This is a genomic window from Acinetobacter sp. 10FS3-1, from assembly GCF_013343215.1.
Classification (GTDB): Bacteria; Pseudomonadota; Gammaproteobacteria; order Pseudomonadales; family Moraxellaceae; genus Acinetobacter; species Acinetobacter lwoffii_C.
Genome location: NZ_CP039144.1, coordinates 288358 through 346028, shown reverse-complemented (window position 1 = coordinate 346028; position 57671 = coordinate 288358). Strand labels below are relative to the sequence as shown.

The following is a 57671-nucleotide window of genomic DNA, read 5'->3' as shown; positions in this document are numbered from 1 at the left end:
CCTTTTGCAGCATTTCCAGACTTGGTTGCATAGGCATCAAGTAGTAGCCCTCAGGAATAGCTTTAGACTTAGCACACTCCAACCATGATTGGAGACAGCCGGTGACATGCTCTGCATGCTCCTGAATCTGGTCATCAAAATGAGGGTCGTCAATATCTGCTTCACCAATTGCAGTCCAGTCCGGCTGATAGGAGCCAGTGCCATCAGAACACTCGGACCATTTCAGAAAGTCCATTCGCCCACCCATATTGACGTAATTCTCTTCAAAGAGTGGACGTTCATGCTTTAACACAAGGATGCCAAACTCGAATTGTTCCTGTTGATTCTGTTTTGATTGGTTTTCCATAATTTTTCCTTTAAATATTCCACACGTTATTCCGAAATACGGATTTTTTCTAAAGAGTTATTACTCGAACATATAGCGGTACTGATCTTCGTACTCTTCTGGCACAAAGATATGGCTCGCAAAGAAAGCATCATTGCCTGTCACAAGGTTCTTATCTTCACGAATGGACATGCCACACGCCTTGTCACCAATAATCCATGACCCGATGATTGGACGCATACCATCTTCATACACCGGGATATCGTGCCATTTCTGGTACATATAGCCCCATTGCAAATAATCCTTAACGAAGTGACTGCCTTGAGCTAAACGGTCCTCTATAGTCACGCCAAAGCGTTTAGCAACCTTGTTTACATTGCTCCCTTCACGCCCATGTATCACTTTCTTACACCAGTCACCGCCCTGAATCTTTTTAAAATCTTCCTCACAGTACGATTCCAGAAGGTAAGGGTGATTTGGGAACATTTGCCATAAGCGAACTAACATGGCTTTGTTCGATAGCAACATTTTCCAAGCTGGTTCCATCCAACGAGTAGGCGTTTCAACGATGTTGCGACCGAATTTTTCTCGCGTCATCCATTCCCAGGGGTAGAGCTTGAAAATGTTATCAATGGAATATCCATCCATATCAATGAACAGCTTGGTATCCGTGAAGCCAATATCATTCATCTGGATTTCTTTCACATCCATGCCGGCGCGAACTGCTGTATCCATAACATAGATCAGGTTGCCCCAATCCTCGTGACGGAACCCGCCACTGGCAGCAAAGTGAAGCAGGGTGTTTGGCTTAAATCGTTTTTGCCAGGTTTCAATAAGGGTTTCATCAATCAGGTTGTATTGAATCCGCAGCTCTTTTGGGAAAGTAAGATCACCGTTAATGGCAAGCTGTGGCGGTAGCTCTGTAAGCTGCTCTACATAGTTCCATTGCGCAACGGAACATTCGAGAATGGAGACAGGTGTATCGCCGTTGTACTCCAACATCTTAATGCCATTGGAACCGTCTGCATTTTTATTGAATACCAGATCGAAACGACCGTATAACGATGGGTCTTTACGCTTCCACGATTGTTCAATCAAAGGAATAGAAAATTCATCAAGACAGAAATAGTCTGGGTAGTCACCAGACTTCACCATCTGATCGACCATTGCCACCGACATATCATGCAGCTCTTGAGTGGCTTGTTGAATCTGGTCAATCTGAGTTTCTGACAAGATATAGACTTTACCTTCTTGCCAGTAAGGTAGATTTTTGGGACCTGATGGTAGGTTCCAGTAGTTAAACCCGATTTTTTCTAACTCTTCCGGGTAGTTTTGACGAATAGGAAAGTAATAAGGTTTCATTTTAATGTCTTAGCAAATATTTAGATTTCAGTTGTTATATGTTCAGACCGCCGTTAGACGGTCTGATTCAGGGGTATTAACCACCTGAGCTGACAGCCCCACCGAAGCCACCGCGAGATACTGAGCTATAAGACGCAGTAGGGCGAGAGCTTGTATAAGATGACGTTGTTTTGGTTGATGCAGAATACGAAGGTGTGGATTTAACCGTATTGCTTGAACCAGAAACAGGTGAACCGGAACGAGCTGTATTGCTTGAACCGGCAACAGCAGCAGCCGTAGAACCGCCACGACCACCACCTGAGCTAGAACTTTGTTGTTCATCCTTAGGACGGCTGTACGCATAGTTGTTGGCGTTGTTGTAGCGTTGAGCTGAATAAGAGCTGTTTGCCAGACCTGATCGGGAATTTGAAGATGATGCCAACATTGCACCCACCGCAGCACCGGCAAGCGCACCCATTAATACTGTACCACCGCTAAAACCAGATTCTTCGGCTTGAGCCTGGGCTTGTTCTGGATTGGTGTCATGTAATTGAACCAATGCAATCCAGTCATCTAGTGAACCGGTATAACCCTTAGACTTCGCTTCATCATAACTAGCAAGGAGCTTATCAGCGTTATCATCTGGTGCAGCATCAATTCCATTTTCGTCAATAGCAGCGACTTCCTGAGTATAGGAGCCATCATCATTCACCATGACTTCGCTTTCAGTATTTGGCACAGCTAAACGCGCATGATCATCATTGCTTGAACAGCCAGCTAATACAAACACCGGAACAATAGAAAGGACAATACTTTTCTTAAAATGTTTCTTCATTTGGTTTCCCACCAACTTAAACATCAATATTGGAAAATTGAGCAATGATTGTTAGCCCAACCACGATAAATCCAATGCCAATCCATGCCGGGGTATCAATACGCTGACCTAAAAAAGTTTGTGCAAGGAACGCCGTAGCGATCACGCCAATACCAGACCATAACGTATAAAGAATGCCGGCTTGCATGTACTTCAAGGCAATGGCACAACAAATAAAGGAGCCTAAATAAAGCAGTCCGGCAATCCCTTGACTAATTTTGTCCTCAAGACCATTGGCTTTTGCTGAAAAGAAGGTTGAGAGAACATCAGTAGCAATAGCTCCTAACAACCACGTAACACCAATGGCTCCTTTTGAAAGCTCCATTTAAAAACCCCAATATATTTTTAAAATTTCTATCTCAATGCCCGAACACATCAGGGCGGTACTACCACGGCGTACAAATACACCGTATCTTTTAATATTGCTTATGCGATCTTTTTCTTTGAACTGGTCCAGACAGTTAGCTGTTCAGTCGATGTTGGCTTCCATGCAGCCAGTTCTTTTTTAAACTTCTCGTAGACAGATTTAAGCTGATCTACAGTAGCTTTCTTTTCAGCTTTGGCTTTATTCAAGCGGTCATTCCAACTCATGTCTTTCGGGGTAAAGATGCGATTTGAATGCTTACCCACCACCATTAGGCTTGTAGCAGTGTCTAAGGCTCTAAGCTCAAGCACGGCATGTTCATAGCGGGTTCTTTCAGATTCAGCCTTAATGCGTAGACCAGAATCATCAATCTCAAGAGGTGGATGCTTTTTACCAGGACAAATCGTTTTACGTGGTGCGCCGTTGGCATCAGTAATCGTGATGTTATGATCTATCACTACAGCTTTAGAGTTGCCAAATTTCTTATTGCAGTAACCGCATGTCCATGTGTAGAACACGGTGTTTTCCGGTTCTAGGGATGCAGCAGATTTCTCAATACGGTGTGACAGATAGTTGTAGGCAAGAAAGAAACAGAACACATTACTGATGAAACCCTGTAGTTCAAACATCATTTTGCGGTGAGCTTCATTATCAAATGAGTGTTTAATGTCGATTGCTGCGATCTGGCGATTATGGCGACCAATCAAAGACACATTGATAATGTTATTGCCAACAGATTCGAGCTTTTTCAGAATACTGGTATAGCGGATATTATGCTCTACAGTCGAATACGTTATTTTGATCTGGCGGTAGTAATAATCCCAACCATTAATCAGCATGGTTTCTAAATATCCATGTACTGCATTCAACTCTTCTTCGGTAATAGAATCGAATCGGAGTGATTTGGCTAATATGCGGTGAGCATTTAAAACAGGGTCATTTTTCTTGTGCTTTAACACTGCGGAACGGCTTACACTATCTAATAGGTAAGGGTAGGAGCCAATATCCTTAATGACTGGTTTTTTGGCTTCCTTATCAAGAGCCGGTCTTTCATTCCGGGGTTTTAATAAACCTTCGCAAACAGATATTACTCTACTGATGTGTGTTAAATCTTCGCTTAGAAAGCGCAATATTTCATCATTATATGGACGTAAATTGCTCGCTTCAAATTCTTTCAATTTGGTAAAAGCGTGTTTATAGCTTGATATTCCACTAAACTCTATCTGATTAATTTCAAAAAAGTAGCAAGATTCTTTCAGAGCCAGGTTTTGAACAATAATATTTAAAAGGCTACTGATCGCCAGAATATGTCGGTCGGCACAATCTGTATATACAACACCCTGGTTATATCCAAATGCAAACAGTCTTAACGCCGTTCTTGCCGGCTCAATAATATTTTTAGGAGCATACTGTGATGCTAACGACAGAAATACAGGAATGTCTCGTTTACCAAAACTGGCTTTCATAACTTACTCTTATTGCTTTAAAATGTTCGCACACGGCAGAACGATCAATCTTCATTGAAGTTTGAATAATATCATAATAAGGCCCATATATTTTGGTTTAAAATGCCTTTTTTAAATCATTTTTTTAATGCTATTCTGCGTTCCGTTAATACATAAAATGCTAAGGTTTAAACTGAGTGGTTCAATATACAAAGGGCTTTAATTCTGAGCAGACTAGGGATATTAAAGTTAGTGTCCGTATTAACTCGACAATTAAAAAGTGGTTAGATCGGCAAACTGAAAGAGAAAATATCTCGATCTCAAGTTATATCTACGAGATTATTAATTTCTGCCAAAGTGAATATGACCCAGATGATATTTATGATCTGCGTGTAGAGCTACCTCATATCCAACAGATTAAGCAATCGTTCAACAAGTACATGAACCTGTACAACGTAAAGGGTAGTTTATTTGAGGAAAAAATCTGTATCTATCTGGACCCGGAAAAAATGGCAGAGATTAAGGTGGGGTGCAGCATTTACCATCAAGAAATGAGCGAGATTATCCGGTTATTTGTGCATTTTTTCTTTATTGCAGATAACTACTTTAAAACCAATTTCGATATAGCCAATGATCTGCATGACGGTCTGGCACTGAACACTATCCGTATGCGTTATTTCATGTACGATTTGATTAGTCCTGAATTTTGTTAGTGTCATTAAACAATAGAGTGTCATACTGATCAGAAAAGTATCATACTATTTTGTATGTAAATCAAACAGACTGAATGAGTTTGCTATGGGTGTGTACCAAATTAAGCATAACTATGACGTAGGTGATCGTGGAATTTTTATTTAATTTATTGATCTATCTAAAAGTGAAGAAGTGAAAAATATAGCGGTTTAGCAGACGTAAGCCTGAACATCAATTATGACCAGGTAAACCTTTTGAAAAAAGGCTTGTCTAAAGACGGCGTAACCGATCAGTGTGCTGATGTAATTGCCTATAAGCTGAAACTAGGTGGGGATGTAATTAACATCACCAACAACAATTCCAATGTTCACTACTCATAAGCGGTCCTTTTTCTATTTTTTTAGGGATGCGCGAGGGTGTGCTCGGTCGTAGATCGAAGCTAGGTTATCAAAATCCAAATGGGTATATATCTGGGTGGTTGAAACATTGGCATGTCCAAGCATTTCCTGAACAGCCCTCAGGTCTTGGCTGTTAGATAGCATGTGCGTGGCAAAGCAATGTCGTAATAAGTGAGGATATAAATGTTTTTCAATCCCGGCACGTTCAGCCTGGAATACGACTCGGTTACGGATTTGACGGATTGAAAGGGTGCGACCATGTTTAGACAGGAATAGAGGGCTATTAGGATTCAGCACTCCTTTAAACTCCCCATAAACTTGCAGCCAGGTCAAGATCGAATCACGCGCCTTAGCACCCATAGGGATTATGCGGGTCTTATTCCCTTTACCTGTAACACGCACCAGTAGTCGTGAGGGGTCTACATCCTTAATGCGTAGCCCTTGCAGCTCAGAAATACGAAGTCCACTGGAATACAGTAATTCCAGAATTGCCTTATCACGAACCCAAAGCAGCTTCTCTTTTTCATCTACCGGAGCCGGTTGGTCCATGACAAGGTTCACCGTCTCAATATCAAGCATATCAGGAAGTGGTCGGTGAGCGCGTTTCAGCTTAATTTCATCCGTTGGATTATATTCAAGCAGATTATTCAGCACCGCCCACTTCATGAATTGGCGTATTGCATTGAGCTTTTTACTGAGGGTTTCATTTTTGTTTTCATACTGCTGAACACGGACACCCATGTAAGAACGCAAGTCTGATTGCTCGATATCCTGTAGGTCGAGTTCATTCTCTTCGCAGTAGTCAAAAAATTCTGTTAAGGCTTGTTGATACGTCTCAATTGTCCGGGCAGACAAGTTGCGTATTTCTTGCTCATTGCAGAACTTTTCGAGTAAATCCTGAATTTGTGCTTGCATTGTTTTCCTGGCTAACCGTTAAACAACAGGTCTTTATTTCTCAAGAGTTTAGCAAAAACACAATGAAAAAACATATTTGAGTTATAACGGATAAGTCAGTTACAAAAAAATGTGACCGTTTTTTCGATTTATAGCGGATAGAGTAGAGTAATTTTTGACTGTATAAGAGTTTTTTCAGTAAGCAGCTTGGACGTTTCGTAGTAACGTCGGAAAAAGCTCGCACCAAAACCAAATCCTCTAAAACAATAACTGTAGCTGTTGCGGTAGTCGCTGTACTTGGTATTACATTCAGTACCGATGCAATGGTTGTAGGTAACTTACCGCAACCCAGCGAAGCGGGTTACTCAATGTTCTCAATGGGTGTAGCAACTTATAAACGCTATGTCTTCAAGATCGCAGCAACGACTACTTCACGCAATGATACTGGTGGTGCTGCATCAATAGGTATGCAGTGGAAATAAGAGTTTAATCAGCCCTTGTTGCCAGGTTTAGGCTTGGCAACTTTTTTGAATGGAGCACCTATTTTGGGTGCTCCATTTTTTATGTTGACCTATGCCAATTTTCATGTGTAAATTAGTCTCAGTAATGAATGAGATATCTCTTAATAAATTGGATTGATAAATGAGCGAGAATAGGGCAGGGGTAGAAGCGAGGGGATACCTCCGAACAAACAAACTCAATAAGTTTTTGCTTCTGATTTTGAATCTGGCAATTTGGGGTTCATACCTATGTGGTTATACCGGTGATCTTGAAACAGCCGGGTTATTTTCTATTAGTGTAGTCATTAATGTAATTTTCCTTAAAATGGCTATAACCCATGTAAAACGTGATGCCTTAGCCACTGGATACAGCTCAAAAGAGAACAGTATTTTCGATATCCTGAGTAAATTTTCCGAAGATATTAAGGGTAGTCCAGAAGAGCGTATCGAATATCGCAAGAAGCATGAACTCTTATCCGCAAGGTTGGATGCCACGGCGACTATGATTACTTCACTTGTATTAACTTTAATTTTTTGGCTGATTTTTACGATCAAAGCTATCTTCTAATTTGAGGTGTAAAAATGAAAATTTCTGATCTAACCGACAAGGGTTTGCATGATGAATTGCACCATGTAATTTACCATCTGAATAACTGGTACAGTGGGGAAGAGATCGACCCCGAAATGATACCGGTTATGATCAAATCACTGGCTAATCTACAGTTAGCAGAACAGGAAAAAAGGAGAGAACAGGATTACTCAATTGTGGGTGGTAAATAAAATCAAGGACTTGAGAGTAAGCTAGTATGATACTTTTTATTATATTCTCGTACATCAATCGGATGTGAAAAATAAGTGTCAGTTACGCCAATAAATGAGAGTTTACACAAATAGATTAGAGTGAGGTCACAATGGATTTAAAATTTGCATTCTCTAAAGCAGAAAAGAGCGATTTAACCAATTATAAGGGTGATCAATTACTTGTTCATTCTGTTCTAATTTTTGATGAAGATTTAAGTAATGATGATGAACTCTATATTGTTCATCAATGGGATAGCACTTTCAAACCTGAATGGAAAGATCGAGATATAGCAGAAGCAACAAACAAGGCTAAAGCTATAATTAAATCAATTTTGGAAACTGGTGAAATAGGTTACAAGCTAGAGCCAAAGAATTTAACAATGATAGTGGACGATCAGTACGAAAACGATTGTAAGGTCTATCAGGTCTAATCGTGCTTATTAGTGGGAATCTGCAAGCCACTCTTGCTTATTTCGGTTACTAATCTAATCTATTGCTGTGAAATTAAATTAGTAACACATTGACTTTATGTTCACTCACTCTAACTAATTAATGGAACTGACAATAAGAATTTTGAGACAAAAAAAGCCCATTTTTAGAATAGGCTTTTTTCATGGAACCGATTATACAGCTTTGAATAGGGCATTATGCTGTGCATCAAAAATGTATGAACAGAATCCTTTTTGGCTAAGATCAGCAAAGAACATATCCATGTCTTTCAAGACAGCTTCTTTCTGATTATCGTTCAGATTAACGCGCAATGTAAGGTTCGCTGATTGTGGCTTCTTAACAAACCCATACTGCGTAGCTAAACGCTCAATACGGCGGTTTTTAAATACATGCAACGAGAAGTCATATACATTATCCAAAAGCTCTTCAAAGCTAACCAGAAGCAAGTCAGCAGGGGGTACGCCACCAATTGCATCTACCATCGTTTGACGAATGACAGAAAGGTATTTATTTACTGTTTTCGCTGCCACGAGCTTAGACACTAAATTTTCATCATTTACGATCTTAAACTTCTGGTCTAACACCTGGAACAAGCCTGACAGCTCTTTAGGCAAATCAGAAAGGTTTGTGATCGGTGCAGACTGATGAATAGGTAAGTGCTGACGCAATACAGCTAGACCAGATTCGCGTTCCTCTTCCTTTGCTTTTTGGCGAGCTTCGCGCTTGGCTTTGGCAGCAGCTTGATTTTTTGCCTTCGCTTTAGCAGCTTGGTTCTTTTTACGCTGAATATCATTTTTACGTTCAGTCTCAATCTGCTTATCAGCTTTGGTATTAATCAACGCAACTTTCTCGCCATACAGACGATCTAGTTCTTCAATCGCTTTGTTATGCTCAAGGACAATATCTTCATACACTTTAATCACAGCAGCGTGATTCTGGTTGTCGAGCTTCTTGATCTTGATAGCATACTTAGGCAGTATGATTGAATCAGCAGGGCTATTCTTTAACTCTGCGATCTGAGTTAGATTTTGCTCAATTGCGATATTAAGGGCTTTAATACGGCGATTAATTTCATAAATTTTTGCCCGGATTTCTTTCTTTAATGGAACCTGAGCATCTTTCAAATCAGCTATATCTTTTTTAGCTTTTTCTTTAATCTCACTAATCTTATTTTTTAATGAGTTGCCAGACTTGACACCAGTACGTTTAGACGTACTTTGAGCATCATCCTGACTATCATTATTAAGCTGTGTTTCAGACATATAAATTCACCAATAATTGCACCAAATATGGCATTTGGCTAATTGCATTAAGACCTATTATAAAAAGCTTTTTAACTAATTCATAGAACATACAGTCACGATATATTCTTTATCAAGATAAAAGATAAGAACTTGCAAGTATCCATTGCATGAACTGTACATGAAAATCAAGATAAAACTTAATCACAAATAATACTAAAAACCTTTATATACAAGCATTTAGAGGTATTTTAAAGGTTGAACTTGCTACAAGAAAGCGCATTGACTTATGCCATATTTAAAGGATTCAAACTGCAATAAAGTGTATATAAAATGTGACTAAAATCAGGCTTCAAAACTGCAATTTCTGCCAAAAAGCTGAATAATTGATATTTGCATAAATATCAGCAACCAATCAAAAAGCCTAAATCTATGATTTCACGGTGTATTACACCGATAATTAAGCCTAGATCATCATTTAATCTGGTATCCAGTCAAACAACAGTCAAACAAATTCTGTTCATTATTCAATTTACGAGCCAACGTAACCATTTTTGCCGGTGTAATACACCGATACTGATCAAGACTTAGCGCATTGGTCAAACAAAGTTTCTGGAATCCATTTTGCCGGTGTAATACATCGGAATTTTTATCAAAGAATTTAATTCCTAAAGTTTTGGTGAGAGAAAATTTATAAAATAATTATTATGCAAAATCATTTTTCTCGGTGTAATACACCGAGAAAACCCTTATAAAATATGGGATCTGGATAAATACCCAATTACCCCGACTAAGGATTATGTTAAACGAAGTGTACTAAACAATAAGTTCATATTTATCTTGCTCTCACCTACTGCATTGACTACCTAATTATTAGAATTTGACTATGAGAATTAGAATCTGAACTTAGGTTAGTCACTTCACACCTTAATTCGATACTTTTATACAAAAAAAGCCCTGAACGAATCAGAGCTTTTTGCTCATTCAAATTCACATTTACACAATGAATGCGTTGGCATTAATCAAGTCGTCAAGACTATTGATAAACTTTTGATTTGTGAGAACAGGGATTTTTTGACTTGTAACCGTCACGTTTCCAGTTAATTGTGATGGTGCTGAGAAGTTATCATTGCTATCTGTACTCTGAATTGCATGCTTTTCTAGCAGCTCTGCCAAGCTTAATGTCTGGTCCGTGAACTCAAACTGTTCAATCCAGGTGCTTGAGTAAGTTAGAATTTAATTGGATAGACATTTTTAACCTAAATTTTTAAATACAATTTACACAAAGTGGTTTTTATTGCTTTGACGATACATTCCATACATTAAGCAACTGCAAAACATGCTCGTGAATCCTTTCTAAATCTTTCCTATTTTTTTTATTAGTCTTCCAACGGACATTAATACCCCATTCTTCTAAGTTATAGTTAGCCAGAAAGTTAGTATTTTCTGGACCTAAAACTTGAAATACTACGCTAGGAGTATCTTTGTTTTTATTTTCAAACTTGCAAAAATAGATTTTACGAATATCAACTTCATTAGAGTATCTTTCATCAATTAGGCGGCTTTGTTGCACAAACCTATCTCTAAGGGCTTCTTCAGCAATATAATGCTCAAATGAATAAGCCCACGCCTAAAATCTACCGTACAACTAATTGGTCCTCGTATAACCAAGCTTTAATCAAGCGAGGAAAAATTTCAATCTGGTTTGATCCTAAGACCCAATGGTATGCGCAACCACAAGGCAAGCACGGTCGAAATCAAACTTATTCCGATACAGCGATTCAATGCTGTTTAATGATCAAATCTCTATTCCGTCTTTCTTTACGTATAGTCACAGGCTTTGCTCAAAGCCTGATTAAACTCTGTGGCCTGAATTGGACAGCACCAGATTACTCTACCCTCTGTAGACAACAAAAGCATATTGATATTGCGATAAGCTATCAAAAAAGTCGTGATGGGTTACACCTACTCGTCGACTCTACGGGTTTAAAATTTTTAGGTGAAGGCGAATGGAAGCGTAAGAAACATCAGCCTGAATACCGTCGGCAATGGCGTAAACTGCATATTGGTATAGATGCTGAAACACTGCAAATACGGGCTGTTCAGCTTACGACAAATAATATCAGTGATTCACAAGTACTTATAGAACGAAATGAGTTACTTCAAACGGTTAAACATTTAGGCAGAACTCTATGGAAAAAATGGTCAGGCTATCATCGCCGAAGTTTGGTTGAAACCAAGATGCATTGCAGCAAATTATTGGGGGATAAACTCAGTGCGAGAAATTTTCAAAGCCAAGTCAATGAGATTCATGCGCGTGTGGCAGTTCTGAATAGATTTACGGAATTAGGTAGACCTCACACCCAAGTTGTCACTTAAATTTGAATGGATTGGGGAGAAATCAACTTTTGAATGTTTATTCAACAAAGCCGATCTTCTTTAAGAAAATCATTTGTACACAATGGGTGTGGATAAGTCTTTGCGAAGCCTTTGCCCTGGGGTAAATCTTTGTGTAAATTAAAGATATTGGACCGATTAATATAAAAAACCACTGCAAAGTGGTTTTTTTGGTCAATAACTTTTATCAAGTTAATTTCTTATCCTTAATGCAAATTATATAGACAAAATAATTGCTAAATTATCTGAAAGATGAGGAGAATCGCTTATAATATCATTTTCAATAGATACCCAAGCGTGGGATAAAAAATCATACTTTTGCACTCCTATATGCATTGTGCAATTAATTCTTTTAAGATATAAAAAGGCTGTTAATATGAATGAAAATTCTAAACACTTTAATCTAAATGGCAGATATTTAGAAATATCATGTATATAGTTAGCAGCACTGTTAGCATAATTAATATTTATACTTGAGGGTTTTTCTAAAAATCTTTTTATGAAATTTAATAAGTTTATTTTATATTTAAAAAAACTATTTTTATTTATTTGAAAAGCAAAATATAAAAAAATAATTAAACTTTTGTCATAAATACTGATTTTTAGATTTGTGTCTTTTCTAAAAAACTTAACGTCAGACCAGCTATAGTTATCAATACCATTAATTTCATCAAAAGCTATAATTTCTAAAGATAACTTAGATTTTTCAAAGAAAAATGATAGATGATCTGGAATGAAAGGATGTACTGAACTGGTTATATTTAATATCTCTAACGACTCATTCTTATCAAAAAAGAAGAAATTGTTAGAACATATATCTAAAACTACTAATTCATCTTCAATAATTATAGGATAGTAATCCTTTTTAAATTTATAATATTTCAAACTAAACATCCTTAATAGCATTTAAAATATTTTCAAAATTAATCACATAAAATAACACCGGATCAAACCCATTAACTCCAATAGAAGTTAATTTAAATTTTTCAATTAATAAATCCAGATCTACAATTTTTAATTCTTGTAACCTCCCAGTTTTAATACTTTTTAAAATTTTATCCTCATGAGTCTTTAGTGCATACTGATAGGCACCAGTCATATGACCTTTATTAATCCGATAAAAGTCATTCGAATTATAATGAATTGAAAAGGATTTCCTAATATTATATCGGGAATACTTATTATTGAATGTATAAAAAATATCTACATCTCCCATGCACGTAATCATCTCTTCTGAAGTAAAAGGATAGAAAAAATTTATATGCTGAGGCAATTTAATAAAAGTAGTAGATGTTTGATACAATGTATCATTAATAAGTTTCTCTTTATATTCTTTAAAATTGAATTTTCGATTAGCAATACTTTTAAAAAAAGAAAAATAATTTAAGGAATAAAGTTCAATATAATCCTTAATTTTTGATTTATATTTTATTATATTTTTCAAACTAAATATTTCTAATGGTATATCTTCATAAAATATTTGATCTCCCCCATGACCATTAACTATAGTAAACGGTTGTTCATTAAAATAATCATCAAGAATTGAGATATATTTTTCTATAAAACCTAAATAACTTATATAAGTTGATGGATATGGAGGTATAAAATGTTTGTTAATATCCAAATCAGTGAATAAAATTTCTGGAGATATTTCTATTTCTATAAGTTTAATATTTAACTTTTTACATATTTTTCTGGATTCAAATAAATCATTATTTGAAGTTCCTTTATTATACCAATTAAAAGCAACAATATTCTTATCTGGATAAAGATCTTTTAAAGAATACAAAAGAATAGTTGAGTCTAACCCTCCAGAGAAGCTAACAGCTATATTATCCTTTTCAATATACCTTAAAGTATTGTGAAGGCATTTCACGGGGTTTTTACTTATTAATAAATTGTTATTAATTCTAGATTTAATATAGCTACCATTATTTAAATCAAATACAATTTTAAAACCATGAGCTAAAGTATGGTAATTTTTAAAGAAAACTGAATTTGAATTAAAGTGATCTAAAATTGACTCATCCACTCCATTAATATCAATTTTAAAATCATCAAATTCAAAAAAAGAATCAGAAATTATTATTACATGATAATCAAAATTAATAAAATATAAAGTATTGGAGTTGTATGGATTTTCAATAGTTATTAAATTATCAAGTCTTAATAATTTTAAATTAAATATATTAATATTACTTGAATTGCTTTCCAGATCTTCTAATGTAATTGATTTTAACATTTTATATATTCTACAAAAAATGTAGTACATTAATTGCTTAATGTACTACATTTATCATTTAATGAAATTATTAATTATCGCTTCCAAACTGAGAAGCTGCCTTCTACAATTGAACCGCCTGGTTTACCATTTACATTACTACTTGCTTTAATAGAAGCTAGTTTTTTGTCACGTTTAATCATATTTAGAAACTTTTTCATAGTGATTTCCTTATAAACAAACATTAAATTGAATATTTTTTATACCATCAGGAAAAATAAAGATCAAGTGAATATTACCAGTAATCGCAGCTTATTGATTTTCAACACTAAATAATGTAAAAAATTATTACACGTTAATTTAACTTTACTACATTATCTTGGCTGTTTATAAGATTTAAATTATGTGTAATTGCTATAATATTTGTTTCATTGCTAATTTTTCTTAGATTATCCATTATATCTGCTTCTGTATCCTCATCTAGACTGGAACTTGCTTCATCTAATAAAAGAAATAGAGGTGATTCATATAAAGCTCTTGCAATTGATATTCTTTGTCGTTCACCACCAGAAAGTGTTAGACCTCTTTCACCTATATTTGTTTTAAATTTTTCAGGTAGTTCATTTATTTTATTAAATATAGAAGCTTTTTTGGCAGCAATAACTAGCTTTTCATAATCATATTCTCTACCTAAAACAATATTAGCTTCTATTGAGTCATTCAATAGCATAATCTCTTGAGGTACCACTCCTATATTTGAATACCAAAATTCATCTTTAATAGTATTTAAATTAATATTATTAATAAATATATTACCGCTTTGCGGAGATATTTGTTTCAATACAAGTTTAAATATAGTTGATTTGCCGCTACCACTTTTTCCACTCAAAAAGGTTATTGAACCTTTTTGAGTGGAAAAAGATAAGTTGCTTATTCCTCTGCCATTACCATACTTATAAGAAACGTTTTTAAACTCGAGTTTATTTAAATCAGGATTATTTATATCTAACTCACTTGAATTTGAGTTCTTAACTACATTTTCCTTTGAAACTTTATTATCCTCATTCCACATTTTAGAGAATGGTTTAAACTCATTGTATGATTGAATTATTCTTTCAATGCTGATTCCAATCATTTCAAACGGGTAATTTAATTGAAGTAATAATGTATTAAATAACACTATATCACCGATTGAAATTTCCCCATTATCTAGTTTAGGTATTAAAATATAAAAAGTAATTATAAATTGTAGTGTAAGGGCTAATCCAAATAATAAAGTATATTTTACTCGATTTAATGCAAAGTGTTTCCAGTTGTCTAATATTAATTTTGATCTTGATTCAAACTTATTATTGATCCATTTTGTTGAATTAAATAGTTGCAATACTTCAATCATTGCAATTGAATTACCTACTAACTGTGCATTCTTTTGTCCTTCCTGAACAGCATTATTCAAATACTTACTTGTCCATTTATTCGAATAATATGAAAATGTTATAAAGAAAAGCCCATAAATACTTACAGTTAATACAATAATACTATCTATTTTAGAACCAAGAAGCGCAGTTGAAAAAACTATTTGTACAATACCTGGAATTATCATCATAAGCATTAGTTGAACTAAAATATCTACTGCTTGAGATCCTTGATTTTGTATAGCTTGAATTTCAGTAGGATTATGTTTTATAAAAAATATAGATCTCTTTTTTATAATATTTTTAAAAAAACTTGTTGCCGCTATATAATTAACATTTTGTGATATTACTATAGACAAATAATTGATTGTATTTTTAAATATTAAAGATAGACCAATTAGTATCGAATACAATAAGAATCCTATAAATATATTCTTAACAATTAAACTTTCTTCACTGCCATTGTAACTATCAATTATATTTGAGAATATATAAGGTCCTAACACCAATAACATTGATGATGCAACAATACTAAATACAATAATAACTATATAAATTTTAGATATTTTCCAAAGATTAACTAATATTTCTATAAATGCTTTCCTGATATTAATTAGTTCATGATTTTGACTAATCATCTTTCCTCTCCTTATAAATCTTAAATCATTATTTATCTATATTAATATTAGAATCTTAAGATTCTATACCTTTTTTATAGTACTAAAAGGTAGACATAAAACTAATAAATATTGTAACATTAAAAAAAAATTTTTAACTTTTAATTTTTTTTATCTTTAACAAAAAATATAAAGATGATTCATTCTAGAATCATCTTTTTTTACCCATGACTCTACAAGGTCATTCATCCATTAGGCCGACTATAATTGAATCAAATTAATTTCTAAATTTTTATGTCCACCTTGAAGCCCGTGTCCTCTAGCACACCTTTAGCCGTCCTTTGTTAACAACGAAATTGATGCCTCGCACAGCGAGCATTTCATGAAGTTCACGATAGCAGATGCCATATTTACAATACCAACGAACAGCCCAAAGAATGATTTCACCTTGAAAGTGCCGATCGTGAAAGGGATTCATCTGCTATATCTCGAAATAAATAGGATATTTAGCTTATCATGTCAGACTATTTTCATCAGTGCCTAAAATTTTACATTAAAATAGAAGATTTCTATAAGAGAAAAAACTATCATAGTACTAACAATTTTTTTACATATGAATACTATGAAATTAACAAAAGTAGCTATTTTCTTTTTCTTATTTTTTTCTGCCCAAGTTGTAACAGCTAGTACGTCAACAAATGCCGTTAGAACAAATTCAGGACAAATCGTGGCAGTTGGTGATACATACATTAGTATGATTAATAAATTTCAGGATGCCCCTTTATCTACACGAAGCTATGAAGTTGAGAAAAATTCATTAAGATACACAGTTACCGAGTTTTATTATTTAGTGAACAATATTTACTACACTATTACTGTTGAAAAAAATACAATCAAAGCTATATCTTGGGATAAGAAGCTAGAACCTTAATACTTTTCCAGTCTTTTATAATACAATCAATCTAAAATTTGATTGATTGTATAACTAGTTTTTGCGATAGGTGTCAGATCACTATTGAATTGAAAGTATTCAATATTATAAATTCCAGGTTGCCATCCTTCTGTAGGTGAATAACTAACCCAATTTTGTTCAGCATCTTTATTTACATTTTGCGGAGTAAACAAAAGAATTTCTCCTGTATTCTGATTAGTCCACTTTACAAAAACTTGATCACTTCTATCAAACCTTCCTTTTAAATCATAGTGAGCAAAAATTTGTTGATTTTTATAAATTTTTTCTACATCTTTGTTTTGTATAGGATATTTAGAGGTTGTTGATATTGTTAATTGCCCATTTAATTTAGTTAAAGACTTAATATCATTATTTGATAGTTCCTCTAATAATCTCTCTGAGAGTTTTTTCTTATCTTCAATATTAGTGATATCTACTTTTGGAAAAGCTCTTTTTAGATATTTTTCAACCTCTTCTTCTGGCATTTTCTGAATAACCTGTCTAACGTTTGCTGTTGTAGTTGTCGGTAGTATGTAACCTTTTTGCTGATCTATTACTTGAGAAAATTGAAAATTTATTAGAGCAGAATCATCACTAATCCATTGATTATTTAAAGAAGATTTTTTTTGATTTATTTCTTGACTGCTATTTTCCCCAGAAGTACTTAAGGCAATTGTATACCCTAATATTAGAAAAATAATGGCAATACTCGCATCTTTATATCTAAACATAAATTAATTGTACCTTAATGGCATTTAATCAAAGTACCGTTCAAAGTTAAACCAGCATGTGAAAAACTATTCCCTGAATCAATTACTTGGGAACGCGACCAACCTTTCCCTGTTAATAATTTTAAACTTGCTGAGGTACATGCACCAACTAGGACATTAGAAAGAGGAACGAGGCAACCAATGTCTGAAATAAGATAAGTTTTGCCATTATCAGGAGTTAGACACAAAGTATTTATTATAGGTTCTTGAGAAGGATTTTCTAAAGTACATGCTGAACAATCACTATTATTTGAACAAGCATTATAATCTTTTTGACTTTTACAAATATAAGTTTGACCATTTATTGTTATTTTTTCTGAAAAAGAGGAGTTCATATTCCAGTCACTTCCACTTCCACATGCAGACAAAATAGATAAGCTAAATATAGTTAAAAACAATTTAAAATAATAATGCATTACTAGAACCTAAATAATATTACTTATCATCATAAAATAATTAGAAAAGTTATTATAAATAGAGAGTTTCTATGAATAGAAACTCTCTAGTAAAGAATTAAAAGGTAATCGTGTCCGCACAACGGCCATATGGATAACGTGGGATTTGCACACGCTCAGTTTCAGTCCTGATAGAACCACTACCGCTTTCTTTAATTTCTTTGCGTTTATATACACACTCAATAGTATATTGATAGTGATTAGCCTGATATAAATACCATGGTCCCCATTTTGGAGGGCCTTCTGAGCTACCGTAATCTCCCCAACCTGCGGAAGTTATGCTTGAAAAAACACCACAAGTCATAAAGGCAGCCAAGATTGACAATAAAAGTCTTTTTTTCATATTTTTACCCTTCGTTATATTTAAGTGTTTAACTTTATTAAAAAGTAACTAGATATACAATAGATTAACAAAAGTATTAAAAAAAAATTACGACCAAAGTCGATAATAAGTCCTTAAAAGATAAATATTTTATTTTTAATCAAAATTAAATTGCTGATATATATAATTTTATTTATTTATTCTATTAATAATTATTTACAATTTAATTCGGAAAATACTAGGGTGTGTCCTCATTTGATGTACATATGAAATTTGGGCACAAATCCAAAATACCATGCAATTTTTTGGGATTGAGCATGTATTTGGCAGTTTGAAAACTTTCAAGATCCTTGCCGAAGGATACCGCAATCGAGAGGATACCGCAATCGAGGCAAAAGACTAGGATTAAGATTCAATTTAATTGCGGGAATCTATAATTTGGAACTGAGTAAAAAATGATTTATGAAAGAGGTCTATTAAGTGTTCCTTCACGACTCTCAATTAAATTCCTATTTGAACTTAATTGAGTTTTTAAAATAAATTGAGGGGAAAGCTCTTTTATCAAAACATCATCTTTAGATGGGTTATCATTAGAGCAACCAGATAAGGGTATAATACTCATAACAACAACAATCATCTTAAAAAGTTTATTTTTCATAGGATTTTCTTACCGAATAACTCTAGTAATTAGAAAATATTGATAAAATATAATTAAATTTTAAAGTTGAATCCTAGATGAAAATAACTTTGTACCATCTAAAAAATTCAAGATCACAACGTATTTTATGGCTTCTGGAAGAGCTTGGTTATGATTACCAAGTTATTGATAGTGCTAATACAGGCACATACGATTTACCCAATCATGTTCTACCCTTAAAGTTCCCAACTGTTCACATAATAGATGAAGATAGTAGTATATATCTAACTGAAAGTAGTGCGATCTGTGAGTTTTTATCTAATAAATTGCAATCCCTTATTCCTGTATCGGCTACAGAGATAGACTTGGCTAATTACTTCTTCTGGAAAAATTACGCGGATGCAAGCTTGATGCAGAGCCTTGTCTTAAAACAAGTATTTAAACAAATTGTAGTGAATACCCCTCTGCCCTTTAAACCTGTTCCCTGGCTATTCAAATATTCATTTAATAAGATGTATCTTAATAAAACTATTACACAGCAGCTTAAACGTGTAGATGAACACTTAAAGACTAATACATGGATGTGTGCTGACCAATTTACTATTGCTGATATTTTGATGTGGTTCCCACTAGAAGCTTGTATGGTGACTATGGACTCATCTGACTATCCTCATATAGCTTTCTACTTGGCCCAATTTAGAGGTAATCACAACTTTAATAAAGCACTTGAAAGTGGGAACTGGTCTAGTCAAAAGTTTCGAGATTACTGGACCTAAAACGCTGATATATTCGATTTAGGCATAAAAAACCTGTCTGTGAATGGCTTTATTTATTTTCATTCCAAGTAAACCATCAAGATATAAAATTACATAGCCAATTTTGCTGACACCAAACGACTCATACTCACACCACGCTCCGCAGCTTCAAGTGCTAGTTTTTGATGAACCTTTGATGGAACACGAACAGCAAACTGTCCACTATACTTTTTTTGCTGAAAGCGGTATAGGTAATTTTTCATTATTGCTGATCATATCAGCTACAACCTCACCAACAAGATCAACAATCCCTGAGAATGCTTTAGATTGCTCTGCATCAAGCCAAGACAGTGACGGAAATTCGGCACATAGACCGACATACTCATTATCTTCTGCTGACCATGTAACACGATAAGTATATTTTTTGCTATCCATTTGACACCTCACAATGTTTTAAGTTTATCAAGTGCAGCTAATACCCGCTTAACCTGATAAGGTTTAGCATTAATGACATTAAATTTCTAAACTTTAACAATATTGTTGTAAACAAGGTGAACGATGAAAATAAATACCCATCAACTTTTAGCAATAGCATTGCTGGCAGGAGGTGTCTTAGCATTTCAACCTGTATTACATAAGTCAACCGTTCCAAATGTTGAATTATTACTCGCTTGTGGTGCTGCCACTTTAACTTTCTGCATTTTATTTTTCCCATTGATTGTGAAATTTAGTTTTTTTAGAAAGTTAGATTGGACTTCTGCGTGGTCGGATCGTCAACGTATTGCTATTCATAAAAATAATTTCAAAGATTTTAATTTGAATAGTGAGGGCTACATACATAGGTTAAAGCCTTATGCTGTTAGAATTATTCTACTTGTGGTCACAGTATATTTATTTGAAAGTATATTTTTCTCTGAATCAACAACTGAGCTTAATATTAAGGCGTATTTGCACATCTCTATACTATGCCTAGCTTTTTATCTAACTGGTGTTCTAGCTGCAATTTGCCTAAATATGTTTTTAGCTTTGCCAAAATTAAAACGAAATTAAGTTAGTTTACAACTGTGAAAACCGCATACATAGATATGCGGTTTTTTTATGGTTCCAGTTAAGTAATGGCTATCAATTTCCCTAACCGATTCACGTTCTCTTGCATCACGGCAAGCTGATTCTGGTAAACATGCCTATAAATTTCTTTTAAAGTTGAAGGTAAATCGTCATCTAAATCTAAGTCCTGGCTTTTTTGCACCTGGTAGAAAAATACAGAATCTCTATTGTCGATGTGATTTCTTGTCAGCATGGACCAACATTCAGGCACTAAAACTGAAAGGCTCCGCAGTTTATAAAACCCCGCAGCAATATTTAACCCTATCGGGTCTAAATCGCCGTAGTAAGCCACTTCCGCATCCTCTGGCAGAACAGCAAGCAGATTCATTACATGCCTGTTATTATTCCCATGCCCTCGATACAAGAATAGGCTGTCGAGCCATTGCACCGGCAGTTGCTCTATCCAGTCATGTAATCTGGTGAGCATAGTTCCATTTTCCAGAATGACCAATTTTTTGATCTTGGATGCCTGAATTTCAGCATGGTTTACAGTGGCAACAAAACCCCTGTAACCAATAAAAGCATCGTTTTGTTTTAAGGGTAAATAGGCTTTCACAGAAGAAAAAACAAGCTGATCTGCAAATACCCCGACCTCACTTGCCTTTTCATTTTTTACTAAATCCGCCGTATCTAGTCTGTCTTTATCCAGGCTGTAGCGTACTTCCGGCTCCACTTTTACAAACTTTTTATAAATGGTCTTGATGAAATCCAGTTCATCATTGGTAAACAGAATTTCATTCCCATTGATAATTCCTAACTGGTGTTCCTTATGCAGTTTTCCCCAGGTTTTATTCAATGGGTTCAAGTTTCTTTTGAGCTGTAAAGTGGTTTGAATCACTTTGAGTTCACGGTTGTTCAAATCCATATACCACCCCTATCAAGCGACCATTTCAGGGCTTTGGATGCGTGAAATAATTACGTCCGTGACCTGGCTATTCCCTGTGAATATTGGGTCCTGTTCCTCGGCAAACTCGATGTGCAATTTCTTTTTAAATTGATTGCGATAATAGTTTGTGACACTCACCAACCAATAGTCAATATCGCAACCAGGGTCAAGCACCGTATAGGTCTGAACTGCACTGAGTTGAGGGTGTTTGGATTCATTTCGCATTAAAGCATCAAAGAAATTATCCAAAGCAATTTCTAACTTGGTAGGCTCTGCCATTACCACTTCTACACCTTCGGTTACTTCTGGCAGATCAACAGCATCCTTTTTCTCTACAGGCTTATCAGCTTTACTTGCAATCTTATTGCTTAACTCACTGAGCACCACCTCTTCTTTCATATCTAAAAGGTTGGCTCTGGCAACAAGTTCAGTTTTCTCGACACGGTAGAACACACCAGGAGCAGTAGAATGGTCAATCACCACATTCAGCTCTTGTTTGCTCTGGAACATGCGATATAGTGCATCAACGATATTGCTGCGCTTTTGCATGAGCTTGTCTTGTCTACACTCATTGAGTTTGGTATGAAGCTTGAGCGCACTGTTTTTCAAGTCATAGTTACAGACTTTGACCACCGGTATCAGTTTTTGGCTAACAATTTTTTCAAGTTCAATATCTGATGCGCCAAGCTCATTCAGCGAATTGAAATCCAGAATCTTTAAGGTTTGGGTCAAAGCGTTCAAGATAACTACACTCTTTTCAAGCCTACTGATTAGCATGTCCTTATTATGGAACATGCTGACGTATTCTAGGGCTATAGAAGAGAAATTAAAGCAGCTCGCAAAGATTTCATTTGCCAGATTCACAATCCGATCTGCGATTTCTTCTTTTAGGAGAATAGCATCGTCAGAATTTTTAATTTTGGCAGATTCAAAATCAGCAATGGTATCTCTGATTGTCGCAACCAAACTCAAAATTTGTTTTGAGTTGTCCGTGATACGCCGATTCTTCTTCTCATAAAAAGAGACGAAATCAATAACGTGCTTGGAGATATTAAAACCACGTTCTTCCTGATCATAATTACCTAATTCATCCTTGTATAAGGACGCAATAACTTTGTCATTCTTCTCTGTTACCTGAATGAGCGCATTGTTGTAGACAATCGCATTACCAATCAGGGCGACATGATTATTTAGTGTCCGGCATGCTCGCGCCGCCGGATGTTCTACTTCAAATTCGCTCATAGGAAAGATACCTGTTCTGGTTCAGGATTTTCTTCATAATTGATGTTGTTATGTTCCAACATATATTCGGCTTCTTCATAGAAAACTGACCATTTTCCTGTAGCCAAATAGTTCAAACCTGTGTTGCCAGTCGGCATCAGATATTCTTGGGCGACCAGATATTTAAGAACGTCATTAAGCATGTCTTTTAGGTCGGTACTGCTCTTCCCGATTTTAAACATGAGGTCTTTTAACTGCTTCTGAATTAATGTGGAGTTTTCCGTTTCATAAAGCAGCTTAGAGAAAGAAATCTCGTCACCACACACCATTACGCGATTACCAGAATGCGTGTTTCTGATCAGACGCAGCCATTCAACGATTGGCATTACCCGATTATAGTTTTCAGCAAACTGTTTTTCGACTTGGGCTTTACGGTCTTTGTGAGTACGCGCATCCAAATGAACAGCATAAAAACAATAGCCATCCGAAGTCCTGACACACTTTTTCCCCATAAAAGCTAGATACTGGTTAAGTTCTTCCAGGGCTAGAGGGTTGTTCAAGGCTTCTGCCATTGCTTTGTTTGTAAAGCTGTCAATCGTATTGCCAGTAATTAAGTGGTTTACGATTCCGTTAAATAAGCCCAGTTCAGTTTGATCAATGCTAATAGTCATAATTCAATCCTTAATCTAATAATGGGTTCGGCTTATGGTTTTGCGTTACCTGGAACTTACGGATACCAAAATTACGATCTATGTCATGCTTATGCTTGAAGCGTTTGCTGAGTTCGATTGATAAATTCGGCTGTGCGCACAATAAATTAATGTTGAAGAACTCCATTAACTCGAATAATCGGGTCGTGTTCTGGGAATCGAATTGGCTGATTTCATCCAATGGAATATGAATGACCACATTCTGATTTTGGCAAAGCTGCCGGGTTAATGCTGTAAAGATAATAATGACAATTAAGCGTGACAAACCGGTACTGCTACCAGAAGCTAGGTCGGAATCATTTTTAACGTCCACGCTACGATCATTTTCTCTATATTGAATATTGAGCTTCACTAACGAGTAAAGTTCATCGGTTTTGATGTTGAGATTCTTGATTGCATTCAATGTAGCTTCAAAAGAACTTACAATCTTTTCTGTTGGTAGTTTAGACGTACCCAAGTCAGAAAACTGTGTTTCTTCCAAATCTTTAAGGTACTGTGCAATCTGGTCATAAACCGATTTCTTACCTTGATTGGTTTCACTATCCATTACAGATAACAGGTTAATTTTAATGTCCTTCAATGCCGGAAATGGATTGTTCTTATTGGTCTGCTCCGTCAACCTCTTAGACATTGAATTGAGTTTGCGTTTAAAACTGTTCAGGGCTTGTGCGTAGTTTCTCAAACCAATTAATGCTAAATCAAAGTCATTAACAATCAGTTCAGATTGAATCTGTAGTTCTTGGAAAACCAATTTTTCAATTTCCTGCATACTATACAGAGAACGTGCAGCATCACTGATTGCCCCTAATCTGTCCATGCGCTCTTGCCATCTTCTATACAGCTCGAAACCAGTATTTTTTTGCAAGATAAAGATGATTTTATTGAGTGCCTGACGAAGCTCTTTTTCCAGACGATCTTGTTTATTCAGGTTATCTTCAATGTCTCGAACTAAAACATCAAATGTAATTCTTACCTGGGTCTGAGCCGGTTCAACGTCAGGAATGCCGTCAAGCGCGTTATCTATTCGCTTACACAAGTTATTTAAAGCGTCAATCTGTCGTTTAAAATCCTTCTCTGCTGCATCAAACTTTTCGATCTCTGAATAGTAATATTTCTTGCAAACCTCCAATTCATGTTTAAGTTTTTGTTTGCTCTGGTTCAACTTAAATATTTCTTCCTGAGCGAGAGAAATCACTTTAACCAAACTATCTTTACGTCGCAGATCGTACTTACACCAATGGTCGTATTCAGCAACCGCCTTAGCATAACCTTCAACAACACGGAACCGAATTTCAGCCTGTTTTGCTCGATTTTCTGCTGCCTTAATAACCGAAACATCAACGCCACGCTGCTGTAACTCGCTATCACGCATAGAAATCAGCATATTTACCTTTTCTTGAAACCGCGTATCTATAGCTTGCTTCTGTTGAAGGTAGGAAGTTTTTTCTTGGTTCAGAATATTAAACTGATGTTTGTACTGCGCGTAAGTATTCTGGCGATCTGCGTCAAAACGCTGACGAATTAATTGACGTTCAGGATTGATGTTATTTTTAAAGACCTGACGTTGTTGAATAAGCGATAACTCTTGTGCTTTATGCTCCTGAATACGTGTTTCAATGTCATCATCGACCTGTTTCACATATTTTTTAAACATGCTTTCAATAGAAAGTAGCTGCTCTTTAAGCTGACGCAGATCAGTTCGCAATTGCATCGTTTTACGCTCATTACTCTGAATTGCATCGTCTACGTTTTTATACTGCTTATTTAAAGCTGATTGTTGTGCCTTGATCTCGGATACTTTCGCTTCACAAGATTTAAGACGTACACTTAACTCGTCGGAACTCTCAGCTTCCATTGGTATATCCAACTTAGATAAATCCAATTCCAATCCATAGAAAGTAGCTGTACTTGGCTCATGTTCAGACGACCAACTTGGGTTTAAACCTTTTTTTAATAGAAGTTGAGGATTAATTACTTTGGCAATGTTATTTTTCCAGGCTATATCTGGGTAATCATTAAAAAACCGCAATAAGGTATTTGTTTCAAACAAAATTTTACGCAGCTCAATTTCTTCTTGTTCAGCACTAGCAAGTTTGCGGGTAACAGAATTTATTTCAGAACCCAAATCATTTTTATCTTTATGCAACTTGCGAGTTTCTTTATCAGATGCAGTAATTTCATCTTCCTTCGCCGTAATCTTCTGCTTCTGGGTGCTGATATCTAACTCAAATTCATTGATCTGTTCTTGTTCCTGGGCTGTGCGTTTGCGAGCTTCCTCAATTTTTGTACGATTACGATCAATCTGAGCGTCCAACCGATTTCCTTCAAGCTCTTTGGCGTGTTCAAATTGATCAAGATGCTCTTTTTCAGCGTAAGTAATGTTTTGAAGTTGATGGTCTTTCTGGTCACGCAAATTATCAATTTTGGTTGTTATACCTTCAATTTGAGCATCAATTTGTTTTAATCGGTGATCTTTCTTTTCATTTTCCTCGTTCTTTAATCGCTCAAAGCGGGAACTGATCTCGCTATTATTTTTATTGAGTTCTTCCAGATCATTTTTAGAATCAATAGAAAGCTGCCTGTAATGTGCCAAGTTCTTATAATCAGTACGTTTCTCTTGGATATTCGCTTTGTTATATCCAATTTCCTGTTCTTCAATCGTTGATAATTCATTCTGGGAAATATTAAGACGATTATTGGCATCGAATAAATCAGACTTCACTAATGAAAGGTTTGTATCAATTTCATTACGCTTCACATTTGCTTTTGCATCAAAACTTTTTCGGTCGTAAGAAATCTGGTCGATGTTTCTTTGAATGTCAGAAATCTGTTGCTGAGAAAACTGCTTATTGCCTAATAGCTTTGAGTACACCATCAGTAATTGACTACGGAGATTACTGCCTTCAAGAATACGTGGATTCTCCCTCTCTAATTGGCGTAATGTCGTGATATTAGAAATCAAGGTTTGTATTTCTAATGAATTAAGACGGTTTCCCAGAATATCTTCCTGATCTAAAAACGCATCTACCAACATTGTTTTAAAGTTGTCGAGTAGATTGTGTTTACTCATGGTGATCTGAGTTAAGGCATGAATGTGTTTCATTTCATACCCTTTTCCACATAGGGAGAACGTAATCGCCAGATCGCGTAACGTGTGAGATTTATTTAAGCGCGATTTTTCATTGGTCAGAACCCCAACATAATCTAGGCTATTGTCAATCTGACGACTGGTATAGATACCGCTTTTTTGCAATTCCTCAAATAAAGCCTTGCAGCTTTTATGCTCCTTATGGAACGCAATCATTTCTTCGGAAAAGATTGTCTGTTTCGCAGTTCCCTGAATAAAGCGATAACAATGCGTGTCTTGGTTAGGCATTCGATAAAGTACGACACAACACGGACCGACTGGTGAACGATACTCATATACGATCATGCTGCGGTGATGTGGTAAATAATAATTAACGAAGCTCTTTTTATTCGCTGATCGGTCAATCAAACGTACTGGTGGTGCGCCGTAGAAAATAGGAATGAGATTTAGGGTAGAGGTTTTACCGGCTCCATTCTCGCCAGTGAGATTTGTATTACCGTCCTCTAATTCAATTTCAGTAAACGCATTTGGTAAATATGAATCAAATAAATAAATTCTTATTAACCCTAAGTTTTGTATAGCAGTAGTCACAGCAGTATTCATATAAGCAAAGTCCTATGTTTATTCTGAGCACTCCTTCGTTTAACTAATCGAAATATTGTGCGCTCTAAAACATACATTTTAGATTTTTATAAGGTTAATTGCAGTATGGTAAGACACAAAATGTCGTATATTTTCTTGTAATAAAACCTAATAAAGATACACCCTTAATCCAAGATTAAGAAATAGGTAATTCCATTCTTATACTGTTATAATTCAAAAATGGCATCTGTCAGAGCCAATTAGAAAGCAATAAGGTACTTAATGTGCGCGTTAAAGAGTTAGATTTTATTAAGTGGTTGGCAATCTCCTTTATGGTGGTTGATCACCTTCGATTCCTAGATTTAATCACTAGCGTTAAATTTACTCTCTACAGCTTAGGACGCTTTGCCTTTCCTATGTTTTGCTTTGTCTTGGCGTATAATTTCTTTCGTACAGACGGACAATACAACACCCAAAAGAGTGATTTTCGCTATATCAGCAGTCTACTAATATTCTTTCTAGTTTCAGAGCTGCCATATCGTTTCTATGGCGAAATGCAATACAGTAGTATGAATATTATGCTGACCCTAGCTTTTTCCTTTGTCCTACTCTATGCCTTTGTACGCAATACTCGCAATCTATTATTGGAACCAAGTTTTGTGTGCCTAATGGTGGTATTGGTTACGGTCGGAATGGAATTTACAGATTATTTTAAAATCCAATACGGCATAGGTGGGGTGTTTTTACCACTGGCAATGTACTTCGCGCTAAAAGAACAGAAATTACGTCACTATATTGCTGTCGTGATCTGTGCGGGAATAATGAATCTGGACCTACAAGAAGGAGCTTTTTTAAATAGCCTGACTTCTCTGTTAATTACCCTGGTTCCAGTAATTACAGGCATTATTGGTGCACTCCTGCCTTTCGCCATCATCAACGCCAAAATTAAAATGAATGTTCCACCAATTACAAAATGGGGTTATTACTTTTACTCTGTTCACTTTATTGTTTTGGGTGCAGCTCGCACGATCTATCGAATGCTGTTCTAATATAGGTTATTTCAATGAAAAAAATACACTCAAAATAGAGTATATTTTTTTTATAAAACATCACACAAAAATGGCATAGGTCAATTAAAATCATTATGTTTAAGATGCGACATGCGTTGTCGCACTAATGAAGGTTAAATAATAAATTTTCATTAAAAAATATTAATAAATGCGACAAAATGTGTCGTTAAATTTCAAGCTGTATACCTAGATAGACTATTGATAAAAAATATAAAATTATAAAAAATCAAACTCAAGATACTTTATAAGTTATTGTATTATATGGAAGTATCAAAGATATAAACTCTATAATAACTTGCTTTTTTGCTTGTATATACAGACAGCCTAAAAACCGCATTTGGCTATATTTTCCCGGTAAAACTCATATTAAAAGAAATTAAAATATGTATTAATTTTTCGCCCTGAAAATTGGTTTGAATAGCTTGAAATTAGATTAAAAAATATATATCGTTTATACATCGGCTCTGTTAGACCGATTTACCTAAAAAGGATAAACAAAATGTTCAATTTCGATGCTCAAAAAAACACGTATTCACTAGATGCAACGACACCGTTTTTTGAATATAAAGTAGAAGCGTTAAAAGCTATTCAATTCGGTCTATCTGCATGCCACCTGTACGTTTTAAAGTGCAATTTAAACGAAAAATCTTCTGACTTAACTGTAATGTTCGACAAGCTAAAGCAGCTTTCCAAATTGACAGCAGAATTACCAAAAGTCATTGCTACAGAATCTCACGCTCACTTCGTTAAAAAGCCATCTATTGCGATTCTGAGCCACTTTGAACAGTTGGATGATATCCAGGAGCAGTTTAAAGCTGAAAGCGAAAAACGAGCTGTACGTTCTTCTGTAGAGCGTGTTCTTGAACTGCACAACAACGCAATCCAAGATTTTAAAATCCCTGCGCATACTACACTGAACACTTCTAAATTTGCTCCTGTAGCTATGCAAAACCTGTCTACTATTCTTGACTGCCTGTATATGTATGCAATGGCTGTACAAGATAAAGTGACCCCTCTCGTTGGTCGTGGTTTGATTGCTTACACTCAGCTTGATTTTGAGATTTCAGAAGAAGAGTTAATGCTTGATATCTACCGCCAAAAGTTTGATTTTATTGCTCGCAATCTGAATCAAGTTGTATCAACGATTGAAGCTGTTATCCGTTTAACCAATTATGTGAATCAAGAAAATATTACTGAGCAAGATACAAGCAAAATGCTTGCTGACGTAAGCTACTGCTTTGTTCAGGCAGAAATGAGTGATTCAGCTAATTTTGCATCACTGCTGATGATCTAAAGCAAATAAAAAGATGGGTAGCTTTGGCTACCCTTAGTCGTTTCTGAATAATAGATAAAGGCAGTACCCAATTTGGCTTTCGATGATACAGCACAACAATCCTTTGTGAAATTTGTTGATAAATTCACTCACAAATTTACTGTGATCTGGAAGGTAGCAAAAATTATAAATATCATGCTGCTGATCGGCACGGTTGTAGCGTACCTATTTCTTCAATATGCGGGTGAGGTCTACCATACCTTAGATATGGTGATCTGGGGCCTATTGCTTGCAAGTCTGCTGTTTTACACGCTCTGCTACCACCTATATAAAAAGCATACCAAACAGCTTACTCAACGCCTGTTTGAAGAGCAGATCGACATTAAGAATTACAACCTCAAGTTCCTGGAACAGCAGCACCAATTAACGATTGTGAATACATTGGAATTTAACCTGTACTTGGCTAAATTTTTATTTATTACATTCATTCTGTCTGGTATTCAATTTACACTTGCTGTCTTTGCAATCGCTGAATGGTCGTCTACAACAAACTATGTAATTGCATTTATTTCAGGTGCGTTGACATTTATAGCAATGGGATTTCCATTCGCTTATAACATCATCACGAAACTGTCACATATCTATTTAATTAGGTCAAATAATACCGACCTTAAACTAATTGGTAAGCCGATTGCATTTACCTGTATTGGTGAGTTTAATCCCAAAGTTATTGCCCCTCGTTATTATCAGGTTATTCAAGAAACAATTAGTACAAGCAGACACGCAAATTATGTGATACAGTTAATTAAAGTTATTGATTACTCTGCGAGTAAATATGAGTATTCAGTAATTAAAATTGATTATCTTTCAGAGATCAAAAACCACATTCATTCTGAAACCGATTACCAATGTGTAGTATCAGCTTTAAGAAAAAATGGGTTTGCAATTCAATAAGAAATTAGGATATTAAAATGGCTCGATATGACGAAAATGAAAACCGTGCAGCTCGAAATGCAAAAAAGTTTGCCGGTGATACTATAAAAGAATTTAAAGCAAAACCAATTCTAATCATTGTGTGCGCAGTTTTTCTTTTATTTGTGCTTAAAGCATTATTCTAATTAAATTGTCAAGGTCTTGGTTCGTTTGTTGGCAGCCCGGCAGAGTTCTGGCATGTATTTGGTCGTTCTCAATCGACTGATCTACTGGTGTCATACCGTACCTTCTTTACAAAGAAACTGCTAAAAAGCTAGTCAATCTAGTGATCTGGAATGAATAAAGGCTATCTGTTTAGATAGCCTTTTTTATTGATGCTTACTCAAAGTCCTTGAATCAACTGGATTAGAGAAGATTCGGTGATCTAGGGCAGCATCAAACCCAAGCACCATGTATGTAACAGAGATTAAGGTAAAAATTGAAATTATAAAATAGCAATTTAACTCTTTTTTTTAATGAATACACCATACCTAAAGGCTTGAGTTTTTGGGTGTGAAGCTAGGGAAGCAAGAACTTTTCTGATACCAGAAAAAAATAAAAGCCAGTCGATTTAGGGTCAGACTAGCTTTTGAAACCAACTGATAATTCTCAAATGAACAAAGTTTGGTGTATGTCATGTAGTTGGTTATCACCTCTTCCGAAATCATAGAACGTAAAGAGATTGTCACATGCCATCTTAATTCATCGGAATCACACTAACACGGAGCTTACTTTAATGAAAGGAAAATACGTTACCAAATTACCCTTATCTGATCTGGCAAGCTGCACCTGGTAATAAAAATTAGAATGGGCTATGCCAAGTATAGAAACGACAATAGCCCGATTGTTACGGTATTTACGTGCATTGATATTAAGCGTTAATAGTCAATTTAATGGCTACCGTAACAAATACGCCATTCGTTTAGAATGCTTCCATCATCCCAAAGAAATAGCGATTTTCATTAAACCTGCTGTGCGATCTAACTAACCGGTATTATATAGAATAAATTCCATGATTTAAACTCAAACCATAGACTTTGATAAAAACGAAAAATATCAGTTTTTAACAATGATTAGATAATCATGTTGAAATAAATACTAGCACGAATTTCGAACAGAATTATGTTGCAAATAGTGACAATACAGAACAAAGATTAAAGGCTAAGTTTAATAACTTAGCCTTTGATAAAAAATATGAGAAATTTTTTAATGCGCTGATAACCCATTTAGGTTATTTGATTTCAATTAAATTAACGGTGTTTATTCAATAGTGTCATTAAAGACACCACAAACTATTGTTAATAGAATAAGACTACAAAAACCCTTTTCGCATTCTTTGAATAAACGCATTGTTTTTATAAGTCCTAGATTGTTCTTATACAAACAAATTGTCCGATATACACAGCTCTCATACTATGTGTATGGAATTTAAAATAGCAAATATAGGCATTGAACACAATTAAAAATTACTTATTTTTAATATAAAAATTAAGAATATATAAAATAATCTGGCAGAAAGAATAAAGGTCAGCATAGGAAGCTGACCTTTGATTGTTTCTGATTTGTATTAAATAAAAACCTAGCAGAATGCTAATAGTTTATATTTGTCTATGACTGGTACTCAATATATAAAATTAATATCCAATATACAACCGTTTAAACTAATTTTTTTATAAATTTAAAATAAAAAAAGACCGCAACATGCGATCTTTGATACATAGCTTCAACATATACAAAACAGGAGTATATGTACCTACAAATACCTTAAAAAAAGCCATGTAACCGCGAACCCTCGCGGAACTCATTAATCAAAGTAGCTTGATACTATTGATATTAAGTTGCGGGTAAAATAAACCATTTCCAGTATCAAAGCAATACCCTACCTAGAAAGAATAAAGGCCAGCTAATTCCGATCTTTTGATTTGCGTCTACTCACGCAAAAAATAGTTAGTAAGTTGAAATACAATAACAACTTATACCAAAAAGAAATATATTCATTTTCATATTCTTTGCCCTGGTGTCTGGAATGGCAAGATGTATTAAAAAAATGAAAAGAAAAAGGGTCAACCGAAGCTGACCCTTGAGCAATCAAACTATTCAATGAACCTTAAATAAACTGAAAGTTAAATTACAGCCAAATCCGTTTAAAGGCTTTGGATATTTGAATTATAACTGATCTGGAAGAATTTTGAATATAAAAAATAAAGGTCGCATAGCGACCTTTGAACGTAATTTAGAATCTGTTAAAACTAAAAGACGTTTAGCGAAATAACCAGATTCAATCTCTACATCAAGCGACTGATTATAGAGGTCTATTCTGGTTGATAAATCAGGCATGAAACCAATTTAAGATACAAAGTATATAGAAAAAATAAAAGCCGGTATACATGGTATATCGACTTTTTGAAGTTTGTACTATATATGGAGTTAAGTCGCTAGAATTTAAGTACAAGCTAAATTTGGAAACTTTTAAGAAGAATAAAGGTCAGCTATAGCCGACCTTAAAGCATCACTCACCAATTAAACAGGTAATGTCCAATCTCTCAATTGTGACGCTGTGTGTAAATAATTTGAGCAATGAATTTACCACACTATTAAATAGAGTAAAAGTCAGACAAGCTGACTTTTGATATAAATTTTAATCTAACTCTAACTTTTTTACTCACAGTTAGAGGAAGTAAAATGAGTTGTTATTAAATTACGCTTATTACAGCAAAAGCACAAGCATTTACTCCTGATTTCTGCTTCGCATTTAATATGGTAAACCGTAAGTTTTGGGTCCTGAACTGAGATCAGATTAGTCCGGCTCCCTAGTGTGCAGAAATCTATTTCTTTTAAGTGAAAATGAGAGTATTAAAAACCGATTTGGTTGATTGATTCGCCCAAATACCAGGCATTAAAAAAGGAAGCGGAAGCTTCCTGAATTGAAGTCTGTACTTAAACAGATTTGTATTTCATACGGAGGAAAGACAAATCTGTTCCTTCAATTTTTAGCAAAACGCTTTACCATGATTAATACAGATTAAACGCGCAAGACGTTCAATCTGGGTTGAAGGATAGCAGCTTAAATCGCCTAGCAACATCGTAAAATATTTCAGTTTTTGCCTATTTTTTTAAGCACTTTTAGCGGAATATTTATCGCATCTTGTATCTAAACTCTCAAAAAATCTGTAGCAACTGTCTGACAACTTTTAGGGCAAAAGTTTGAACACCTCCCCCCTGCAACGCTTGATTCACAAGCCTTGCAGCGATTCATACCTATAAAATAAATATTTTTCTATTTTTATAGTTTTTAATGCCAGGGTGTATTTATATACACCCTTAATACAAATAAATGGGTTAATACCAATTCAATTAATCAACTTAAAAAAGCTGTTTAATATGAGCTAAAAGCAACAAATCAAAAAATACTATATAAAAACCCATTCATGGCATAGGTCAACCTAGAGGGTTTTAATGCTATTTCTGGTGTGTGAACACGTATGCAAAACTCAAAAAATAAAAGCTAAGTATTTGTTATATAAAGAAAGATATGGAATTAGCCCCTAGCTCTGGCATGTTCGGGCATGTTTTAAAGATCACGAAAAACCATTTATTTTTTATACTTAAAAACAATTAAAGATATAATAGTCTTTTTATGATTATTAAAATAAATTAAAATTATTTAATAATAAAAATATTTTAAATAACTTCATTGAAATAAAATAAATACTCTATGTCATTATAATATTTGCAAAAGGTCTTAAACTAAAAAAACAAGGTATAATTACAAAAACTATCAAAATTTATGTGAAAAAAATGTATGTACTTCACTTGTCATTACACCGCCTTGAACCCTCTATTAAACATAGGCTTGCAACACATTTTTTCAACAAACATCTCCTTTCCCCCTTAATTTTGAGTAGTTTTTATACACTAAAAACTCTTAAAATAACCTTACCTACAATAATATCCGCAGAGCTATATGATTTATTTAATAGAGAATGAATTTCCGTTAAATCGGTAACAAATAGTTAATAATTGAGAAATCAAAAAAAATACGAGAAAAATAAAAATAATTTAAAAAAAGTATAGATTCCTGAGAAAAAATGCTTATAATGACTGTACACACTGTAAGCACATGAGAACGTCCATTCTCGCTTACCGATATTTTACAACCTATGAAGAATAGGTACTGCGTCAGTATTAGAAGTGCTTACGCAGTTTTTTTTTGCCTAAAGAAAAGTAGACTGAAAACAGACCTTAGAACAGACGGCTCTAGGGAATACTTATGATCGCAACCGACAATAACAACACTTCAATTCTTTTCCATTGGCATCGACAATTACTTGAAGATTCAATGAACAATACGTGAGATTAAACACTTTGATGAACTTGAAGCCCTGGTCCATGAAGAATATGAATCTACAGGCTTAGTAGAAGTGAAATGGTATGCAGACGATCACTGCATCAAATGGAATACTTATCCGGCCACTTTGGATGGTAACGTAGTCGGATATGCCAACCATGCGTTAGAAAACCACCCTCTTGCTTCCTAATTTACGCTGACAGCTCTTTTTTAGTATCGGACGTGCATTTTACCGGAGACGTAAAAAAAGCCCCATCCGGGCTTTTTCGTATCTTTGGTACTGCATCCTAATGATAGGCTTCGTACCTGGCAGCCAAGTTGTTGCATACGCCATAGAACACTGCAAAACAAAAGCCAAACATAATGAGGTAAATCACCCCAAACGGTAGAAACCGGTGAACTGGCCTATTGTACTGATCTAGCAGAACCGATGTGTTGTATAAAAACAGATTTACATAGTTCTCACGCACAATCTTAGTTGCCATTTTGTCGAAAAGCTCCGCTTGAAGTTTCACGAACATTTTTTTATCTGTGCCGTTATATGGTGAGTAGTGAAAAACAAAACGGTTCAAGACGTTATGATCTACGTTTACATAGTCCAGATCATCCGTTTTAACTTCATACTCAAAATAAGATGACAGCTTGTTCAGCTCTTCGTTTTCTGGCAAATCCAAGAGCAAGGCTTTTTGAGCAAGAATGTAGTTCTGGTCAGTTATTGGTAAAGCACTGGTGCGAACTATTTTCTTATATTGCTCCCATTTCGATAGAGCAGCTTCCCCTTTTACAGATTCGTATTCACCGGTAACAGATTCATCCACCATATTTTCATAACGTGCCAAGTCATACTTGGCATAGTTGAGATAGATGCTGTAATGGTTTTGAACTACAATAAATAAGGCGATAAACCCAATGAATAACGCCAATATGAAGATATTGATAAAGTATTTACGGCTCTTTTCGTAATGCTCATTCAAATCTTCATTGCGGTACTGCTCTAATACTCTTTGGGTCAGCCGGTCGCGTCTCATTTTTCTTTGCTTCCACCTACTTCCAGGGCCAGAATACCTTTTGGAAGTTTGCTTTCCTGGTTCAGCATAATCGCATCAGTAAAACCTTTATTCTTATTCAGACGCAAAATTGCTTTACGGTTTTCGATAATGCCTTGCTGTTGAATTTTGATAACTTCCTCAACTGTTTCAACCAATTTTTGCTGTACATGCTCAATAGTCTCTACATCAATGGCATTGCGGTTATTGGCTTTGGCTGTAGCGATAGAGTTTTGCTGCAACTGATCTGCCAGGTTTTTCAGCAATTGGTTGGTATGGTCGTCCACCTGATTGATCAGCTCGATATTATTTTGCTGATCTTGCAGCGAGATCGCCATAGCGTAGCTGTTCTTCCAGGTAGGAATCGTAATCGACTTCACCACATTGAACTTATCAGTAAGATCGCGGTTGTTCTGCTGAATCACGCGAATCTGTGGCAGGGTCAAGAATTGAGCTTGCTGCAACAGGTACATATCATCAATGCGTTTTTCCAGTGAGTTTACGGCTGCATTTTTGTCGAAAATTTCCTGAACCAGAAACTTGTCTGAGTTGTCCAAATTACGATTACTGAGTACCACCAGTTCAGCTTTCAGCTCGGCTAAACGAAGCTGTGCGGAAATGATGTATAGACCAATCTCCTGAGCTGTCTCAAGAACGCCGTTGTACATATTTTCTAGCTCGTCATTGCGCTTAATAATCGCATTCTGACGTACATTCAGATTATCAACCATTTCATCAATGTTCTGCTTAACCGTAGCAAACATGATCTTGTTTTCTTCCTTCTTCTCACGGTATCGGTCAATCAGCTTACCGATCAACGGAATACTGCTTTTCTGGTTGCGCTCACGGAACATTAAAGCATTCTGGCTATGCTTCTGGGTAGAAAGCACGAGATTTGTCAGACCAGTACCCAAAGTTTCCAGGTCATTGCTTTGGACTTCGGATAACATATCTTTGGTATAGGTATTGGTCTTTTCACCAATCTCCAAGCCAAACAGACTAACTTCATTGGATGATAGATTGCCGTCCAGTTTTGATTTAATTGCATGGATACGTGCAATCGTTTCCGGGGTCGATAAAGTGTCTACTGTTGGACCCAAAATTTGATTTCGGGTAATACCTTTTGATTCTTCGATTGCCTTTAAAGCTGAATCAATATCTTTGTTGTCGATTTCAGTAGCTACTACTTGATTAGTATGGTTCATTTCTAATTTATTTCCCGAATTAATTTTATTGGATTAGCACACAGCATGGGCTTGGGCTGTTACCAGGTACTTCTCGTGTGCTTGCATGATCTCTAAAGCAATCTTCTGGTTATCGTTAATTGCTCTGAACCATGCCACCACTTCCACAATGCGTTTATGAGCCGGATTAATCAGCGTTAAAACACGATCTGCGGTAGCAACCACAAAATTCAGGTAATTCAAATCTTCGACATGCTCAAGTTTATTTGGCTCAAGCAATATAATCTGGTTGAGCGCGGTTTGATGGTAAAGCTGACATACAGATTGAATAACAGACAGCTTTATACCGGCATCATTTAAAATCTGGGCGCGTTCCTTGATTCCGGTATAGCGGAGCTTGATCTGGTCGTGAATCCGTTTTACTCGAATGAAGTTACGCAGCAATACTTCATGTTCATCAGCCAGAAGAACCTTACTTTCTTCCAGAAAATCGACACTGGCAGACAGTATTTCTTCGATAGACTTTTTATAAAAAATATTCAGATTGAAATTGGCTTGCAGCTTTAACAGGTTATACAGCTTATCGTTATAACCATTGATTAGATTGGTCAGCTCGTGAGCCTTCACTTGGCGAATGGTCGCTGTATATTCTTGAACAGATTTCGGGTAGCTGTCGATCATCAGCGCAAGTTTCTCATGCGCCGTAGCCATTACTGCTTTATCCGAACCAAATAAGTCACAAGCCAGTGCAATCGCACGTTCAATATTTGCAGTGGATTGTATAGGAAGCCCCAATAAATCTTGATTTCCAATACGTTGTAAAGATGCAAGAAGCATCTGTGTGTTATCTAGGTTTACTAACTGCATGGGTGAAATACTCCATGTAAATTTACTTAAATTTTACAAGCTTTTTAGGCTTTCAATCACTCTTTCATGCAATACCGCTATTTCTTCCAAATTAGCTTTATCGACATGGTGTTCAGAATTTTGATTGTGATACACAGTTTGCCAAATCGGAATCAATAAAGTGCTAACTTCGGTGGCGCGATCTAATGTAGCTTGGGCTACATCAATATATTGCTCAATTTGTTTAGCATTCATCATTGCCATTGACTGAAATGCGACTGCATTTTGCAACTGGCGATTAAAACGATCTACATGACGTTCATAAACCGGCTCCGGGTTCTCTTGTTGCTTTTGAACGAAGGTAAAACCCTGGTCAATTAATTGCTTTAAGAATGGTAACGCCGTAGACAACTCTTTCTCAATTGAACGTAAAGCGGTTAATGCTTCAAGTAGCTGCTTCGCATTACGCTCCATCAAGACTTTGTGGCAACGAATATCTTTTACGCCCTGTAAGTAATCTGATTCAGCTTGCGTGTGATTGCACAACAGTTTATCCCACCACGAGAACTTACGGCTCAATTTTTTCGGGTCGGAAAGCTCCATCCCTGCAAAAATCGCTTTGATGTCTTCATTGATAGAACGTACTAATGGCTGATAAGTACACGCACGATGATAAGGATGCAATTCACCCTGAAAGTAATACTGCACACCTTTAGACTGATCATACGAAGTAAAACCAGTGAGCGTATTGATCGCATCAAACAGTTCACTGCCGTATCCCTTATCAACGCTGACAGTATCCGCAAGGAACTCTTCAACGCTATATAAGTGCGTATCATGTGAACCAGGAGCTATTCTTTCCATCACACCACCACTACCCAGAATCTTACATGCTTTAAAACCACCCGCGTATATGCGAGTAGAATGTGAGGACAAGGCAATTGTTCCCACTAAGCCATCTATTCGTCACGCTTTTTCACAATCCGCCTTTTATTACCATGTTCCAACTGAACTGCAACCTGGTACAGCAAAAAACTCAGAAACAGGCTTTTCTTGCGCGAAGTATTTGCTGCAAACGCATCAACACGCTTGTTTACATCCTCACGCAAACGGAAACGACAAATATTCTGCTTGGATTCTTTAGAGATTAATTCACTAAATTGGTCCACGCTTACTGTCCATTTACCTTCACCTTTTCGCAATAGATCATCAAACTGATGACTGATAAACCGGCTCAACTGCTTATGGGTCGCTTCACAATGTTTTTGAATCTTGTCAAAGCTAGAATCGACCTGAAAAGCTTGAACTGTTTTTGTCACTTTAGAGGGAGGCATAAAGTGTCCTTCAATTTGTTTTTTTTGCTAAGTTCTGAATATAGCACAGTATAATTTTTAAGTGTTAAAAACCGTGTAAAGAACAAAGTGACTTTACCCATGTTTTAAAATAAAAAATACATAAAATACATATATTTATATTGTTAAAAAAAAACATACAAATTGACTTATGCCATATTTCAATTAGAGCAATCAACCTAAAGTTTAGGTGGTATACAGCATACTTTAATTCCAAATAATTTACAAAGAAAAGGGCTTCCGTAGAAGCCCCATAAATACACTTTAACCTAATAAAATTAGTTACCGGTAATGGTCAAACCTTTACTTGGGTCTTTTAAGTCTGCCAGTAATTCAGGTGGAATATCCTTAAACTCTGGACCAAACATTTTTTCTATTTCCCTCACTCGGCGGTCATATAGAGCCTGTCGAGATTCAGCCATTTCTTTCGTTGCACCATCAGTCAAGGTGTTATTGCTTAACTGCAATCCCTGGAAAGAAGATTTCATGGCATGAACAGTGTGATCGTGCGCCGTCTTGTTCATATACGCTAAATCGCCAACACCTTTTTTATAGTTAATGTCGGTTTTGTTAGGTAATGTCCAAGCCATCGGATAATACTTGCCATCTTTTTTCAGAATCGGTGAAGCATTTGGTAATTCAGTTTGATCGAATTTGTGGCGCGGAACGTACAACGTCATATTCCCTGAATTTGTCTCAATCATACTCACCACTTTTGGGTCCACACCTGACACCTTCGCAACCTGGGTGACATATTCATCCATGTTGAAGTTTTCGATTGCAGTGTACTCATTCAGGTCTTGCATCATTACTTCTTTGTAGACTTCGATATTCTTTGGAATATAGATATACGAGCCTTTTGGATAGCGGTCATTGCGATTAAACTTCTGTAGCAGCTTAATATTACTAGCAATGTATTCGCCTGTAGTATTCGGTAAATACAGGTAGCTGCTGATCGTATAGGAGAACATGCCATAAGGTGAAATCACGGTTTGGGTCGTTGGAATGGTTGTAGTGATATATGAGATCGGCTTATCACTAATATCAATCTTCTGCCATTCATACTTGCGTTTACCCAAGTCTTTATCGCACTGGTCATTGATCAATGCAGTACCGGTATATAAACCCGCTTGTGAGATCAGGTAGCCAACTGGATAACCTACCCCCTTCACTGGCATGTGGCTATAGCTGTCATAGAAAAAACCATCAGTGGTAATGATGTGACGTTTAGAAGGAACACCCGCCATCATGTAGCGTTGGTTCATTACCTGACGATCAAAGGTATCAACATCAGCTTCAAAAATTACGTCATTTACAACATTGGTAACGCGAGAATAAGGAGCAAACGCTTTGAAGCCTTCAAACTCACTGGCTTCGGTCATAATCACAAATAGAGATTCATCAAAAATCCCTTTGCCTAACCCTTTTGATTTACCACCAAGACCGTTAATACATTCAGTATCAGCATCAAGACGACCAATATTGTTTTTAGGGATTGGGTAAATATCTGGGTTATAGCTGGTCACGCGCTTTTCGTATTCAGATACGAGCTGCTGCTCAGTCATTTCGGATTTTGATTTTTTGTTTTTGTCGCTGGTATTCGTAGAAAATGATGGGTTGTCCTTTTTACTTTCATGGATGCCAATGTATGCACCGGCTCCAACAATAATTACTCCGGCAGTAACACCGGCTATAACACTCTTTTTCATGTTTATCTCATAACCACTGACAGTAGGTTTTTTAAGTTCTTACAAAGCATTAATCGACAAGAAAAACTCGTCGTTTTCTTCTTGGCTTAACAAGTCCAAGCGTTCTGTATATACAGACATTGCCGAATCAAATTCAGGTGTGATTTTACAACGTACTGCTCGGTGTCCGATCATACCACTTGCATCAAGCTCTTTAATACACTCGCTTGCATCAATTCGTGGTTCGCCATTTTCATCAGCCGGTCCAGTATCCGCAAAATTGCAGTAAATCAGCTTCTCAAACTGCTCAATGAGCTGTTCACTCTGCTCGCCGTGGTACGGCACATAAATGACTTTGATCGGTAGTTTATTCGGAACAAAATAATCTTTAAGTGCGACCTCAATTTCTTCCAGAACATCATCTTCGCTAATCATAAAGATCAGTTCAGTTTTTACAGCATATTTAAGATTGTTGATCGTATTCCAAAAGCCAGTGAGAACACCCTTAAAATCTTCCACTAGGTAGGTCGTCATCAAAAGAGAATCCTGGTGACGCATACAGCAGTGAGAGATCAGATTGATCAAATTCTTACGTTGTAATTTATCACGATACGCATGACGCTTGAGGTAGCAAATCATCTGAATCGTTTTCATGGTTTCCAACTATAGATAAATTGTGAAGGATATTAACCTAAAAAAGACAAAATATCTATTTCAAAACATGGCATAAGTCAATATAATAAAAACTTATAAGAATGTGTGTACTAAAGAGAATTTCAAGATGCAAGCGATTAGAGCGATTATTGTTGCCTTTGTAGCCCTAGCAGCACCCGCGATCATTTGCGCAATACTTTGGGGTGTTATTATGGGTGGGGGTGCTGTTAAAGACTTCTACAATAATACTGTAGGTGGAATTATCAAAGAATATGGCTTATTCGGGTCTAGCCCAATCTATATTAAGGATGATGAACGCCGTGAGCGTATCATGGCTGAACAGCGTAAAGAGTATGAAGAAATACTGGCTCGTAGTGGTAAATCTCCTGCTACCGTTAAACCTGAGGAAGAAGCGGAAACGGTAAGCACTGAGGAACTGACAGGTGCGCCTGAGATTGCCAAAACAGTGAACGAGTGGTCTGTTCAGCAAGCGAAAAACCCGCCTATGTCTCCTATTGCACAAGCAACGGCTTTCTTGAGTTCTATGAAGAGCACTGTGAATGATGGTGTTAAGCATAATGAACTAACAGAACAAGACATTGCAGTGATTACTAAAGCCTTACTTAGCAGCGATATTGAGAAACTTGCAGAACTAGACAAAATCTATGGTCGTAAGAATCTGGTGATTGAAAATGCAGAAGGTGTAACTAAACGCCTGTATGAACGTCCTAATGGCAAACTTGCTGTCCTGACTTTAAGCAAGAAATTGTCCGAAGAACTGGAAGCTGAAAAGGCTAAATAAACCCTATCAGGAATGACTATGGCTATCCAATATACTTTTACTGCCGGGTTTAGCGATTCAAAGCTAAATGATCTAACATTACGCATCAAGGACAAAGATGGCAAAGGTACAACCTTACGATGTACTGGAACCAACTACTATGAAATTGGTTTTTAAATTTCTGAATAATATTTTACCCAATAAAAAACCCGCCATAATTGCGGGTTTTTTTTATTGCCTAAAAATTGGCATTAGGCTTTTTTCTTCTTACTTTGCATATCAAGGAGACGTAAGCTGTAAAACTTATGCAGACTTTTGATCTGGTCAATATGACGTTCCAAAATCTCTTCTTCAATATTGCGTACCAAGCTACTGTTTAACTCATTTTTATCAGCAAATCGGAAATACTCGTCACGCTGTTGTTGAGCATGTTCAGCATCGGTTTTGATTCGGTTGGTATAGAGCGCGTGGTGTGCACGAATAATCCCGGCAAGGTTCTGATAATCGAAATGCTCATTTTGCACTAAATATTTAACGTAGCTTTTGCTGATCGTAGGAAATTCAGTATCCAGAACATCACTGAGTTGCAGTACCAGATTAAGGTCTTTATCAAAACCTGGTGTGGTTCCATTATTTTTGTCCAGAAACATAGCCACGTTGTATTGCTTACAAGCACGGATTACATCAGCAGCTTTATCAAAAAGCTTCTTTCTTGAATCATTGATCAGCTTGATCTTTTTAAGGGTCTTGTGCGAAAACGTGATACCGGTAAGCAGTACCAGACTATACAAGAACATGAAGGTCCAAGTTTCTGCCAAACCACTTTTCCCGAATTGCGCCATCTCAAGAACAAGCAACCAGACTGGAATCGCAACTAAGCCACCCAGATAAAGCAATAGATAAAGAATCTGGTTGGTTCGCCAGGATTTAATATCTTGGTCAATTAACTTGGTGTAATGGGTAAACTGATATAGGTATGTATTTAGACGTTGGAAAAAACCCATATCTTTAGGGTCCATTTCCGGGTCCAGAAGTGAACGGATATTCGCTTCAAAAAATTCATCTGCATCAGGCTTCTTTGTCAATTTCTGCAATACAGCAGATAGACGACTAACGGATGGCTCCGCGTTGATTACAGCAGCATCGTTCTTCATTTCTTATTAATTTCCAAGTGTCGTACACGACTGACCCGCATCATATTATCAGTCTTTTTGCACTGTTAAAACTGCTTATAATTACTCTATAATGTCTGCAAATGACCTGTCAGGCATATATAGATGATTAAAATATTTACGATTTTGGCAACATGCGCCGTATTAGCCGGATGCAGTGTCGAAGTGATCTCGGATAAAGAAGCAATTGAAAGGCTGCATGCAGAAGAAGCAAAAGTGGTATTGGCTGATGCTGAGAAAATGGCAGAATTATTTTCTAATACACCGGTAAACCCTGCTAAAACAGAGGTTAAAGTACCGAATTACAATGAGCATCCGATTTTTGTATCACACGCAAAACGTCTGGTAGATCAAGGTTTGCCGTATGATTCATCCCTATTATTTACAACCCAAGCGTATGAAGAAGCTTTGGCTATCCAGGCATCGTACAAGAAACGTAATTCTGCTCCGCAATCGCATACTGATGAACACGACGATCATGGACATTAACTAGAACAACTGCCTGACAATAAAAAAGTACCGGTGATCGGTGCTTTTTTTATGGGTTAAGCCGGTCTTGGAAATTCGCCGTTGTGAAAAAAATCACTGATTGAATATGTCTTAACAAGACGGCTACCCATTGATTTGAATGTCACGGTATCCCTAGTCAACTCACTTAGCCACTCTTCCTGTGACAGAGGATAGTTTTGAGTGAAGTTACCTGGTGTGAAAATACCAACACAAGGCGCATGATCAGCAGCTCGTGAAGATGGGTATTCAAACACTTCAACTTCTGCCACACGCATTTCAGCACCTAATTGTTGAGCACGACTGTAATTAGATGGATGCGCAATCAAATCATGGTGCTGATCAAATGGCGGGTCCTGTAATCGAATACCCTTCTCTGACTGATAGCCAACTGAGAACATCAAATGTTGTGACTGCATTGATTCCCCAGAATTAGTATCTATATTTTGCAAATAAACAAAACGATAGTAAGCCAATTCAGCCAATGTCGCGTCAACACTACACCCACCATAAAAAATACTCGGCTCATGGGTACGCCCAAATCGAGAACCCCATTCTAACGGTGGATATTGAAACGGTGCTTTTAACAGAATGTGTAGTTCATCTTCTTTAGGTAGGCTTGATACTGCCGATATCTTTTCTTCGATCAAATCTTCAAGTTCAGCCTGTTCACCCAGATTTTCCACAATTTGCCAGGTGGCGATCTGTTCCAGTTTTTTAACCATGCGAAACAGTACACCTGATACTGGAACTATCTGCTCTTCACCGCGACATGCTTTCCAAATGCTGTCCGTAGCTTTCATTCGTTATCCTTATCCTGGCATTGCATCTAAATACTGAACTACATGCACTAGACCTTGAACGGTCTTGATTTGCTGCGCCGGCACACCGCCAGTTGCTTTGTTAGGTGAATTAAGGAAGCGAAGCATCCAATCCTGATTACCGCCGTTGAGTGCGTACACACCACGATATAAGCGAATAAACAACACTGCTAATTCTCCGGCTTTAGAATCCGGGTCCAGATCAGGTTTCTTTTTCAATTTGCTAATTGCAGTACGGTGAACACCAATCACCTCGGCAAGATCAGCTTGATTGATCTTGAGCTGATCGGCTGCATTTAATAAGGCTTTGGAGAGTACAGCTTTCCGATCTACTTTTGGTCTTTCAACAACATCAGACATTTTTGAAGCCCTCTATTTGTGTTGCATATTCACATTATATTGTTAGATTGTGAAAATAGCACAACAACATAGTGACAAATGGTAACTGTCAGAGGCTTTGTTGCATAAAGTCTTTAAAGGTAGAGTTATTCTAAGCCACTCAAATTTAAGGCATAACTTGGGTATGTGGTCGGCCAATTTCCGTAAATTTATTTAATACGGCTACACGAGCATGAATTTCATTTACTTGACTGGGAAAGCTTCTTGTCATTAATTTTTCGCCTAATAATTTGATGCAATGCATCTTGGTTTCAACCAAACTGCGACGGTGATAGCCTGACCATTTTTTCCATAGTGTCCTGCCTAAACGTTCAACGGTTCGAAGTAATTCATTTCGCTCTAGCGAGCTAATCTTTGTATCTTTCCAAGGTTTCGCATTTTTTCTTGGTGGAATCACCGCATGCGCTTGTCGGTCTGCGATTACCTGATGGCATTGCTTGGTGTCATAAGCCCCATCAGTATAGACGGAGTCTATCTGTTCTTCTTATGGAATCTGATCAAGTAAATCACCAAGCACCTGTGAATCACTCACATTGTTGCTTGTGAGCTGAATAGCGCGTATTTGAAGGGTTTCAGCATCGATACCAATATGTAATTTACGCCATTGGCGCCGATATTCAGGCTGATGTTTTTTACGTTTCCATTCGCCTTCACCTAAAAACTTTAAGCCAGTAGAATCGACGAGTAGGTGGAGACCATTACTGCTTTTTTGATAATTAATTGCAATATCAATATGCTTTTGTCTTCTACAAATAGTGGAATAATCTGGGGCTGTCCATCTAATCTACAAAGATGAATGAGACTTTGAACAAAGCCATTGACCATACGTAAAGATAGATGGAATAGAGATTTAATCATCAGACAGCATTGGATAGCAGCATCAGAATAAGTTTGATTGCGACCATGTTTACCTTTTGGCTGCGCATACCATTGCGTTTCCGGATCAAACCAAATTGTTAATTTACCACGATTGATCAAAGCGCGATTGTAGGATGACCAATTGGTTGCACGATAAATCTTAGGTGTGGGCTTATTCATTTGAGAATTATATTGCTGAATAAGCCCTTAGAGGTAGGTTTGTGCAACAAAGCCGCTCTAAATTACAGTTGTAATTTAATTTTATCATTAGCGAAAGTAGTCTGCTTTAATATCGAATTCATATAAACTTCCTATATTAAATTAAACAGTTTAAGGATGGAAAAATCCATTCATCCCATATACTGTCCACCATTAATATGTAGATTAGCTCCAGTCATGAATTCAGAAGTATCACTACATAGATACAATACTAAATCAGCAATTTCTCTAGGTTGTCCTAATCTTTTCATAGGTATTGTGGAAATAATCTGTTGAAGTATTAAGGGGTCTACGGCATTAACCATAGCTGTTTCTTGATAACCTGGAGATATGCAATTAACAGTAATCCCTTTATCAGCTACCTCTAAAGCTAATGATTTAGTAAAACCTATAACACCAGCTTTAGAAGCAGCATAATTCGTCTGGCCAAATTGACCCTTAGATCCATTAATTGAAGAGATATTAATGACTCTTCCCCAATTCTTTTCAATCATTTTATTTATAAATTGACTTGTAACATTATAGAGTGAGTCAAGGTTGGTTCTGATTACTATGTTCCAATCATCATAAGTCATCTTTTTGAATGAAATGTCTTTAGTTATTCCAGCATTATTAATAATAATATCTACGTGATAACCTAAATCTGCAATATGATTAGCCATTTTCCGAGTAGACTCTATATCCTCAACATCAACTTCAACACAAATAAAATCATAACCAGCTTTAAGGCAATCTGCTTGCCACATTTTTTTTCTAGTATTTCTGGATGAGTGTGTCACTATGACTCTATACCCAGCATCATGAAGTTTTTTGGCAACAATCTCACCAATACCACCCATCCCACCAGTTATCAAAGCTGTTTTAATCATTTTCTTTCCTTCCTTTAACATTGGTTTTTTTAAATACTAAATTTCCATTAAATTTTATTACGGTGATCATCATTCCAATTGAGATAATAAATAAACCTAAAATTGAACTTATTTCAGGGAATTCATTGAGAGTTAATGCAGATGTTATAGTCGCTAAAGCTGGAACAAGTGCTGCAAATACGGAACCACTTGTCGCACCTAATATTAATACTGATTGGCTGTAGAAAAAAAGAGCAATTATAGAAACAAATATTCCCTGATAAATTAATTGAGGTATTAATATATCTGGTGATATAAAAAAAATATCAAAGGACTTTTTATATAAATAAATGGGAAGATATAAAATAAGAGAATAAAAAGATACAATCATTGTTGCATAAAGTGGTGAGCTACAATAATGTTTTGAAACTACGGTGTATGCAGCCCACATTGCACCACCCAACAAGAAAAATAGGTATGAATATAAGCTTGATGTTCCAAATGAAATAAAACCTATTAATAGAACCCCAAATAAAATTATTGAGATACCAATATATTCATTTAAGTGTATCTTAGTTTTAAAAAATATAATACTTAATAGCAATGAAAAAGCAATCATACTTGATGGTGTCACGACTGCAAATTGTTCAACTGGTGCAAGTTTTAATCCTGAAGAAATCACATACATATAAGGTGCACCTAAACCTATAGTCATAATTATAATACTATGTAGAGGCACTTTTACCGGATTTTGACTCTTAAACTTAAAAAGTAAGTATGGAATAGCAATAAGACCAGATAAAAAAAACCTTATAAAAGTCATATCCCATTCATCAAAATTAGATTTAGCTACTCCAAATCTTGTCATGACTGGAAAGGCTGCCCAAATTATCGAAGCCATCAATCCATAAATAACTCCAATTAAATATTTATTTTTTAATGCCATATAAGTTCCTTTTATATCAACAATTTAATTGGTTAATGCGGAATTTTAAGGTTGTTTAATTGACTTAGTACTACATCATCAAACACTTTTGACTTCTTCGAAATACTACAGACCTGTACAATAATGGTTTCAGCTTCTGCACAAACACTATCGTTTTGGCATATTCTTTGTAGGAGAGTTACAGAGCTTTTGCCTACTGATTTTACTGCGGTAAATATTTCTATATAGCCTGGCCATAATATTTCTTTTTTATACTCTATGTTGAGCTTAGCAATGACAAACTCTGCTGTTTGAGGTTTGCTTATCTTGTTTGGATCATATAAAAGTTCCACACGTCCTGTTTCTAAGAAAGTTGAAAAATTAGAATTATTAACGTGGCCTTGACGATCAGTATCTGAGTATCTAATTTTCTCTTTTGAAGTAAGTGGAAATACATTATTTTCAATATTCATGGGGTCTTCCTTCTTTGAAAATAACATCTCACAGATAAAGTGAGATGTTACAATTTATCTATCTATTTATTTATGACCAATTTCAATTGAATTAACTGAACCTTTTTTTCGCAAATAAGCATATTCAATATCATTCAATAGCATTTGAGATCTTTTTAAATCTTTTGATGCATAACTTACACTTGTGAGAAAATGGGCAAGCTCTTCGTTATTAGCAAAGTCAGCTTCAATATCTACGCGATTTAAATCAAGATTTTTACGATCTTCTAATTGTTTTAAATATGTTTTATCGATTACTCGGAATGCTGCTCCAATTGATAGCCCCTTTGCATTTAAAACCTTATGCCACTCAAATGGTGGATTTATTAATACATCGCCTGGCTGTAGAGTAAAAGTGTCAGCTTCAAAATCTGCACCTGGTGCTTCTCGGCCACTACTTGAAGAGAACATCAAATCATAATCTTCATATTGATCACCGATTTCAGGTGGTCGAGTAGACCATTTTTTTTCACCGGCAACCATTACGAAAATATTAAGTGTTGGGAACATATGCCAGTCACTTCCAACTGCTCCATTAGAAGGCTCACCATATTCTTGTGTACTATTCCCAAGGAAAATGTGGCCTGTAACGACCCAATTAGGGACGTCAAACCATGAGTTACTGAAGATTGATTCCTTAACCTTATTAAAAGCAAGCTTTCCCCATGGATATGGATCTGAATATCCAGAAGATATCGTGCCAAGATGTGAATAAACATCAAGTTTTTTTGAGAATAAGTCATCTAGAAACTCTTTGCCCGTCCCGATCTTTCCAGTTACATAATTATAATCGGACTCCCCATCTTCACCACGCATCGTAACGGCAGAGTCACTTGATTTGGTACGCCACTGTAATTGTAAATCACCATCAATTTGCTGAAAGAACTCTTCAGTTTTTAATTTTGGATCTATTGGTGCTAATTTTCTGAATAAGGCAGGTTTTGTAAAACCTTCAGTAGCAGCCTCAAGCAACTCAAGTGTAATTTTGCCGTTATGAAAGTTATGATCTACAATGTTTAAATATTGATGTTTTTGATTGTCTAACATGTGCTTACAGTCCTTATTAAATAATCCATTAATTACTAGAATACTGTCAAGAATGATCTCTCAGATCATTCTTGACAGTATTGTCAAAGATTAATTTTTAGTCAAGAGGTAAATATGTCTGGAATCAGAAAGTTTGATGAACAGCAATTATTGGGAACAGTACTCGATCTATTTTGGAAAAATGGATGGCAAGCCACTTCTCTCAATGACATTTCAAAAGAGACTGGAATACAACGGGGGTCTCTTTACAATGCGTACAAAGGTAAAGATGAACTTTTCTTACTAGCTTATGATATTTATATTGAACGCTTTATAAAAAGCGTTGAAAGTAATATGGTAGGTGATACTCTTAAAGATATTATTAATGGCTTATTTAAAGCTGCTATAGATAATATGACGGGAGGTGAAAAACCTAAAGGTTGTTTAACAACAAAAATATTAATTGAAATAGATTTAACCAATGAATTAATTCAAGGTAAAATTTCTTCATTCGTTACAGATATGACAGAAATAATTACTCTTATACTTTCTAATCCTAAATTTGTTGATGAACTTAGATTACCTCCAAAAGATGCAGCAGAACTAATATTTACCTTTTTACGAGGTATTGCTGTAATGGAAAAACATCATAAGGACCCAAAAAAACTTCTATCAATATGTGATTCATTAGTATCAGTAATAGTTGTTGATATTTAAGAAAAAAGCTCTTTTAAAGGGCCTTTTTAATATAAAAAATAAATTAAAAATTAATAAATAAGAAATAAATATACATTAAACATCATTCATAAATTATTTTTACCCATTTTATTTAGTCTAGTCTTATTACTAGATTCGGAAATGGTGTACTGAGTCTATTTCAACTTCTCGATCGTAAGAAAGAACTATCAAATCGCTTAATCAAAGTAATAGAGTTTTTTAACTCATTACAAGCAAAAGAAATTAAATATACACACATTGCTGAACAACTAGGAGATAAAACTGTGGTTTAAGAAATAGGAGCGACTGGTATGGTACGAACAGGAATAAGTGGTAGTTTTATCCAGTAAATCGCAACCCAACACACCATCTTTCCACTTAAACGCTTTTTCGTGGCTTCTGATACATTCTTACTGGTATCAGACAACTGGAATGACTTACCAATTGTCTTAATCAAAACTTTGCCTAGTTTAGCCAGGAATGGAAACTCTACCCACTCCCCGACTTTAGGTGCTTCTGATTCAGCAACTAGAACCCGATTATTCTTATCAAAGCTATCTTTCGCCGTAGAAGGTTTCTCTCCTGATTTAAAACTTTCCAATACCTTCAAATAACGCTCATGCTGATCTGGATTATTTTCAAACATGAAAGTGCGTTTTTCCAGATTGGCGATTAAAGCTTCACATTTCTTGCCAGGCTCCGACTGTTCCAGTTCATCAATTTTCACACGCAGATCAAGCATCCAAAACTCAAACCGCAGCTTATCAAAGCCATATACGGAATACGGTATATGCTCACCCTTAAAGATGGCTTGTAAGTCGTTCAATGGGGCAATATTGGCAATATTGCTCTGCATGTTGTCTTGTAACGTAGCGAGTAGTGCAAGAATAGAATCCTTATGCTTGATCTTGAGTACGTTATCAAAGCGAATCAGCTCATTAATCTGGATGTAATTATCATCATTAAAACTGGCATCACATTCAAAGCGGGATAAAGGCTCAAAAACTGACACGCAGTTCTTATCACTCTTTAATAGCGTATATAGCTTGTCATGTCCTGTGATAGACACCAGAAAGCGGTCTGTCTGATCTACTACGATCATACCCCGGTGGGTAGTTCTGTTATTGTCGTTATTCATTTCCTGAGCAACCTTACACGAATGGTCGTGATACAAGGATATAAAAACCTGAATAAAATTACACCCCTAATAACGAAAAAAGAGAGCTTTTGCTCCCTTAGTTTATATCTGGCGTTTTATTTTTTAGCCTTGCCTTTGTAATAGGCTTCATAGTATGGCATCACTGTTGGAATCGTTTTTTGAATCTGCTCAATACGAGTAACCGGAGCCGGGTGTGTACTCAAGAATTGAGTAGCTTTACCTGTATTTCCTGTAGCTGCTGCCATCTTCTTCCAGACGTTTACCGCAGCATTTGGGTTATACCCTGCTCGTGCCATGATTTCTAAGCCAACCAGATCAGCTTCGGATTCATGTTTACGAGAGTTAGGAAGCGTTAAACCGTAGTTAGTCACAAGCTGCGCGATCTGCTGTTCACCACCCCCTAAACCGGCTGCTGCTGCGCCGTATTTAAGACCCAGATTAGTCACCATCTGCATGCTTGCACGTTCACGACCATGTTCACGTAGCGCGTGAGCCATTTCGTGACCGATGATTGCTGCCAATTCATCATCAGTTAATTTCAGCTTTTCGATAATGCCGGTATAAACGACGATTTTTCCACCCGCGACAGCGAAGGCATTAAGCTCGTCTGATTTGATGGTGTTCACTTCCCATTTCCACTGTGCACTATCTTCACGATACAGTTTTGCAAGCGGGATTAGGCGAGCAGTAACGCGGTTCACCTGAGAGTTAGTCACTACCTTTCGGCTTGACTTGGCAGTATTAATAATCTGGCTATAAGCCTGGACAGATTGCTCTTGGTAAATGGCAGCCGGCATTAAAAGGAACTGCTTACGCTCTGACCCCAAAGTACCTGTTTTAGTGGTACTAACACAGCCACCTAAAAGTGATGCAGACGCTAAAACCGTTGCTAACAAACCCAATTTCATCTTAACTTTCATGTTCTATTCTCAACCTATTAGTATTAAGTGGTATGTGTTTCATTTTAAAAAAGAAAGACCCTAGAAGATATTGTAAAAACGTCCTGTAAATGTCGCCATTGTGTACAAAAGCTAATATAAAACAATTACTTATGGCTTGATCTTTTTACTTTAGAAATAACGTAAACTACTGTTCATAGGGCGCAAAAAAAAAGACTTCAAGAGAGGTCTTTTTTAGTATCTGTAGAGTTCGCAGAAGTCGATGCAGGGGTTTTAACAATCACACCTTTAGCACGAGCCTTATCAGCTTTACGCGCAGCTTTAGCAGCTTCCTTAGCTTCTCGATCAGCATCTTGTTTTTTCTGCTTTTCGAGTTGTTTTTCCATTTTTTCTACGTCTGTACGAGTTTTAGCTATCATCTGTTCTAACGAAGCCGGCTGTAGAATCCAAAGTGAACCCATATAAACTGCGGTCCACAGCATCACAGACGACATAAGCCAAATCTCTTTTGAGTAAAACATCATTCCAGTAATAAACACAATGAATGCAGTTCCACTTAAAAAGAACGCTGAAATAATACTTGCTGCATTTGTGCGGGTGTTAAAAGCACCTTTCATTATCCAAACAATAACAGCCATGACCAGGAAGCCCATAATTAGACCGGAAGATACTGAGAAAATTAAGATTCCCATATCTACGTCTGGCATTTGCTGAAATCCATTCGGGTTGACTACACCGATTTGTTTTTCCACTTTGTTTTCTCGTACTTAGATATTAAATGTACTGAACAAGGCTGTTACCCATAACCTCTGCTTTGAACTTCATGATCAAACGTGTCAAAACAACTGGTTTAAGTTTTTCATTCTGGCGCACAAGCTCCAAACCATTCTCAGCAGAATCAAAAGTTTCTAACTGATGATTAAGCTGTAGGCTCTTATATTCACCTGAATTTAACAACCATTGCTCAAAACTTTTCAGCAAGGCATCACTATTAAGCTGAGTAGCCAGATAGAGTTGTGCCTTTTGAGCTGAAAGACTTAGTTCATTGATCAAGGCAATCATTTCATTTGCTTTGCCCATGTCCACGTTATTTAGCAATACAACTAGAGATTTATCCTCACGCTGCTTTAGCTGTGCATAATCATTGAACCGATCTGAATTTTTCGCGTACAAATATCGCATAAATTCAAAAATAGGCATAGGCTCAAACAAACCTTCTTTCGCATTAAAAAAGACGGTTGGAATATTGAATGCTTTATCATGTGCAGCTCTAGTCAAACCATCTGGTGTATAACGCACCACATCGAATGATTCTGCGGTTCTAAAAATGCTCATTTTTATCACCGTTATATCTATATTTAATTATTCTTGATTATCCTCGAAAACATGGCATAAGTCAATATATATATTCCTATGTATTTCAAGTATATACAAGAGTATTATCCCTTATAAAACAAGTTTCTAGCGATCAAAAACACCTTGCAAGAAATACAAAAATATACGTTTTTTTCTCTCCTTTTGATGTTGCCTTATGCCTTATTTTGATTTAAACTTTTTTTGTATATACAAACAGTCTTACGAATCTTAATTACTAATCAATAGATTCATTAATGACAATTGCAAGTCGAGCAAATTTATCGGCATGAGGAAACAGATATGACAGTTAAAGATGCTACAAACCCAAAGCCACGTAATCCTAAAACAAAACCTTATGAACCTAAATATGAAAAATCACGGAAGCAAAAGCCTGTGTCTTTTTCTCTCCTGGATGCAGTACAGGTACGTTTATTAGAGTTTATTGCTAAGTTTGAGTATGGGGTTTATTTCAAGAATATTCTGGCTCAACTAAATGATGCTGAACAACAACGTATTATTGAAGGTGATCTCAACACAATTCCAAGTGCATTGATTAAGCAGAACATCATTAACTCAAAAGGCAAAGTAAGTGATTATTTCACTGCTGTAGACGCTACTCGTGAGTTCGATCATAACGATCTGGCAAAACACTTAGCTGATGATGCCCTACTAAAAGAACTGGCGAACCGAAACTTAGCTCCAATAGCTGAACCTATACCTAGTTACGATACGCTTAATAACTATAGTGTACGTGGTGCACAACGATTAACGTCTATGACAATGGGTGCATCGTCTTTAGGTGGTATGCAAATGCCTGTAGTCAATGAAGAAGGGTTTGTAGAAGTAAGGAATGAAGATGGTACTGTTCGATTTATTGAAGCGGAACATTACGCTGACTTTGTTTCACAGCAATATGTTTAAAAATAAAGGGGCTTTAAAAGCCCCTTCAATATTTCCAGATTAGACAAGCTGCATAAAGTAGCCAGTTTCATCGTCTGATTGCCCGAAATCCTGTATATCAGTCACAGCATGTAGAATCTGCTGCTCATATCCAAAAGCGTTCAAAATCCCTGAGATTTTATTCAAAAGGAAGTAGTGTTTGTCACTGCTAGATTCATTTTCATCACTTGTTGCTTTAATGATCTCGTCAAAGGTTTCGATCTGTGAAACAAATTCCTCATTGTCTCTTTCAACAAACTTGATCTCACGATAGGTTTCAATCTTCAACTTTAACCGATAGAAGCTGAATACATCATTAAACCAATTAATCAAAGTGGCAGTATCAGAAACAAAATCAGCAACACTTTCATCTGCATGTGGTTGTAGCTGAATTTCTGAGTTAGTTACTATCTCAAAGAAAGAATTGGTTTGTTCTTCATCATGTGGCAAGTACAAGTCAAAGACCTTTCCTGGAGCATCAGAAAGCTCAACACGCAAGAATTGTTTTGGAGTGGTCTGAAAAAACTGGTTATATTCATCAGAATAAAGACCATCTTTTTCCAACTGTTCACGAGAACTACCTAGTACCGAAGCATCTTTCTTACTGGCTTCAATTACATCATCCGTAACATTGGTATGAAGCTCTTTGTCGAAGTTGCGGTGCAACTTTTCAAGACGATCTGGTAATTCGCTTAGTGGGGCCGTGAATAAAGTCTCAATATCGCTACCAAACATTGCCATAAGCTTGTCAGTGCCTACATTCACTGGAACCTTATCAAAGCCAGGCAAACCCACAATACGAGTGACCAGGCGTGTAGCTAAAGCCAGTGAATAGGACCATTCATTCCAAACATCAGGTGACACAATGAAATCTGCATCAGTAGATACTCTGATCTGCTTATCATCAATAGGTTCGAGTGAGGTGTTTAGAACCGGTAAAAATTCTATAGCTACTATAAGAGCAGCATCAGTGTGTAAGACATTCCCCGCAGGGCAAAGTATTCTCATTGTTCTATATCTCAATCGCGGCTAACAGCACAACTATATTTTAAACAAAATTCGTTACTTAAACCCATTTTAGAGTGTAACTTTAGGACATGCAAAGCCTGTTTAATAAAAATTTTCTACAAACTAATAGAAAATATATTAAGTGGCTTAATTACCTATTATATAAATCATCAAATTTATTTTATTCCAGGCATTTATAGATATTATTTCTTATATTATTACAGAACTATTGCGAGTGTATAAAAAACACCCAAAATATATTATATTTTTCTTGCTTTAATTTGAAAAAAAGACAATTATGTTACGCACTGCTTAGAGTTGCAGTCCTCTAAAAAGAGAACCAAAGGTGCTTCTAACACCCCAGACTTTAAGCATACAAAACACTAAATCTAGCGTACCTTTTAGGACGCGATAAACTGGTTGTAAAATAGTTATGGACGCAAAACACGCTATCAATGCGTGTGGTTATCTGTCGCTCTGGCAGTCAACTACATCATCTTTCTGCACCGCAGAAAAACCTCAATATGGCTTTTCTACAAGTCAAAATTTCACTTTAAATATCCAGTTAAAGGGTTTCATTACACCTTTAATGTCGGCTGCTTATTTCCTTCAAAAACCAAAAAAATACCTTTCAAATCATTTATTTAAGACCAAACCTTTCGCTATTACCATTTTTTTTAATTTTTAAAATTCCTACCCCATAGGGGATAGGGGGAAAATAGCCTAAGCAAAATTTACTGGTCACTTCAAATGATTTCATTACAAAACACTTACCGTCTAAACCACTACCCTACTCTACAAAATAATTGTGGCAGTAATCAGGGCGATTTCGTTTTATCCATCCTTGAATACCGCACTTTCCATCAAATTTTGAAGAAATTTGATGGAAAGTGGGAACCAAAAAGGGTTGCTGAGTTGCTTAGGCTATTCTGGTGTTTGGGGATAAAAAAGGGATTTAATAATCGGTCGTTTCAATTTTAAATTATAAGGTTCGGGATATTGCGATATTCATAAGGTGGAAATGAAGGTCAGTTAATTTTGATAATAAAATCTCACAGCTTTTTATTTTTTTTAGTATTTCATTATTAATTTGAATATTTAGTTTTTTATATTCTTCTATTATTATTTCTGTTTTCTTAGCACCATTAGAATCAAGAAAAAGCTCAATTGTATCCCTTGTTTCAACTAAACCAGTGCTCATTTCAGTATCACAAAACCCTGCGGTAATAATTTCAGTTGTTAATTTTTTCTTTAGCTGCATAAAGTGGGTGCAGATATGGGAATGGGTGTCGAAGTTTTCATATTGCTCAATTAGTTCACGGATATTGTAATAACACCTTTTTGAAGCCATTAACGTATCGTGTGATTTTTTTTTCCAGAACTGAGGGTCTGCAATATTTTGGGTTTCTAATTTTAATAAAAACTGATCTAACTCATTAAGAAAATCAATGTCGATTTTAATTTTCTTCAAAAGTAGTTTAATTGAAGGTGTATCATCAATACGATTAACCTCACCTTCCAGTAAAAAATATCGGTTCATATTACGCCTACGACCCTGTTTTTTTTTGATATTCTATTGAGTCAACCATAATACAAAATTGTACGGTGGTTTAATACATATTTATGCACGA

Annotated in this window: 60 protein-coding genes and 3 pseudogenes (1 of these 63 running past the window's edge); 19 read left to right on the top strand and 44 right to left on the bottom strand. The window is 36.0% G+C overall.

Features of this window, described 5'->3' with window-relative positions; all coding sequences use genetic code 11:
• From E5Y90_RS15710 to E5Y90_RS15690, 5 genes are all read right to left on the bottom strand, one after another.
• On the bottom strand, positions 1-346 hold the 5' portion of the coding sequence (locus E5Y90_RS15710; protein ID WP_163146428.1) for a hypothetical protein. The gene continues 98 nt to the left of window position 1, outside the view; the window shows 346 of its 444 coding nt (coding positions 1-346); the start codon lies at positions 344-346; its stop codon lies off the left edge, out of view.
• A gap of 60 nt (positions 347-406) precedes the next feature.
• Complete coding sequence (locus E5Y90_RS15705) at positions 407-1687, bottom strand: glutathionylspermidine synthase family protein (protein WP_163146427.1); 1281 nt, start codon at positions 1685-1687, stop codon at positions 407-409.
• Positions 1688-1763: 76 nt separating this feature from the next.
• Positions 1764-2501: a hypothetical protein gene (locus E5Y90_RS15700; protein ID WP_163146426.1), complete on the bottom strand. Its 738-nt coding sequence runs from the start codon at positions 2499-2501 to the stop codon at positions 1764-1766.
• A gap of 16 nt (positions 2502-2517) precedes the next feature.
• Positions 2518-2865, bottom strand: a complete 348-nt coding sequence (locus E5Y90_RS15695; protein ID WP_163146425.1) for a DMT family transporter — start codon at positions 2863-2865, stop codon at positions 2518-2520.
• A 101-nt stretch (positions 2866-2966) separates the two neighbouring features.
• Positions 2967-4370 (bottom strand): hypothetical protein, encoded by a 1404-nt coding sequence (locus tag E5Y90_RS15690; protein ID WP_163146424.1) that lies wholly within the window; start codon positions 4368-4370, stop codon positions 2967-2969.
• Between the two features lie 176 nt (positions 4371-4546).
• Between E5Y90_RS15690 and E5Y90_RS15685 the strand changes: the two genes are divergently transcribed.
• Positions 4547-5062, top strand: coding sequence for a hypothetical protein (locus E5Y90_RS15685; RefSeq protein WP_163146423.1), 516 nt, complete (start codon positions 4547-4549; stop codon positions 5060-5062).
• Between the two features lie 372 nt (positions 5063-5434).
• On the opposite strand, the gene xerA is transcribed toward E5Y90_RS15685, so the two are convergent.
• Complete coding sequence (gene xerA / locus E5Y90_RS15680; RefSeq protein ID WP_163146422.1) at positions 5435-6355, bottom strand: site-specific tyrosine recombinase/integron integrase; 921 nt, start codon at positions 6353-6355, stop codon at positions 5435-5437.
• Between the two features lie 158 nt (positions 6356-6513).
• Here xerA and E5Y90_RS17730 point away from each other — a divergent pair.
• The 5 genes and pseudogenes from E5Y90_RS17730 to E5Y90_RS15660 form a co-directional block, all read left to right on the top strand.
• A pseudogene (locus E5Y90_RS17730) lies at positions 6514-6582 on the top strand (hypothetical protein); the annotation flags it as partial.
• A 75-nt stretch (positions 6583-6657) separates the two neighbouring features.
• Positions 6658-6816 carry a hypothetical protein gene (locus E5Y90_RS15675; protein WP_163146421.1) on the top strand — a complete coding sequence of 53 codons (159 nt, stop codon included), beginning with the start codon at positions 6658-6660 and terminating at the stop codon, positions 6814-6816.
• A 160-nt stretch (positions 6817-6976) separates the two neighbouring features.
• Positions 6977-7402, top strand: a complete 426-nt coding sequence (locus tag E5Y90_RS15670) for a hypothetical protein (RefSeq protein ID WP_163146420.1) — start codon at positions 6977-6979, stop codon at positions 7400-7402.
• Between the two features lie 14 nt (positions 7403-7416).
• The gene (locus E5Y90_RS15665) at positions 7417-7614 is read left to right on the top strand and encodes a hypothetical protein (RefSeq protein WP_163146419.1); all 198 of its coding nucleotides are present in this window, start codon (positions 7417-7419) and stop codon (positions 7612-7614) included.
• Between the two features lie 131 nt (positions 7615-7745).
• On the top strand, positions 7746-8066 hold the full coding sequence (locus E5Y90_RS15660; RefSeq protein WP_163146418.1) for a hypothetical protein: 321 nt from the start codon (positions 7746-7748) through the stop codon (positions 8064-8066).
• A gap of 192 nt (positions 8067-8258) precedes the next feature.
• Here the strand turns inward: E5Y90_RS15660 and E5Y90_RS15655 are convergent, their stop codons facing one another.
• Positions 8259-9347: a hypothetical protein gene (locus tag E5Y90_RS15655; protein WP_163146417.1), complete on the bottom strand. Its 1089-nt coding sequence runs from the start codon at positions 9345-9347 to the stop codon at positions 8259-8261.
• Positions 9348-10620: 1273 nt separating this feature from the next.
• A complete protein-coding gene (locus tag E5Y90_RS15650; RefSeq protein ID WP_163146416.1) occupies positions 10621-10899 on the bottom strand; it encodes a hypothetical protein in 279 nt (92 codons plus the stop codon).
• A gap of 41 nt (positions 10900-10940) precedes the next feature.
• Between E5Y90_RS15650 and E5Y90_RS15645 the strand changes: the two genes are divergently transcribed.
• Positions 10941-11705 carry an IS5 family transposase gene (locus E5Y90_RS15645; protein WP_163146415.1) on the top strand — a complete coding sequence of 255 codons (765 nt, stop codon included), beginning with the start codon at positions 10941-10943 and terminating at the stop codon, positions 11703-11705.
• Between the two features lie 234 nt (positions 11706-11939).
• On the opposite strand, the gene E5Y90_RS15640 is transcribed toward E5Y90_RS15645, so the two are convergent.
• From E5Y90_RS15640 to E5Y90_RS15625, 5 genes and pseudogenes are all read right to left on the bottom strand, one after another.
• The gene (locus tag E5Y90_RS15640) at positions 11940-12608 is read right to left on the bottom strand and encodes a lasso peptide biosynthesis B2 protein (RefSeq protein ID WP_163146414.1); all 669 of its coding nucleotides are present in this window, start codon (positions 12606-12608) and stop codon (positions 11940-11942) included.
• A 1-nt stretch (position 12609) separates the two neighbouring features.
• On the bottom strand, positions 12610-13965 hold the full coding sequence (locus tag E5Y90_RS15635) for a 7-cyano-7-deazaguanine synthase (RefSeq protein WP_163146413.1): 1356 nt from the start codon (positions 13963-13965) through the stop codon (positions 12610-12612).
• Between the two features lie 74 nt (positions 13966-14039).
• A complete protein-coding gene (locus tag E5Y90_RS17620; protein ID WP_257234942.1) occupies positions 14040-14165 on the bottom strand; it encodes a hypothetical protein in 126 nt (41 codons plus the stop codon).
• Between the two features lie 134 nt (positions 14166-14299).
• On the bottom strand, positions 14300-15997 hold the full coding sequence (locus E5Y90_RS15630) for an ATP-binding cassette domain-containing protein (protein ID WP_174660640.1): 1698 nt from the start codon (positions 15995-15997) through the stop codon (positions 14300-14302).
• Positions 15998-16331: 334 nt separating this feature from the next.
• A pseudogene (locus E5Y90_RS15625) lies at positions 16332-16454 on the bottom strand (IS6 family transposase); the annotation flags it as partial.
• 144 nt (positions 16455-16598) lie between these two features.
• Here E5Y90_RS15625 and E5Y90_RS15620 point away from each other — a divergent pair.
• A complete protein-coding gene (locus tag E5Y90_RS15620) occupies positions 16599-16907 on the top strand; it encodes a hypothetical protein (protein WP_163146411.1) in 309 nt (102 codons plus the stop codon).
• 26 nt (positions 16908-16933) lie between these two features.
• Here the strand turns inward: E5Y90_RS15620 and E5Y90_RS15615 are convergent, their stop codons facing one another.
• The 4 genes from E5Y90_RS15615 to E5Y90_RS15600 all read right to left on the bottom strand — a co-directional run bounded on the left by E5Y90_RS15615 (position 16934) and on the right by E5Y90_RS15600 (position 19133).
• Positions 16934-17659 (bottom strand): hypothetical protein, encoded by a 726-nt coding sequence (locus E5Y90_RS15615; protein WP_163146410.1) that lies wholly within the window; start codon positions 17657-17659, stop codon positions 16934-16936.
• A 14-nt stretch (positions 17660-17673) separates the two neighbouring features.
• Positions 17674-18114 (bottom strand): hypothetical protein, encoded by a 441-nt coding sequence (locus tag E5Y90_RS15610; RefSeq protein ID WP_163146409.1) that lies wholly within the window; start codon positions 18112-18114, stop codon positions 17674-17676.
• 97 nt (positions 18115-18211) lie between these two features.
• Entirely contained in the window at positions 18212-18496 is a 285-nt protein-coding gene (locus E5Y90_RS15605; RefSeq protein ID WP_163146408.1) for a hypothetical protein, read from the bottom strand.
• Positions 18497-18935: 439 nt separating this feature from the next.
• Positions 18936-19133: a hypothetical protein gene (locus E5Y90_RS15600; protein WP_163146407.1), complete on the bottom strand. Its 198-nt coding sequence runs from the start codon at positions 19131-19133 to the stop codon at positions 18936-18938.
• 77 nt (positions 19134-19210) lie between these two features.
• Here E5Y90_RS15600 and E5Y90_RS15595 point away from each other — a divergent pair, with 77 nt between their 5' ends.
• Entirely contained in the window at positions 19211-19888 is a 678-nt protein-coding gene (locus tag E5Y90_RS15595) for a glutathione binding-like protein (protein ID WP_163146406.1), read from the top strand.
• An 89-nt stretch (positions 19889-19977) separates the two neighbouring features.
• On the opposite strand, the gene E5Y90_RS17540 is transcribed toward E5Y90_RS15595, so the two are convergent.
• Positions 19978-20130: a toxin-antitoxin system HicB family antitoxin gene (locus E5Y90_RS17540; RefSeq protein ID WP_228722423.1), complete on the bottom strand. Its 153-nt coding sequence runs from the start codon at positions 20128-20130 to the stop codon at positions 19978-19980.
• Positions 20090-20302, bottom strand: coding sequence for an antitoxin HicB (locus E5Y90_RS17535; RefSeq protein WP_257234941.1), 213 nt, complete (start codon positions 20300-20302; stop codon positions 20090-20092). The genes E5Y90_RS17540 and E5Y90_RS17535 overlap by 41 nt, the downstream gene beginning before the upstream one ends.
• Positions 20303-20425: 123 nt before the next feature.
• Between E5Y90_RS17535 and E5Y90_RS15585 the strand changes: the two genes are divergently transcribed.
• On the top strand, positions 20426-20917 hold the full coding sequence (locus E5Y90_RS15585; RefSeq protein WP_163146405.1) for a hypothetical protein: 492 nt from the start codon (positions 20426-20428) through the stop codon (positions 20915-20917).
• A 58-nt stretch (positions 20918-20975) separates the two neighbouring features.
• Here E5Y90_RS15585 and E5Y90_RS15580 read toward each other — a convergent pair whose 3' ends face one another.
• The 4 genes from E5Y90_RS15580 to E5Y90_RS15565 are packed head-to-tail and all read right to left on the bottom strand — an operon-like array spanning position 20976 to position 27482.
• Positions 20976-21839, bottom strand: coding sequence for a DUF7281 domain-containing protein (locus tag E5Y90_RS15580; RefSeq protein ID WP_163146404.1), 864 nt, complete (start codon positions 21837-21839; stop codon positions 20976-20978).
• Positions 21840-21851: 12 nt separating this feature from the next.
• On the bottom strand, positions 21852-23102 hold the full coding sequence (locus E5Y90_RS15575) for a hypothetical protein (protein WP_163146403.1): 1251 nt from the start codon (positions 23100-23102) through the stop codon (positions 21852-21854).
• On the bottom strand, positions 23099-23752 hold the full coding sequence (locus tag E5Y90_RS15570; protein ID WP_163146402.1) for a hypothetical protein: 654 nt from the start codon (positions 23750-23752) through the stop codon (positions 23099-23101). Before E5Y90_RS15570 ends, E5Y90_RS15575 begins: the two co-directional genes overlap by 4 nt.
• Positions 23753-23762: 10 nt before the next feature.
• A complete protein-coding gene (locus E5Y90_RS15565) occupies positions 23763-27482 on the bottom strand; it encodes an ATP-binding protein (RefSeq protein WP_163146401.1) in 3720 nt (1239 codons plus the stop codon).
• Between the two features lie 263 nt (positions 27483-27745).
• Between E5Y90_RS15565 and E5Y90_RS15560 the strand changes: the two genes are divergently transcribed.
• The 4 genes from E5Y90_RS15560 to E5Y90_RS15545 all read left to right on the top strand — a co-directional run bounded on the left by E5Y90_RS15560 (position 27746) and on the right by E5Y90_RS15545 (position 30922).
• Positions 27746-28510 (top strand): TraX family protein, encoded by a 765-nt coding sequence (locus tag E5Y90_RS15560; RefSeq protein WP_163146400.1) that lies wholly within the window; start codon positions 27746-27748, stop codon positions 28508-28510.
• A gap of 520 nt (positions 28511-29030) precedes the next feature.
• Positions 29031-29825, top strand: a complete 795-nt coding sequence (locus tag E5Y90_RS15555) for a hypothetical protein (RefSeq protein ID WP_163146399.1) — start codon at positions 29031-29033, stop codon at positions 29823-29825.
• Between the two features lie 72 nt (positions 29826-29897).
• On the top strand, positions 29898-30758 hold the full coding sequence (locus E5Y90_RS15550) for a hypothetical protein (protein ID WP_163146398.1): 861 nt from the start codon (positions 29898-29900) through the stop codon (positions 30756-30758).
• Between the two features lie 17 nt (positions 30759-30775).
• Positions 30776-30922 carry a hypothetical protein gene (locus tag E5Y90_RS15545; protein WP_163146397.1) on the top strand — a complete coding sequence of 49 codons (147 nt, stop codon included), beginning with the start codon at positions 30776-30778 and terminating at the stop codon, positions 30920-30922.
• Between the two features lie 4489 nt (positions 30923-35411).
• Here E5Y90_RS15545 and E5Y90_RS15540 read toward each other — a convergent pair.
• The 7 genes from E5Y90_RS15540 to E5Y90_RS15510 form a co-directional block, all read right to left on the bottom strand.
• Positions 35412-36152, bottom strand: coding sequence for a hypothetical protein (locus E5Y90_RS15540; protein ID WP_163146396.1), 741 nt, complete (start codon positions 36150-36152; stop codon positions 35412-35414).
• Positions 36149-37375, bottom strand: a complete 1227-nt coding sequence (locus E5Y90_RS15535; protein ID WP_163146395.1) for a toxic anion resistance protein — start codon at positions 37373-37375, stop codon at positions 36149-36151. The genes E5Y90_RS15540 and E5Y90_RS15535 overlap by 4 nt, the downstream gene beginning before the upstream one ends.
• A 33-nt stretch (positions 37376-37408) precedes the next feature.
• Positions 37409-38221: a hypothetical protein gene (locus E5Y90_RS15530; protein WP_163146394.1), complete on the bottom strand. Its 813-nt coding sequence runs from the start codon at positions 38219-38221 to the stop codon at positions 37409-37411.
• A gap of 33 nt (positions 38222-38254) precedes the next feature.
• On the bottom strand, positions 38255-39136 hold the full coding sequence (locus tag E5Y90_RS15525) for a hypothetical protein (RefSeq protein ID WP_174660639.1): 882 nt from the start codon (positions 39134-39136) through the stop codon (positions 38255-38257).
• A 23-nt stretch (positions 39137-39159) separates the two neighbouring features.
• Positions 39160-39534 (bottom strand): hypothetical protein, encoded by a 375-nt coding sequence (locus E5Y90_RS15520; RefSeq protein ID WP_163146392.1) that lies wholly within the window; start codon positions 39532-39534, stop codon positions 39160-39162.
• A 296-nt stretch (positions 39535-39830) separates the two neighbouring features.
• Entirely contained in the window at positions 39831-41261 is a 1431-nt protein-coding gene (locus tag E5Y90_RS15515) for a hypothetical protein (protein WP_163146391.1), read from the bottom strand.
• A 39-nt stretch (positions 41262-41300) separates the two neighbouring features.
• Entirely contained in the window at positions 41301-41894 is a 594-nt protein-coding gene (locus tag E5Y90_RS15510; RefSeq protein WP_163146390.1) for a hypothetical protein, read from the bottom strand.
• Between the two features lie 127 nt (positions 41895-42021).
• Between E5Y90_RS15510 and E5Y90_RS15505 the strand changes: the two genes are divergently transcribed.
• Positions 42022-42696 carry a hypothetical protein gene (locus tag E5Y90_RS15505; protein WP_163146389.1) on the top strand — a complete coding sequence of 225 codons (675 nt, stop codon included), beginning with the start codon at positions 42022-42024 and terminating at the stop codon, positions 42694-42696.
• 18 nt (positions 42697-42714) lie between these two features.
• Positions 42715-42852 carry a hypothetical protein gene (locus tag E5Y90_RS15500; protein WP_163146388.1) on the top strand — a complete coding sequence of 46 codons (138 nt, stop codon included), beginning with the start codon at positions 42715-42717 and terminating at the stop codon, positions 42850-42852.
• Positions 42853-42926: 74 nt separating this feature from the next.
• Here the strand turns inward: E5Y90_RS15500 and E5Y90_RS15495 are convergent, their stop codons facing one another.
• The gene (locus E5Y90_RS15495; RefSeq protein ID WP_163146387.1) at positions 42927-43829 is read right to left on the bottom strand and encodes a hypothetical protein; all 903 of its coding nucleotides are present in this window, start codon (positions 43827-43829) and stop codon (positions 42927-42929) included.
• Positions 43830-43952: 123 nt separating this feature from the next.
• On the opposite strand from E5Y90_RS15495, the gene E5Y90_RS15490 reads away from it, so the two are divergent.
• Positions 43953-44336, top strand: a complete 384-nt coding sequence (locus E5Y90_RS15490) for a hypothetical protein (RefSeq protein ID WP_163146386.1) — start codon at positions 43953-43955, stop codon at positions 44334-44336.
• Positions 44337-44392: 56 nt separating this feature from the next.
• Here E5Y90_RS15490 and E5Y90_RS15485 read toward each other — a convergent pair whose 3' ends face one another.
• The 7 genes and pseudogenes from E5Y90_RS15485 to E5Y90_RS15455 all read right to left on the bottom strand — a co-directional run bounded on the left by E5Y90_RS15485 (position 44393) and on the right by E5Y90_RS15455 (position 49983).
• Positions 44393-45157: an RES family NAD+ phosphorylase gene (locus E5Y90_RS15485; RefSeq protein ID WP_163146385.1), complete on the bottom strand. Its 765-nt coding sequence runs from the start codon at positions 45155-45157 to the stop codon at positions 44393-44395.
• A gap of 9 nt (positions 45158-45166) precedes the next feature.
• Positions 45167-45535: an MbcA/ParS/Xre antitoxin family protein gene (locus tag E5Y90_RS15480; RefSeq protein ID WP_163146384.1), complete on the bottom strand. Its 369-nt coding sequence runs from the start codon at positions 45533-45535 to the stop codon at positions 45167-45169.
• 145 nt (positions 45536-45680) lie between these two features.
• Positions 45681-46612, bottom strand: a pseudogene (locus E5Y90_RS15475) (IS5 family transposase).
• A gap of 170 nt (positions 46613-46782) precedes the next feature.
• Positions 46783-47520, bottom strand: a complete 738-nt coding sequence (phbB, locus tag E5Y90_RS15470) for an acetoacetyl-CoA reductase (protein ID WP_163146383.1) — start codon at positions 47518-47520, stop codon at positions 46783-46785.
• A complete protein-coding gene (locus E5Y90_RS15465) occupies positions 47513-48445 on the bottom strand; it encodes a DMT family transporter (RefSeq protein WP_163146382.1) in 933 nt (310 codons plus the stop codon). The genes phbB and E5Y90_RS15465 overlap by 8 nt, the downstream gene beginning before the upstream one ends.
• A 32-nt stretch (positions 48446-48477) precedes the next feature.
• Entirely contained in the window at positions 48478-48897 is a 420-nt protein-coding gene (locus E5Y90_RS15460; protein ID WP_163146381.1) for an acyl-CoA thioesterase, read from the bottom strand.
• Between the two features lie 66 nt (positions 48898-48963).
• Positions 48964-49983 (bottom strand): hypothetical protein, encoded by a 1020-nt coding sequence (locus E5Y90_RS15455; RefSeq protein WP_163146380.1) that lies wholly within the window; start codon positions 49981-49983, stop codon positions 48964-48966.
• 114 nt (positions 49984-50097) lie between these two features.
• On the opposite strand from E5Y90_RS15455, the gene E5Y90_RS15450 reads away from it, so the two are divergent.
• On the top strand, positions 50098-50679 hold the full coding sequence (locus tag E5Y90_RS15450) for a TetR/AcrR family transcriptional regulator (protein WP_163146379.1): 582 nt from the start codon (positions 50098-50100) through the stop codon (positions 50677-50679).
• A 289-nt stretch (positions 50680-50968) separates the two neighbouring features.
• Here E5Y90_RS15450 and E5Y90_RS15445 read toward each other — a convergent pair whose 3' ends face one another.
• The 4 genes from E5Y90_RS15445 to E5Y90_RS15430 all read right to left on the bottom strand — a co-directional run bounded on the left by E5Y90_RS15445 (position 50969) and on the right by E5Y90_RS15430 (position 54081).
• Positions 50969-51817, bottom strand: coding sequence for a hypothetical protein (locus tag E5Y90_RS15445; protein WP_163146378.1), 849 nt, complete (start codon positions 51815-51817; stop codon positions 50969-50971).
• A gap of 116 nt (positions 51818-51933) precedes the next feature.
• A complete protein-coding gene (locus tag E5Y90_RS15440) occupies positions 51934-52758 on the bottom strand; it encodes a M48 family metallopeptidase (RefSeq protein WP_228723997.1) in 825 nt (274 codons plus the stop codon).
• A 197-nt stretch (positions 52759-52955) separates the two neighbouring features.
• Positions 52956-53489 carry a hypothetical protein gene (locus E5Y90_RS15435; RefSeq protein ID WP_163146377.1) on the bottom strand — a complete coding sequence of 178 codons (534 nt, stop codon included), beginning with the start codon at positions 53487-53489 and terminating at the stop codon, positions 52956-52958.
• A gap of 22 nt (positions 53490-53511) precedes the next feature.
• Positions 53512-54081, bottom strand: a complete 570-nt coding sequence (locus E5Y90_RS15430) for a hypothetical protein (RefSeq protein ID WP_217485947.1) — start codon at positions 54079-54081, stop codon at positions 53512-53514.
• Between the two features lie 312 nt (positions 54082-54393).
• On the opposite strand from E5Y90_RS15430, the gene E5Y90_RS15425 reads away from it, so the two are divergent.
• Positions 54394-55014, top strand: coding sequence for a hypothetical protein (locus tag E5Y90_RS15425; protein WP_163146375.1), 621 nt, complete (start codon positions 54394-54396; stop codon positions 55012-55014).
• A gap of 39 nt (positions 55015-55053) precedes the next feature.
• Here E5Y90_RS15425 and E5Y90_RS15420 read toward each other — a convergent pair whose 3' ends face one another.
• Together E5Y90_RS15420 and E5Y90_RS15415 are read right to left on the bottom strand one after the other, a co-directional pair.
• Positions 55054-56040 carry a hypothetical protein gene (locus tag E5Y90_RS15420; RefSeq protein ID WP_163146374.1) on the bottom strand — a complete coding sequence of 329 codons (987 nt, stop codon included), beginning with the start codon at positions 56038-56040 and terminating at the stop codon, positions 55054-55056.
• Between the two features lie 982 nt (positions 56041-57022).
• On the bottom strand, positions 57023-57580 hold the full coding sequence (locus tag E5Y90_RS15415; protein WP_163146373.1) for a hypothetical protein: 558 nt from the start codon (positions 57578-57580) through the stop codon (positions 57023-57025).
• Positions 57581-57671: the final 91 nt, after the last annotated feature.

Coding starts and splice junctions, on each gene's coding strand:
- E5Y90_RS15705 (WP_163146427.1), bottom strand. CDS start 1,687: ATGAAACCTTATTACTTTCCTATTCGTCAAAACTACCCGGAAGAGTTA.
- E5Y90_RS15700 (WP_163146426.1), bottom strand. CDS start 2,501: ATGAAGAAACATTTTAAGAAAAGTATTGTCCTTTCTATTGTTCCGGTG.
- E5Y90_RS15695 (WP_163146425.1), bottom strand. CDS start 2,865: ATGGAGCTTTCAAAAGGAGCCATTGGTGTTACGTGGTTGTTAGGAGCT.
- E5Y90_RS15690 (WP_163146424.1), bottom strand. CDS start 4,370: ATGAAAGCCAGTTTTGGTAAACGAGACATTCCTGTATTTCTGTCGTTA.
- xerA (WP_163146422.1), bottom strand. CDS start 6,355: ATGCAAGCACAAATTCAGGATTTACTCGAAAAGTTCTGCAATGAGCAA.
- E5Y90_RS15675 (WP_163146421.1), top strand. CDS start 6,658: ATGGTTGTAGGTAACTTACCGCAACCCAGCGAAGCGGGTTACTCAATG.
- E5Y90_RS15670 (WP_163146420.1), top strand. CDS start 6,977: ATGAGCGAGAATAGGGCAGGGGTAGAAGCGAGGGGATACCTCCGAACA.
- E5Y90_RS15665 (WP_163146419.1), top strand. CDS start 7,417: ATGAAAATTTCTGATCTAACCGACAAGGGTTTGCATGATGAATTGCAC.
- E5Y90_RS15660 (WP_163146418.1), top strand. CDS start 7,746: ATGGATTTAAAATTTGCATTCTCTAAAGCAGAAAAGAGCGATTTAACC.
- E5Y90_RS15655 (WP_163146417.1), bottom strand. CDS start 9,347: ATGTCTGAAACACAGCTTAATAATGATAGTCAGGATGATGCTCAAAGT.
- E5Y90_RS15645 (WP_163146415.1), top strand. CDS start 10,941: ATGAATAAGCCCACGCCTAAAATCTACCGTACAACTAATTGGTCCTCG.
- E5Y90_RS15635 (WP_163146413.1), bottom strand. CDS start 13,965: ATGTTAAAATCAATTACATTAGAAGATCTGGAAAGCAATTCAAGTAAT.
- E5Y90_RS17620 (WP_257234942.1), bottom strand. CDS start 14,165: ATGAAAAAGTTTCTAAATATGATTAAACGTGACAAAAAACTAGCTTCT.
- E5Y90_RS15630 (WP_174660640.1), bottom strand. CDS start 15,997: ATGATTAGTCAAAATCATGAACTAATTAATATCAGGAAAGCATTTATA.
- E5Y90_RS15620 (WP_163146411.1), top strand. CDS start 16,599: ATGAAATTAACAAAAGTAGCTATTTTCTTTTTCTTATTTTTTTCTGCC.
- E5Y90_RS15615 (WP_163146410.1), bottom strand. CDS start 17,659: ATGTTTAGATATAAAGATGCGAGTATTGCCATTATTTTTCTAATATTA.
- E5Y90_RS15610 (WP_163146409.1), bottom strand. CDS start 18,114: ATGCATTATTATTTTAAATTGTTTTTAACTATATTTAGCTTATCTATT.
- E5Y90_RS15605 (WP_163146408.1), bottom strand. CDS start 18,496: ATGAAAAAAAGACTTTTATTGTCAATCTTGGCTGCCTTTATGACTTGT.
- E5Y90_RS15600 (WP_163146407.1), bottom strand. CDS start 19,133: ATGAAAAATAAACTTTTTAAGATGATTGTTGTTGTTATGAGTATTATA.
- E5Y90_RS15595 (WP_163146406.1), top strand. CDS start 19,211: ATGAAAATAACTTTGTACCATCTAAAAAATTCAAGATCACAACGTATT.
- E5Y90_RS17540 (WP_228722423.1), bottom strand. CDS start 20,130: ATGAAAAATTACCTATACCGCTTTCAGCAAAAAAAGTATAGTGGACAG.
- E5Y90_RS17535 (WP_257234941.1), bottom strand. CDS start 20,302: ATGGATAGCAAAAAATATACTTATCGTGTTACATGGTCAGCAGAAGAT.
- E5Y90_RS15585 (WP_163146405.1), top strand. CDS start 20,426: ATGAAAATAAATACCCATCAACTTTTAGCAATAGCATTGCTGGCAGGA.
- E5Y90_RS15580 (WP_163146404.1), bottom strand. CDS start 21,839: ATGGATTTGAACAACCGTGAACTCAAAGTGATTCAAACCACTTTACAG.
- E5Y90_RS15575 (WP_163146403.1), bottom strand. CDS start 23,102: ATGAGCGAATTTGAAGTAGAACATCCGGCGGCGCGAGCATGCCGGACA.
- E5Y90_RS15570 (WP_163146402.1), bottom strand. CDS start 23,752: ATGACTATTAGCATTGATCAAACTGAACTGGGCTTATTTAACGGAATC.
- E5Y90_RS15565 (WP_163146401.1), bottom strand. CDS start 27,482: ATGAATACTGCTGTGACTACTGCTATACAAAACTTAGGGTTAATAAGA.
- E5Y90_RS15555 (WP_163146399.1), top strand. CDS start 29,031: ATGTTCAATTTCGATGCTCAAAAAAACACGTATTCACTAGATGCAACG.
- E5Y90_RS15545 (WP_163146397.1), top strand. CDS start 30,776: ATGGCTCGATATGACGAAAATGAAAACCGTGCAGCTCGAAATGCAAAA.
- E5Y90_RS15540 (WP_163146396.1), bottom strand. CDS start 36,152: ATGAGACGCGACCGGCTGACCCAAAGAGTATTAGAGCAGTACCGCAAT.
- E5Y90_RS15535 (WP_163146395.1), bottom strand. CDS start 37,375: ATGAACCATACTAATCAAGTAGTAGCTACTGAAATCGACAACAAAGAT.
- E5Y90_RS15530 (WP_163146394.1), bottom strand. CDS start 38,221: ATGCAGTTAGTAAACCTAGATAACACACAGATGCTTCTTGCATCTTTA.
- E5Y90_RS15520 (WP_163146392.1), bottom strand. CDS start 39,534: ATGCCTCCCTCTAAAGTGACAAAAACAGTTCAAGCTTTTCAGGTCGAT.
- E5Y90_RS15515 (WP_163146391.1), bottom strand. CDS start 41,261: ATGAAAAAGAGTGTTATAGCCGGTGTTACTGCCGGAGTAATTATTGTT.
- E5Y90_RS15510 (WP_163146390.1), bottom strand. CDS start 41,894: ATGAAAACGATTCAGATGATTTGCTACCTCAAGCGTCATGCGTATCGT.
- E5Y90_RS15505 (WP_163146389.1), top strand. CDS start 42,022: ATGCAAGCGATTAGAGCGATTATTGTTGCCTTTGTAGCCCTAGCAGCA.
- E5Y90_RS15500 (WP_163146388.1), top strand. CDS start 42,715: ATGGCTATCCAATATACTTTTACTGCCGGGTTTAGCGATTCAAAGCTA.
- E5Y90_RS15495 (WP_163146387.1), bottom strand. CDS start 43,829: ATGAAGAACGATGCTGCTGTAATCAACGCGGAGCCATCCGTTAGTCGT.
- E5Y90_RS15490 (WP_163146386.1), top strand. CDS start 43,953: ATGATTAAAATATTTACGATTTTGGCAACATGCGCCGTATTAGCCGGA.
- E5Y90_RS15485 (WP_163146385.1), bottom strand. CDS start 45,157: ATGAAAGCTACGGACAGCATTTGGAAAGCATGTCGCGGTGAAGAGCAG.
- E5Y90_RS15480 (WP_163146384.1), bottom strand. CDS start 45,535: ATGTCTGATGTTGTTGAAAGACCAAAAGTAGATCGGAAAGCTGTACTC.
- phbB (WP_163146383.1), bottom strand. CDS start 47,520: ATGATTAAAACAGCTTTGATAACTGGTGGGATGGGTGGTATTGGTGAG.
- E5Y90_RS15465 (WP_163146382.1), bottom strand. CDS start 48,445: ATGGCATTAAAAAATAAATATTTAATTGGAGTTATTTATGGATTGATG.
- E5Y90_RS15460 (WP_163146381.1), bottom strand. CDS start 48,897: ATGAATATTGAAAATAATGTATTTCCACTTACTTCAAAAGAGAAAATT.
- E5Y90_RS15455 (WP_163146380.1), bottom strand. CDS start 49,983: ATGTTAGACAATCAAAAACATCAATATTTAAACATTGTAGATCATAAC.
- E5Y90_RS15450 (WP_163146379.1), top strand. CDS start 50,098: ATGTCTGGAATCAGAAAGTTTGATGAACAGCAATTATTGGGAACAGTA.
- E5Y90_RS15445 (WP_163146378.1), bottom strand. CDS start 51,817: ATGAATAACGACAATAACAGAACTACCCACCGGGGTATGATCGTAGTA.
- E5Y90_RS15440 (WP_228723997.1), bottom strand. CDS start 52,758: ATGAAAGTTAAGATGAAATTGGGTTTGTTAGCAACGGTTTTAGCGTCT.
- E5Y90_RS15425 (WP_163146375.1), top strand. CDS start 54,394: ATGACAGTTAAAGATGCTACAAACCCAAAGCCACGTAATCCTAAAACA.
- E5Y90_RS15420 (WP_163146374.1), bottom strand. CDS start 56,040: ATGAGAATACTTTGCCCTGCGGGGAATGTCTTACACACTGATGCTGCT.
- E5Y90_RS15415 (WP_163146373.1), bottom strand. CDS start 57,580: ATGAACCGATATTTTTTACTGGAAGGTGAGGTTAATCGTATTGATGAT.